This window comes from Bacteroides difficilis, assembly GCF_048319815.1.
Classification (GTDB): Bacteria; Bacteroidota; Bacteroidia; order Bacteroidales; family Bacteroidaceae; genus Bacteroides; species Bacteroides zhangwenhongii.
This window is the reverse complement of sequence record NZ_CP182814.1, coordinates 4,782,360-4,840,030: the sequence shown is the minus strand read 5'-3', so window position 1 is coordinate 4,840,030 and position 57,671 is coordinate 4,782,360. Positions and strand designations below refer to the sequence as shown.

Annotated in this window: 37 protein-coding genes and 1 tRNA gene (2 of these 38 cut by a window edge); 17 read left to right on the top strand and 21 right to left on the bottom strand. The window is 42.2% G+C overall.

Annotation, left to right across the window (positions count from 1 at the left end; all coding sequences use genetic code 11):
* The 6 genes from ACNOGP_RS18970 to ACNOGP_RS18945 all read right to left on the bottom strand — a co-directional run.
* Positions 1-3,156 carry the 5' portion of a hybrid sensor histidine kinase/response regulator transcription factor gene (locus ACNOGP_RS18970; RefSeq protein WP_418213506.1) on the bottom strand. It extends 906 nt beyond the left edge of the window, so the window shows 3,156 of its 4,062 coding nt (coding positions 1-3,156); its start codon is at positions 3,154-3,156; its stop codon lies off the left edge, out of view.
* 99 nt (positions 3,157-3,255) lie between these two features.
* Complete coding sequence (locus tag ACNOGP_RS18965) at positions 3,256-3,663, bottom strand: ATP-binding protein (RefSeq protein WP_195475430.1); 408 nt, start codon at positions 3,661-3,663, stop codon at positions 3,256-3,258.
* Positions 3,664-3,672: 9 nt separating this feature from the next.
* Complete coding sequence (locus ACNOGP_RS18960) at positions 3,673-5,604, bottom strand: SpoIIE family protein phosphatase (RefSeq protein ID WP_418213505.1); 1,932 nt, start codon at positions 5,602-5,604, stop codon at positions 3,673-3,675.
* 12 nt (positions 5,605-5,616) lie between these two features.
* Positions 5,617-6,564 (bottom strand): ABC transporter substrate-binding protein, encoded by a 948-nt coding sequence (locus ACNOGP_RS18955; RefSeq protein WP_418213504.1) that lies wholly within the window; start codon positions 6,562-6,564, stop codon positions 5,617-5,619.
* 10 nt (positions 6,565-6,574) lie between these two features.
* Positions 6,575-7,309: an anti-sigma factor antagonist gene (locus ACNOGP_RS18950; protein WP_229092467.1), complete on the bottom strand. Its 735-nt coding sequence runs from the start codon at positions 7,307-7,309 to the stop codon at positions 6,575-6,577.
* Positions 7,310-7,531: 222 nt separating this feature from the next.
* The gene (locus ACNOGP_RS18945; protein ID WP_143868573.1) at positions 7,532-8,902 is read right to left on the bottom strand and encodes a TrpB-like pyridoxal phosphate-dependent enzyme; all 1,371 of its coding nucleotides are present in this window, start codon (positions 8,900-8,902) and stop codon (positions 7,532-7,534) included.
* Between the two features lie 131 nt (positions 8,903-9,033).
* On the opposite strand from ACNOGP_RS18945, the gene ACNOGP_RS18940 reads away from it, so the two are divergent.
* Complete coding sequence (locus ACNOGP_RS18940; RefSeq protein WP_195475433.1) at positions 9,034-10,863, top strand: TrkH family potassium uptake protein; 1,830 nt, start codon at positions 9,034-9,036, stop codon at positions 10,861-10,863.
* Between the two features lie 4 nt (positions 10,864-10,867).
* On the top strand, positions 10,868-11,554 hold the full coding sequence (locus ACNOGP_RS18935; protein WP_418213503.1) for a potassium channel family protein: 687 nt from the start codon (positions 10,868-10,870) through the stop codon (positions 11,552-11,554).
* Between the two features lie 23 nt (positions 11,555-11,577).
* Here ACNOGP_RS18935 and ACNOGP_RS18930 read toward each other — a convergent pair whose 3' ends face one another.
* The 10 genes from ACNOGP_RS18930 to ACNOGP_RS18885 all read right to left on the bottom strand — a co-directional run bounded on the left by ACNOGP_RS18930 (position 11,578) and on the right by ACNOGP_RS18885 (position 32,116).
* Positions 11,578-12,504 carry a CapA family protein gene (locus ACNOGP_RS18930; RefSeq protein ID WP_418213502.1) on the bottom strand — a complete coding sequence of 309 codons (927 nt, stop codon included), beginning with the start codon at positions 12,502-12,504 and terminating at the stop codon, positions 11,578-11,580.
* A complete protein-coding gene (locus tag ACNOGP_RS18925; protein ID WP_418213501.1) occupies positions 12,504-14,957 on the bottom strand; it encodes a DUF3160 domain-containing protein in 2,454 nt (817 codons plus the stop codon). The genes ACNOGP_RS18930 and ACNOGP_RS18925 overlap by 1 nt, the downstream gene beginning before the upstream one ends.
* 47 nt (positions 14,958-15,004) lie before the next feature.
* A complete protein-coding gene (locus ACNOGP_RS18920; RefSeq protein WP_418214780.1) occupies positions 15,005-15,454 on the bottom strand; it encodes a nuclear receptor-binding factor 2 in 450 nt (149 codons plus the stop codon).
* Between the two features lie 270 nt (positions 15,455-15,724).
* Positions 15,725-18,172, bottom strand: coding sequence for a beta-galactosidase GalB (gene galB, locus ACNOGP_RS18915; RefSeq protein WP_418213500.1), 2,448 nt, complete (start codon positions 18,170-18,172; stop codon positions 15,725-15,727).
* Positions 18,173-18,278: 106 nt separating this feature from the next.
* Positions 18,279-19,397, bottom strand: coding sequence for a glycoside hydrolase family 53 protein (locus ACNOGP_RS18910; protein WP_418213499.1), 1,119 nt, complete (start codon positions 19,395-19,397; stop codon positions 18,279-18,281).
* A 13-nt stretch (positions 19,398-19,410) separates the two neighbouring features.
* Complete coding sequence (locus ACNOGP_RS18905) at positions 19,411-21,159, bottom strand: DUF5114 domain-containing protein (RefSeq protein WP_418213498.1); 1,749 nt, start codon at positions 21,157-21,159, stop codon at positions 19,411-19,413.
* 23 nt (positions 21,160-21,182) lie between these two features.
* Complete coding sequence (locus ACNOGP_RS18900; protein ID WP_418213497.1) at positions 21,183-22,790, bottom strand: RagB/SusD family nutrient uptake outer membrane protein; 1,608 nt, start codon at positions 22,788-22,790, stop codon at positions 21,183-21,185.
* A gap of 19 nt (positions 22,791-22,809) precedes the next feature.
* Entirely contained in the window at positions 22,810-25,785 is a 2,976-nt protein-coding gene (locus ACNOGP_RS18895; protein WP_418213496.1) for a SusC/RagA family TonB-linked outer membrane protein, read from the bottom strand.
* 81 nt (positions 25,786-25,866) lie between these two features.
* Positions 25,867-28,476: a hypothetical protein gene (locus ACNOGP_RS18890; RefSeq protein ID WP_418213495.1), complete on the bottom strand. Its 2,610-nt coding sequence runs from the start codon at positions 28,474-28,476 to the stop codon at positions 25,867-25,869.
* A 115-nt stretch (positions 28,477-28,591) separates the two neighbouring features.
* On the bottom strand, positions 28,592-32,116 hold the full coding sequence (locus tag ACNOGP_RS18885) for a two-component regulator propeller domain-containing protein (RefSeq protein WP_418213494.1): 3,525 nt from the start codon (positions 32,114-32,116) through the stop codon (positions 28,592-28,594).
* A gap of 115 nt (positions 32,117-32,231) precedes the next feature.
* Here ACNOGP_RS18885 and ACNOGP_RS18880 point away from each other — a divergent pair, with 115 nt between their 5' ends.
* From ACNOGP_RS18880 to ACNOGP_RS18865, 4 genes are all read left to right on the top strand, one after another.
* On the top strand, positions 32,232-32,783 hold the full coding sequence (locus ACNOGP_RS18880) for a DUF4738 domain-containing protein (RefSeq protein ID WP_007758885.1): 552 nt from the start codon (positions 32,232-32,234) through the stop codon (positions 32,781-32,783).
* A gap of 124 nt (positions 32,784-32,907) precedes the next feature.
* Positions 32,908-34,086 carry a heparin lyase I family protein gene (locus ACNOGP_RS18875; RefSeq protein WP_195475443.1) on the top strand — a complete coding sequence of 393 codons (1,179 nt, stop codon included), beginning with the start codon at positions 32,908-32,910 and terminating at the stop codon, positions 34,084-34,086.
* Between the two features lie 135 nt (positions 34,087-34,221).
* On the top strand, positions 34,222-34,668 hold the full coding sequence (locus ACNOGP_RS18870) for a PepSY-like domain-containing protein (RefSeq protein WP_195475444.1): 447 nt from the start codon (positions 34,222-34,224) through the stop codon (positions 34,666-34,668).
* 38 nt (positions 34,669-34,706) lie between these two features.
* Positions 34,707-35,210: a PepSY-like domain-containing protein gene (locus tag ACNOGP_RS18865; RefSeq protein ID WP_272720581.1), complete on the top strand. Its 504-nt coding sequence runs from the start codon at positions 34,707-34,709 to the stop codon at positions 35,208-35,210.
* 8 nt (positions 35,211-35,218) lie between these two features.
* Here ACNOGP_RS18865 and ACNOGP_RS18860 read toward each other — a convergent pair whose 3' ends face one another.
* The 3 genes from ACNOGP_RS18860 to ACNOGP_RS18850 are packed head-to-tail and all read right to left on the bottom strand — an operon-like array spanning position 35,219 to position 40,037.
* Complete coding sequence (locus ACNOGP_RS18860; RefSeq protein WP_418213493.1) at positions 35,219-36,427, bottom strand: L-serine ammonia-lyase; 1,209 nt, start codon at positions 36,425-36,427, stop codon at positions 35,219-35,221.
* Positions 36,428-36,446: 19 nt separating this feature from the next.
* The gene (corA, locus tag ACNOGP_RS18855) at positions 36,447-37,499 is read right to left on the bottom strand and encodes a magnesium/cobalt transporter CorA (protein ID WP_143867848.1); all 1,053 of its coding nucleotides are present in this window, start codon (positions 37,497-37,499) and stop codon (positions 36,447-36,449) included.
* Positions 37,500-37,535: 36 nt separating this feature from the next.
* Positions 37,536-40,037, bottom strand: coding sequence for an endonuclease MutS2 (locus tag ACNOGP_RS18850; RefSeq protein ID WP_418213492.1), 2,502 nt, complete (start codon positions 40,035-40,037; stop codon positions 37,536-37,538).
* A 132-nt stretch (positions 40,038-40,169) separates the two neighbouring features.
* Here ACNOGP_RS18850 and ACNOGP_RS18845 point away from each other — a divergent pair.
* Positions 40,170-40,254 (top strand) — tRNA-Ser (locus ACNOGP_RS18845).
* An 83-nt stretch (positions 40,255-40,337) separates the two neighbouring features.
* On the opposite strand, the gene ACNOGP_RS18840 is transcribed toward ACNOGP_RS18845, so the two are convergent.
* Positions 40,338-42,881 (bottom strand): ATP-binding protein, encoded by a 2,544-nt coding sequence (locus ACNOGP_RS18840; protein ID WP_255508079.1) that lies wholly within the window; start codon positions 42,879-42,881, stop codon positions 40,338-40,340.
* Positions 42,882-44,124: 1,243 nt separating this feature from the next.
* Between ACNOGP_RS18840 and ACNOGP_RS18835 the strand changes: the two genes are divergently transcribed.
* From ACNOGP_RS18835 to ACNOGP_RS18800, 8 genes are all read left to right on the top strand, one after another.
* On the top strand, positions 44,125-45,879 hold the full coding sequence (locus ACNOGP_RS18835; protein ID WP_195475449.1) for a helix-turn-helix domain-containing protein: 1,755 nt from the start codon (positions 44,125-44,127) through the stop codon (positions 45,877-45,879).
* Positions 45,880-45,964: 85 nt separating this feature from the next.
* The gene (locus tag ACNOGP_RS18830) at positions 45,965-46,327 is read left to right on the top strand and encodes a DUF488 domain-containing protein (protein WP_418213491.1); all 363 of its coding nucleotides are present in this window, start codon (positions 45,965-45,967) and stop codon (positions 46,325-46,327) included.
* Positions 46,328-46,411: 84 nt separating this feature from the next.
* Positions 46,412-47,644 carry a Cof-type HAD-IIB family hydrolase gene (locus ACNOGP_RS18825; protein ID WP_186967119.1) on the top strand — a complete coding sequence of 411 codons (1,233 nt, stop codon included), beginning with the start codon at positions 46,412-46,414 and terminating at the stop codon, positions 47,642-47,644.
* On the top strand, positions 47,641-48,762 hold the full coding sequence (locus ACNOGP_RS18820) for an isochorismate synthase (protein ID WP_418213490.1): 1,122 nt from the start codon (positions 47,641-47,643) through the stop codon (positions 48,760-48,762). The genes ACNOGP_RS18825 and ACNOGP_RS18820 overlap by 4 nt, the downstream gene beginning before the upstream one ends.
* Before the next feature lie 27 nt (positions 48,763-48,789).
* Complete coding sequence (gene menD, locus ACNOGP_RS18815) at positions 48,790-50,457, top strand: 2-succinyl-5-enolpyruvyl-6-hydroxy-3-cyclohexene-1-carboxylic-acid synthase (protein ID WP_418213489.1); 1,668 nt, start codon at positions 48,790-48,792, stop codon at positions 50,455-50,457.
* 3 nt (positions 50,458-50,460) lie between these two features.
* On the top strand, positions 50,461-51,285 hold the full coding sequence (gene menB / locus ACNOGP_RS18810; RefSeq protein ID WP_004310001.1) for a 1,4-dihydroxy-2-naphthoyl-CoA synthase: 825 nt from the start codon (positions 50,461-50,463) through the stop codon (positions 51,283-51,285).
* 31 nt (positions 51,286-51,316) lie between these two features.
* A complete protein-coding gene (locus ACNOGP_RS18805; RefSeq protein ID WP_418213488.1) occupies positions 51,317-52,342 on the top strand; it encodes an o-succinylbenzoate synthase in 1,026 nt (341 codons plus the stop codon).
* Positions 52,342-53,451, top strand: coding sequence for an AMP-binding protein (locus ACNOGP_RS18800; RefSeq protein ID WP_270540246.1), 1,110 nt, complete (start codon positions 52,342-52,344; stop codon positions 53,449-53,451). Before ACNOGP_RS18805 ends, ACNOGP_RS18800 begins: the two co-directional genes overlap by 1 nt.
* Here the strand turns inward: ACNOGP_RS18800 and ACNOGP_RS18795 are convergent.
* A complete protein-coding gene (locus ACNOGP_RS18795; protein WP_418213487.1) occupies positions 53,448-55,667 on the bottom strand; it encodes a patatin-like phospholipase family protein in 2,220 nt (739 codons plus the stop codon). The genes ACNOGP_RS18800 and ACNOGP_RS18795 overlap by 4 nt on opposite strands.
* Before the next feature lie 259 nt (positions 55,668-55,926).
* Here ACNOGP_RS18795 and ACNOGP_RS18790 point away from each other — a divergent pair, with 259 nt between their 5' ends.
* Positions 55,927-57,120, top strand: coding sequence for an efflux RND transporter periplasmic adaptor subunit (locus tag ACNOGP_RS18790; protein ID WP_186967123.1), 1,194 nt, complete (start codon positions 55,927-55,929; stop codon positions 57,118-57,120).
* Positions 57,121-57,123: 3 nt separating this feature from the next.
* Positions 57,124-57,671, top strand: partial view of an efflux RND transporter permease subunit gene (locus tag ACNOGP_RS18785; RefSeq protein ID WP_143867878.1) — the 5' portion only. It continues 2,557 nt past the right edge of the window; the window shows 548 of its 3,105 coding nt (coding positions 1-548); the start codon lies at positions 57,124-57,126; its stop codon lies off the right edge, out of view.

The window sequence follows — 57,671 nt, the reverse complement described above, 5'->3', positions numbered from 1 at the left end:
CTGTGGCAGATAGACGGAGAACGTACTTCCTTTTCCTTCTTCGCTATCCAGTTCGATATGCCCGTGATGTAGTTCGACCAGACGTTGTATCAATGAAAGTCCGATACCACTTCCTACATGTTCACTTTCGATCTGGTAGAAACGCTCGAATATTTTTCCTTGTTTATTGATAGGAATACCTATACCGGTATCACTGACTTGCAACACCAGATAATTATTTTCTTCCTTCAACGTGACAGTAATGCTTTGGCCGCTTTCTGTATATTTGAAAGCATTCGAAAGCAGGTTGTTTACTATCAATTCCAGATAATTAGGATCAAAAAGTACCTCTTTATCTTCCAGATCGGAATGGAGAGTATAAGTTATCTTTTTGTGGCGTGCCAGTTTATCATAAAACAAGAAATTTTCTTGTATCAGTTGGTAAGCGTTCGCTTTCTTGGCTTTCAATTCGAATACTCCGAGTTCGGCACGGCGATAATCCATCAACTGATTGACAAGGTGTAGCAGACGATTAGCGTTTCGTTGGATATATTCCAATTGGTTTCGTGTCCAACGATCGCTTATCTTATTGATGATATCCTGCAGAGGAGCCAGGATAAGAGTCAATGGGGTACGAAGTTCATGGGAGATATTGATGAAGAAACGCATTTTCATCTGGTTGATTTCCTCCTGATGTTCTTTGTCCCTGCGTTCTATTTCCAGTTCAGCTTCCATGCTTTTGCGCATCCAGAAGAAACGGAAAACGAAAGTGATGAAGCCGATAAAAGTGGCTAGGAAAAGAAGAATAGCCCACCATGTTTTATACCATATCGGAAGTACGATAATCTCGAGTACAGTTGGGATAGTGTTCCATTTACCGTCACTATTGGCGGCTTTTACCATGAAATGATAAGTCCCTTGTGGTAGATTAGAGTAGGAAACACTACGTTTGTCTGTTAGATAATACCATTCTTTATCGTATCCTTCCAGCTTGTAAGCGAAAGTATTATGTTGTCCTGAAATATAATTGGATACGACGAACTCAATGGTGAAAGCTGTTTGCCAGGATTTCAGTGTGATACTTTCAGTTTCACTGATGTTTTTAGTCAATATGCCTGTTTCATCGTCCGGGCGGACCGTTTTATTAAATAGCTGTAGCTTGGTTATTACTACCGGTGGAGTGTATGGATTGTCCAGCAACAATTCCGGACGGAAAGTAGTGATACCATTGATACCACCAAAGTACATTTGCCCGTTGGAAGTGCGGCAGTAGGAGGAAGAGTTGAATTGATTACTTTGTAATCCATCCGATTCTGTAAAGTTACGGAACTTTTCCGTTTCCGGATTGAAACAGGAAATACCACGATTGGTACTCAGCCAAAGTCGTCCGAAAGTATCTTCCAGTATGCCGTAGACCACATTATTGGGCAGTCCATTAATTGTAGTGTATCGTTTGATTGTTTTTTCTTCCTCATTAAAGCAATAGACTCCTTCACGTGTGCCTATCCAAATAATACCATTGGAAGCCTCGTAAATGCAATTGGTAAATAACTTTGTAACTGATGATTCAGGTAGTATCGTAACTTCTTGTATTTCCGGTCCTTCCTGTTGAAAGACTGATATACCCTCTTCGCCGCCAATCCAAAGTCGTTTGTGGGAATCCCTGAATAAGAGTGTGATTCGTTGAGGAGTGAAAGGCGTGCCGTCTTTCTCTTTTTCTATGGTTGTAAAACTGCGTTCTTTCGGATTGAAACGGACTAAAGCGCTGAGTGTTCCCAATAAGAGATTACCGTCTTTGTCGGGAAGGATGGCATATACATTCTCATTGACAAGCTCGCTGTTCAGCTGATTGAAACTTTCCATCCGTCCACTGTTACGGTGGAGGACGTTCAATCCTCCGGCGTGTGTACCTATATATACCAATGATTTTTCTTCATCCACATATACAGCTTTGATATTGTTGGAACCGATACCGATTTCACGCTCGTTTTCTTGCAAGGCGTAATGGGTGAAATGTTGTGTCTTGGTGTTGTATAGATTCAATCCGCCGTCATTGGTTCCTATCCACAGATTCTTGTCCTTGTCTTCTACAATACAGCTTACTACATTGTCACTCAACGAGTTCTTATATGGGATGCGCTGTATATTCTTGAATCGGTTTCGGATGGGATGGTAATAGTTGAGACCGCCAAAATAGGTGCCAAGCCACATTCCTCCCTGTGAATCCATAAAAATACTTCGGACGGAACGTTGCGAAAGGCTGCCGCTTTCTACCGGACTACTGCTATATGAGACGAACGAGTCACTGGCTTCGTGATAAATATTCAAATCATTGAAAGTTCCTATCCATAGACGGTTTTGTGAATCCAATGCCAGAGAACGTATGTAATTGGAACTTATACTTTTCGGATCGGAGGAGGAATGGAGGTATGTCTTTAGTTCTTTAGTTTTCGGATTGAGCAATAATAAGCCTGCCCCTTCGGTAGCTATCCATATTCGGGTGGGAGATTGCTGTAAAATAGCCTGAATCCGCTTGGTATCCAATATAGGAGTCACTTTCTCCAGATTTTTTTGAGTGACGGAATAACTGTAAAGCCCGTCTTCCATCGTACCGATATAGATTATGTCGCCATGCCGGTAAAGAGCGGAAGCTATGATTTTGTGCATGGCAGTGCTGAAAGCATCTTCTACAAACTTGGATTCTTTGCTGTCGAACATGATCAGACCTTCCTGTGTGCTTACCAACAATTGCTCAGGAGAGATTTCTGCGATGCCGTTGACCTGTTGCCGTTTGCCTTTTTTTTCATAGAAAAAGTTCTTGAATTGGTCTTTTTCTTCATCATAATAAGATAGACCGTCTCGTGTTCCTATCCAAACCCGTCCCTGACTATCGGTCTTGACAATTCTTGAAATGTCATTGGCAATGCTGTTAGGATCATCTTCATTGTGTTGATAAACCGTGAATGCGTATCCATCATATTTGTTTACCCCATCATAAGTGGCAAACCACATATTGCCCCGTTTGTCCTGATCGATGGCGAATACAGTGCTTTGTGACAATCCTTCATTGATAGAGATGTAAGAAAAGTTGATAGGTTCCGGAATTTCCGAAAAAGCGGAATGGGTACCTAAACACAGAAATAGCAGGCAAATGACTATATTTTTAAGGTTGCTCATTATTAGGTCATAAGATTAATAATGGCACCAAAGATAATAAAATCTTTAATATGCCCCATCGTTTTATCTGGAAAACAATGCAATCTTTTCCGGATAATGTTAAATATCTTTCTTCATTATTAGTCGATTTTCGTTATCGATGCGTTGGTAGGATATTTCATTCATAATGCTTCGAATCAGGAAAATACCCAATCCCCCGATAGGACGTTCTTCAATAGGAAGTGTAATATCCACATCTTCCACTTGTGTGGGGTCGAAAGAAGCTCCTTTGTCCGTCAGAAGGAATATCAGTTGTTTTTCGGTAGCTGTTACTTTTAACAAAATGGCATGCTGCTCTTGTGGAGGATAGGCATACATGATGATATTGGCAACAGCTTCTTCTAGAGCCAGATTGATATTCATGGTTGTTTCTACGGACAGAGAAAGTTCTTCACCTACTTCTTCTATAAAATTGGCTAAAACAGTTATTTCGTTTAGATTGTTCGAGATTGTTATTTCTTTTTCCATAATGATGTATTAGTTAATGATTTTATATTCGGGTTCGTATTGAATGAGTAAGATAGTCAGGTCATCACTGGCTTCAGCTTCTTGCACATGGTCTGCGATGGAGGTGACAATGACATCGACGATAGTGCGCACATCCGAAGAGGCATTATCAGATAAAAGTTTCTGTAATTTTTCATCACCATAAAGCTCCTTCTCCGCATTCTCAGCTTCTGTAACTCCATCTGTATAAAGGAATAACTTGCTTCCTTTTTCTAAGGTAATTTCTGTGTCCGTATATGTAGAGCTATCAATGACTCCTACGAATATCTGAGTCGGAAACTCCAAGAATGATACGTGCTTGTCCGGATGTATGAGTATGGGAGGATTATGACCGGCATTGCAGATTTTCATTTTGCCTGTTGATAAGTCAAGAATTCCGACAATTAGTGTCACAAACATATTGGATTCGTTACTGTTAGAGATTGAGTTGTTCATCTCTGCGACGATTTTGGCCGGTGAATCTACTTGATGGGACAGGGTGCGGAATAGGCTACGGGTGATAGCCATGAATAGGGAAGCCGGCACGCCTTTTCCCGATACATCTCCTATCAGAAAGTAGAGTCGGTTGCCATCCATATAGAAGTCATAAAGGTCGCCTCCCACTTCTTTGGCGGGATGTAAGATAGCATGTAAGTCCACGTCGTTACGGTCGGGGTAAGGCGGGAAGATCTTGGGTATCATTCCCATCTGTATTTCTCTGGCTATGGAAAGCTCACTTTCGATCCGTTCTTTGTGGGCTGTCGTTTCTTTTAATTCACTTACGTAAGCAGACAGGGATTTTTGCATATAAGCCAGAGAATCGTGCAAATCCTTGATTTCATCCTTGGAATAGACCTGTGGTAAAGTTACATCAAATCTTCCGGTAGCAATTTCACGGGCCGATTGGGAGAACTGTTCCAATGGGCGTACCAGTCGTCGGATAATACTATATACAATTATGAACAGTATTAGTATGCCGATCAGGAAAGTATAAATGATTTTTCGGGAAGTGCTATCCAGCTCCTGAAGGATAATCCGGCTCGGACAGACTGTACATACAGACCATCCGGTCTCTGGGATAGCGGTATAGAAAGCATATGAATCCGTTCCTAAATTGTTGAACCGCATTGTTCCGGTTTGTCCTGCCAGCATATCGTGTCCAATTTGTTCCTGTGCCCGATTATCCGTTGCAAATGATTCAGCGAATACGGTTTCATTCAGAATCTTACTTCTGTCTTCATGAGTCAGGAAACTTCCGTTGCGGCTAAGTAAGTAGGTGTAGCTGGTAGGATAGGGCTTCATCAGACTTATGTTGTCGGTAAACTGTGAAAGGGATATGCTGGCGATAAAGATGGCGTACAATTCGCCTTGATTGTTATATAAAGGTTTGGAATAAGTACTCATAATGATGTTCCCTCCTCCGTCATCATAATAGGGCTCACTCCAATAATCCTGCTTCAGCATTTTGGGAATGAGATACCAGTCCATACATGGATAATCATAATTTGGGCTACCTAATATCTGATAGGTAATCTTATTACTGCTGAATGAGACATAGGGCATGAAATATTTCCCCTTTTCTTTATAATAATCCGGAATGAAAGCTATGCCGCTTCCTACAATGAGGGGATTATTTTTAATGATGGAAGTAATGATATAATGTAAGGAGTCCGGTTGATGTATGTTTTCCTCCAATATCCAGACGGACTGGTTGATGGTAGTCTCTACAGAACCCAATTGATTGGTGATTTCTGTTGCGATATTGCTTAATAGTCCATGGGTACGTTCAATGGCGTAATTCGTCACTTTCTCATGGCTGTATTTATAGAACAATCCCATGATTGTGGCAAAGACAATCAGCGTGAACGACAGTATGTAGATACTGAGCCGGGTTGCAAAAGAACGGGAGTATGTGTGTGTCATGTAATAGTGCGGTTATTTTACAAAGTTCTCATATTGAAGGGTATTTGTTTCTCCGGTATTCTCCGGCAATAAAATATCCATTGCCGTGTCGAATCCCTCACGGCTCAACCGATAGGGACGCCGGCCGTTTTTATCAGTTTGCAACCGTAGTATTTCATCCAGCATTTTACGCTGGTGATAGCGGTTGGTTCCTATATTGTAATGACGAACTTGTTCCATTACGATATCGAGCGCTTCTTCACGGTGCTCGTAAGCCCAGTTCCATCCGCGAATGCAGGCGCGGACTAACTTTTGCACGGTTTCCGGATGTTCCTGATAATACTTCTCGGTGACATAAAGCCCGTCCTCAGGCAGATTGTATCCATAATCGGCAAAACGCATTATATGTGTGGAGTCTATCTCCATCCCGCATTCCGTAAGTTGCGGGAATTCGTTATAACTTCCTACCATACAGATATCTACTGCATTTGAGAGAAAGAGATTGATACCATTGTTAAAGCGTATCCAGTTTACGTGAAGTAGATATTTGTTTGCAACCTGGTCTAGTAGTTCCTGGCTGAGATGATTCCATACGGCAATGTCTTTGTGTTGCAAGGATGAAATCCCTTTCAATGGTGAATGACTGACTAATATCAGGCTGTTTTCTTGTGATGTTTGCATGATATTCACAGTTCGGTTGCCTTTCTGATACGCTATCAAAGCTTGTGATAGGTTAGTGATAACCGCTTGTGGCGCATCTTCTTTAAGGTAGAGAAATGAGTTTTCGGAATGGGACGGGTGCTTGATATGTACATCGAGTCCTTCTTCTTTGTAGAAACCCATTTTTTCGGCTACATAATAACCTGCAAATTGTGCTTGAGCTGTCCACTTTGGTATCAAAGTTATGGACTGTGCGTTCGCTGTATCTGTCATCAGCCATACGGATAACAGGATACCAATAAGGATGTGGATGGCTCTCATACCTATGCGGTTAGCGTATGGTAAAAAGATTGGAACATCCTGTCATATCAAATATCTTGCGGATTTCGGGTTTCATTGCTTCCAGCACAAGTTGGCCATTGTGCTGTGTCACGCTTTTTTGTAATGTAATCATGCTTCGCAAACCGGAACTGCTGATGAATGACAGGGCTTCACAGTTGACAATGATATCGGGGTTTTCCATATTTAAGAGAGGTTGTATGATTGTGTTGAATGTATTTGAATTAGCTGTGTCGAGTCGCCCTTCGACAGTCAATATGGTCACTTCCTCTATTTTGCATATGTTTGTTTTTAAAGTGGCTTCCGGCTCGAAATTCATATCAATGTTTTTAGTCAGAATCAGCTCATTGTGATTATTAGTTGAATGATACTCTACTTTGTCCATGGTACGCCGGATTAAAAAGAGTCCCAGTCCTTGTGTCAGATGTTGGTCAAGTGATTGTGTGCTGGTGGTTGCTTCTTTTTCTGTCGGGTCGAATGAAATGCCGTCATCAATGATCCGGGTAGTCAGCATACCGGGAGCTACGGAAGTCCGTAATATGATTTCACTCTCTTTATTGGGCGGATAACCATAGCGGATGATATTGGTTACAGCTTCTTCGATAGCGAGGTTGATACTCATAGTGATACTTGCCGGCAAGTGCAATGACATTCCTAATTCTTCTATAAATTGGGCGATTCTTGTAACTTCATCTAGCTGATTGTCAATGATAATTTCTTTTTCCATGTTTTTTAAGTAGCGTGTCATAAGAATATTGTTTGATTGAATGCTCCAACAAAAGTACGGCTTTATTTAAGAATAGGAAATTAATCGGCTTGAAATATTCCCTGCGTTGAACGAAAATAGAAAGAATAGGATGTATTTAAACTGATTTAACATAAAAACAGAAAAACCCGGTGCAATTACTGCCCGGGTTTTCACTATTATTTGCTCTGGAAATGAGAAAGATTACTTTTCTAGATTTCCGATCTCATCCAGATTTTTCTGGATATCTTCATCCGTCAATGAATAGTTGACCAAATCACCTGCCAGATACTTGTCGTATGAAGCCATATCGATCAGTCCGTGTCCGGAAAGGTTGAACAGGATAACTTTCTCTTCTCCTGTTTCCTTACATTGGTTGGCTTCACGAATAGCAGCTGCAATGGCGTGGCAGGATTCGGGAGCCGGAATGATACCTTCTGCTTGTGCGAACAGGCAGCCGGCTTCGAATGATTCCAGCTGTTGGATATCTACCGCTTCCATCAATTTGTCTTTGAGCAATTGTGACACAATTACACCTGCGCCATGATAACGAAGACCACCGGCATGGATATGTGCCGGAGCGAAATTATGTCCTAATGTAAACATCGGAAGGAGCGGAGTATATCCGGCTTCGTCACCGAAGTCATATTGGAATTTACCACGTGTCAGTTTAGGGCATGAGGCGGGTTCGGCTGCCACAAAGCGGGTTTTCTTTCCTTCCAGTATGTTATGACGCATGAACGGGAAAGAGATACCGCCAAAGTTGGAACCTCCTCCGAAACATCCGATCACGACATCCGGGTATTCACCTGCCATCTCCATTTGTTTTTCGGCTTCCAGACCGATGATTGTCTGGTGAAGGGTGACGTGACTAAGTACCGACCCAAGCGTGTACTTACAGTTGGGAGTCATTTGTGCCAATTCGATAGCTTCGGAAATAGCTGTTCCTAATGAACCTTGATAGTTGGGGTGAGCGGTCAGAATATCTTTACCGGCACGGGTAGACATGGATGGAGAAGGAGTAACCTGTGCTCCAAACGTTTGCATGATGCTACGACGGTAGGGCTTTTGCTCATAACTGATCTTTACTTGATAAACGGCTGCTTCCAAACCGAATACTTTTGCCGCGTAAGAAAGAGCTGCTCCCCATTGTCCGGCGCCTGTTTCGGTAGTGATATTGGTTACGCCTTCCTGCTTGCAATAGTATGCCTGTGCCAATGCGGAATTCAATTTATGAGAACCGATGGGACTTACACTTTCGTTTTTGAAATAGATATGAGCCGGAGTACCGAGTGCTTTTTCCAATCCGTATGCACGGACTAACGGTGTGCTGCGGTAATATTTGTACATTTCGCGTACTTCCTCCGGTATTTCAATCCAAGCGTCGGTCTGATTCAATTCCTGGCGGCATAACTCTTCCGCAAAGATAGGATAGAGATCTTCTGCTTTCAGTGGTTGTTTAGTTTTCGGGTGCAACGGTGGCATTGGCTTGTTTACCATATCAGCCTGAATGTTGTACCAGTAATGTGGAATTTCTTCTTCCGGTAGGATATACCGTTTTCTTTTGTCACTCATAATATTGTGGTTTTTAATTATCTGCTGCCAAAAGTAGGCAAAATTTTTAATATTCAGATAAATTTGTCAACAAAGAATCGGTTTCGATTGTTATTTTAGTTAAGTTTGCACGACGTTATAAAAAATATGATATGAAGATTTATCATAAATTCCTGTTATATCAGAACAAACTGCTAAAACCTTATATACGAATTATACTGGGCTTAGTGGAGGCTTTAACTTATTTAGCGTCTCTTGCGCTAATTGTCGGAGTGATTTATGAACACGGCTTTCCGTTGTCGGTAGATGAAATTGCAAAAATACAAGTTCTGTATAAGGCTGTATGGATCATCTTTCTGATTGATGTAACGTTGCATATTTCGCTTGAATATAGGAGCACTAAAAAGCAATATCGGAAATTGGCCTGGATATTGAGCGGGTTGTTGTACCTGACTTTGATACCTGTCATTTTCCATCGTCCGGAGGAGGAAGGAGCTATCTTGCAGTTCTGGGAGTTCTTGGATGGCAAATTTTACCATTTGATATTATTGCTGGTCTTTTCTTTATTGAATCTGTCAAACGGATTGGTACGTCTGTTGGGGCGGCGTACCAACCCGTCTTTGATATTGGCAGTCAGTTTTCTGGCTATTATTCTTATTGGCACGGGATTATTGATGTTGCCAAAGTGTACGGTGAATGGCATTACTTGGGTCGATTCGCTGTTTACGGCTACGAGTGCGGTGTGTGTGACGGGGCTAGTACCGGTGGATGTATCGACTACATTTACGACAGGAGGGCTCGTTGTCATAATCTTGCTGATTCAAATCGGTGGTTTGGGAGTGATGACATTAACGAGTTTCTTTGCGATGTTCTTTATGGGAAATACCTCTCTTTATAATCAGTTGGTTGTCCGGGATATGGTCAGTTCCAATTCATTGGGTTCTTTGTTGTCTACCTTATTATATATATTGGGCTTTACATTGGTGATTGAAGGAATCGGCATGGTCTCTATCTGGTTCAGTATTCATGGTACGTTGGGGATGAATTTGGATGAGGAACTGGCTTTTGCTGCTTTTCATTCCATTTCGGCTTTCTGTAATGCCGGGTTCTCTACGCTTTCCGGCAATTTGGGGAATCCGATGGTGATGACCAATCATAACTGGTTGTTTGTCTCCGTTTCCTTTTTGATTATTCTGGGTGGGATCGGTTTCCCTATTTTGGTTAACTTCAAGGATATCGTTCTATATCATCTGCGTCATTTCTGGAGGTTTATCCGTACCCGTAAGTTAGAAAGGCACAAGGTGCATCATCTTTATAATTTGAATACGAAGATTGTGTTGATAATGACTTTTCTGCTTTTGGTAATCGGTACATTGGCGATTGCCGCTTTCGAATGGAATGCTTCGTTTGCGGGGATGCCTGTTGCGGATAAATGGACGCAGGCATTCTTTAATGCCACTTGTCCGCGAACCGCCGGTTTCAGCAGTGTCGATTTGGCCTCTCTGAGTGTACAGACGTTGTTGGTTTATCTGGTGTTGATGTGGATTGGAGGTGGGGCGCAGTCTACTGCCGGTGGTGTCAAAGTGAATGCCTTTGCGGTAGTCGTTCTCAATCTCGTAGCTGTGTTGCGCGGTACGGAGCGTGTCGAGGTGTTTGGTAGGGAGTTGTCTCATGATTCTATCCGGCGTTCCAATGCAACAGTGGTTATGTCATTGAGTGTACTATTTCTTTTTATTTTTATCTTGAGTATGCTCGAACCGCAAGCATCGTTGATGGCATTGACGTTCGAATGTGTTTCGGCGCTTAGCACGGTAGGCTCCAGCTTGAATCTGACTCCGAGTTTGTGTGATGCAAGCAAATTATTGGTAGCGTTATTGATGTTTATCGGTCGCGTGGGCTTGATAACATTAATGCTTGGAATTGTGAAACAGAAAAAGAATACAAAATACCGTTATCCGAGTGATAACATCATCATAAACTAAAGATATGAAGTATATTATTATTGGTTTAGGGAATTATGGTCATGTGTTGGCAGAAGAGTTGTCTGCATTGGGACATGAAATTATTGGTGCGGATATCAGCGAAAGCCGTGTGGACGCAATCAAAGATAAGGTGGCTACTGCTTTTGTAATTGACGCGACGGACGAACAGTCTTTGTCGGTACTTCCGCTGAATAGTGTGGATGTGGTGATTGTGGCGATTGGCGAAAACTTCGGTGCGTCTGTGCGGGTAGTGGCCCTGCTGAAACAGAAGAAAGTAGCCCGTATTTATGCCCGTGCAATTGACGGCGTGCATAAGGCGGTATTGGAGGCTTTCAACTTGGAGAAGATTCTGACTCCGGAAGAAGATGCTGCACGTAACTTGGTGCAATTACTTGACTTCGGGACAAATATGGAGGGCTTCCGTATTGACTCGGAATATTATGTAGTGAAGTTTACCGTACCGAAGAAGTTTGTGGGATATTTTGTGAATGAACTGAATCTGGATGGAGAGTTTCATTTAAAACTTATCGGGCTGAAACGTGCGGATAAAATAACCAATTGTTTGGGGATCTCCCTGACAGAGCTTCATATGAAAAACAATTTGCCGGAGGATGAGAAAGTAAATGAGGGGGACGAATTGGTTTGTTACGGTAAATACCGTGATTTCCAGGCTTTCTGGAAAGCTATCTGATAATTGCTTTATGTGAATATCGGCTATTGGAGTTCCGGTTTGCAATGATTAATAACCACAGGATGAAGTTGGACATTGCATTCTGTGGTTGTAAAGTTTAGTTGTACAATTAAACTTTGCGTAGTTTCCGGTTTGTGCTGGTCGAATACGAAATTCCCCAAACTGTAAAAGATTGGTTTGCCATCGTAATATTCCTCTTTTTGAATGATATGAGGATGGTGTCCGATGATTGCATCCGCTCCGGCGCGAATGAGCGAGTGTGCACCTTTTCTTTGGACAAGGGTAGGGAGGGGCTGATATTCTACTCCCCAATGAAGAATAACGACTATGTAACTTTGGGGATTCTGCCGTTTGAAGTTTGTGATTTCTTCTTTCAGTTCCTCTATCGGTTGCTGACAGATACCGGGACTGTTTTCCAGATATACCCAGTTTTCCAAAGGAAGTGCAACGGAGTTATAAAGTGCCACTTCTATCTTTCCTTTCTTAATAAGAACAGGTCGGCAACTTTGTGAGGAAATATCTCCGTAGCCTACCGGAGTAATTCCGGAGGATAAGAGATATTGATTGGTGTCTGTCAATCCGTTTCGTCCTTGATCTATTGTATGATTATTTGCCATAGCAGCGTGAGTAATACCGGCTTGGGATAGAGCTGTTGCCCATATTGGTTCAGCGCGGAAGATATATTTCTTGTGCAGTGGTGAACGAACGGAGGTAATAGGGCACTCTAGATTGATAACTGTTGCATCTACGGAGTGGAACAGTGGTGTGACTGATTCAAATAAGTGTTCGACACCTTTTTTCCGGATTTGTTGACGTACTCCCCTGTCCAAAAGGACGTCTCCTGTGAAAGCGATAGACAGACATTCTTCTGAAGGCTGTTGACAGGCAGCCAGCATTAGGAATATGATTCCAATGCCAGCTGTGATTCGGCTTATCTGATAAAAGTTCATTAACAACCGGAACTATAAAAAACTCTTTCATCTACATGAGGCTCCTTCTCTATCAGGATACTCTTCATCCACTCCGGTACGGCGGGTGCTTTCTTTTCTTCCAGCATTTTTTGCCATTCTTCATCGGTAAGCCTTGTGCCTAGTGGCTGGACAAACTCGTAATAGCTGAAGGTCGCCCCGCGAGTCAAGTAGAGGTTGCCTTCTATTTCTACTACGACATAAACATTGTTGGCATTTCCTGTCGCTACATGTAGTATTCCATTCTTGTTACAACCCCTTATATTGCGGGTATAAATATCGGCTACTATGGCTATCGACTTGTCCGGACCTTGTACTAATGACCAATCATCCAGATGCAAATCTGGGTCAACCACAGATAAAGTGAAATACTCAATACTGCTACCCATATATTCCAGTGTCCGGTATTCCGGTTCTGTCAGTTTCTCTCCTCTCAGTTCTTTTTCTGTTACTTGAATAAGGAAGGTGACGTAGTCATTCAATTGATCGGTTTTTCCTTTCAGGTCATCGGTCATACAATCGTTCTGTTGCAGGATTAATCGGGTGGCTTGGAGAATGTTCTCCATTTTCCTCCAGAAAGGTAGATTAGGTTCTACATATCCTACAACGATTGGATCGGGAGGTCCGGCACCTCCACATTCAGCAGCCATCGGCTGTTCTCCATAAAGTATGGCATCGTGTTTTAACTCTGCCCAAGAAGCCAAAGCAGTATTCAGATTCTTGTATCCCCATTCAGGGGTTTGCATGAATCCCGGATTATTTTTGTCCGTTTGTTGCATGGTGAGCAAACTCTTCATCCATAGTTCGTAGACAGAGAGTTGTGTGGATTTACTTGTTTTGAATTTATCCTTTAGTTGTTGTAATTCTTTGGAATATTCGCTCCAGTTATTAGGCTCTTTATAAAAGTCAATCAACAAACTTTCAGCAGTACCTGTGCCAAAGGCCGCGAATACATCCAAACCTTTCGGGTAGGCTCGTTGACTATTGGGATTGACATCAACTAACTTTTGAATTACTTCATTGTCAGATAGATACCGTTGTGGCATAAAATTTATTTTATCCCGGCAAGTGACTTCTATCTGAGGCTTTATGTTGTTTTTATGTTTTGCCAATTCAATAAGAGTCTGATTTACTTTCTCTATTTGTCCGGCTGTCAGTGCGTCTTCAATATGTATGGCATTATTCTTTTCCAAAATTCGGGCGATATCAAAGATGGATAGGTTGTCAGCTTCCCCCATTAGGAATGTGAGTGGGGTATAGATATGTTGATATAACTTTATCAGTGGTGTCTGGTCTATACTTTTGTAAGTACAAAGTACGGCAGCTTGAAAAATGGAACGTTTCAATTGTTCCTGTTGCTCCCTGCAAAAGCAGGCAGTTTGCAGCCACATCATTGCTTTGAAATATGCTTGTAATTGCGGTTCTCGCGTGTAATGTCCACGAGGCTTGAAAAGGCTATACGGGAAATATGCATCTTTGTATGAAAGAAAGTCAGAAAAGTTATCTTCCTGTTTATTAATGTGCTCTATTTCTTCCTGATATTCTGTTTCATATTTGGAGGGAACGGTAAGCGTCTTATTGGTCAGCAGATAATAAGGGATGGCATAGAAGGTTGCTGCGTGTTCAGCCATATCTTTCAGGGATTCGTCCTCCGTTTGTTCGGCCAGCTTGATGCAGGTTGCATTGAAAGAACGGCATAGCATTTCGAGTGTAGGAATGATATGTTGCTTTTCCAGACTCTTTAGGATATAAGAGAAATACATGTGGAATGCTTGCAGATACAGGTCGGTAGTAATAAAATTAGGTACTTGGCGGTAGTCGTTTTCTTCGTAGGCATGAAAGAGTTGCAGGTTATTTCCTTTTGTGATGACAAAGTTGTTCTGTTGTAGTTTCTCCAATATTTCTTTGTCTATATCCTTAAATTGGAACAAGTTGACGATGTTATTTGTATTTCCCAGGTAATAGGAATCCCGTTGTATGAATTGATGTTGGCGTAGTTCTGTCATACGTGCATCAATACGGTCGACAAAGACTTTTTCTTCAGGTGTCAGGTTGACCTCTTCATAGCTTTCTGCAAACTTACCTTTTCCTTCTTCTGTGTCCCAATATATATCATTGACTAAGTTGTTGTACCATTTGGTATTGGCTGAGAAAAAAGCATTGATATCCGCTTCCATAAAATGATAGCCATGTATGGCATACGGATAACTGCGTAATAACCGTAGTTCCTGAAAAGAAAGATGGCTGATATCCTGCTTTAAATCAATGGACTGAGGTAGTACCGTATCAGTCAACAGCGAGGAAACGGGATTGGTAATTGTGTCTGTTTGTGCAGATACAGCGGGCATGATTTGGTTGTTTTTATTTTTATTCTTATTCTTGCATCCGCAGAGAATGAACAATAGTATACAGGTGAATAATAATAGTCGTTTCATGTTTATTTCCATTCAATTAATTACGTTATATAGTATGATGATAGTAGCTAATGTTTGAGGATATGTATGGCTTCCTGTTTTTTTACCTCCCGTTTTAAGTATCGCTTGAAATCCAGACCAAATCCTCTCCAGATGTATTCTGCGACTAGAAAATTCCCACTGCGTTCCCGTTCTAGAGTCCGTATCCGTGTGGGAGTCTCTTCACGGATTATTCTGAAGTTTTCCAATGGTTGTGCTACCCTTGACCCTAACCAAAGCGGACGGATATAAGTTTCATCTGCAATCCGGTAGATAAATAACCGTTTGTCCGGTTTGGGATCAAATCTTGTCGGTTTGATAACTCCGACAATGATTTCGGGAACTCCGTTTCCTGTAATATCTCCATAATCAAATTGATAGACAGGGTAGGGCAATTCCCAGGTGGAATGACTGGGACGATCCGTGTCCAGCTGGATAACATAAAGTGAGTCGGACTCTTTATTCAGAGACACTTCCATGTGTTTCTGAGCAACCTTCCATTCAAACCTGTTATTGTCGTGGCATGAACAGAATATAGGCATAAGACCTGTTAAGAGGAGGAAAGAAGTCCTATATGACATATCCGTAATTTTTTCTGATGCAAAGATAAATATTAACTTGCATTTATAAGCTCCTTTTCTTGCAAAAGAAAAGGTCTTGCCTGTATTTATATATAAAAGCCACCGGACGACTTTCGATAGAAGTGCAATCCGGTGGCAGATTAAGATATTGTTTGTTCTTGAAATGTGTTATTTCGTTTGGATACGAATATTTCCAGCTTTCACTCCACTTGCTTTCGCTGTGAGTACGATTTCTCCGGCTGTTTCACCGGATTGTACTATGGCTGTCAGCATTCCGTTGAAGGCATGCATTTTCGGAAGATGGAACTGCTCCAGATTTGTCGGGTCGCCATTAGCAGCGGCACGATACTTGCCTGCCCCTTTTACGGAGAAATTTATCTGTCGGCTGTCAGCGGGACATAGATTTCCGTCCTTATCTACCACTTTGACGGTGATATAGGCTAAGTCTTTTCCGTCTGCTGTCAGTTCGTTGCGGTTGCTCACCAGTTCGATGTGATGAGGCTTTCCGGCAGTGCGGACAATTTTTTCAGCTACTGCTTTCCCATCTTTATTGTAGGCCACTACTTTTATTTCGCCCGGTTCATATACAGCATCCATCCACATTAGGCGGTAACGGTTTTTAAGCGAGCTGTTGTTTTTACTTTGTTTGCCGTAACTTTTACCGTTAATAAACAGTTCGGCTGTAGGATGGTTGGTGTATACAAATACGGGAGTAACCTTCCCTTCACGTCCCGGCCATGTCCAGTGCGGCAGGATATGTAGTGTTTCCGCATTTTTGTTCCATACACTGCGATAAAGATAGTAACGGTCTTTAGGGATACTGGCAAGGTCGATGATGCCGAACATTGAACTGTGATTAGGCCATGCGTTTGTATCGTATGGCGATGGTTCACCCAGATAATCAAATCCTGTCCATACGAATTGTCCGATTGTCCAATGGTTGTCGTCAGCTAGCGCAAAGTCTTCGTCCGGAATATTTGACCAGGAGCAGGCTTCCACATCGTATGAAGAGCATTGGTGGTCGTCGTAAGTGGCACTTTTTTTATCTTCCACAGGGAATTTGTATACTCCGCGTGAGCTGACGGTAGAAGCAGTCTCACTTCCTAAAATCAGATTTTGTGGGAGTTGGTCGTATGCCTCTTTATAGCGATGAGCCCGATAGTTAAGTCCCGGAATGTCGATCATAGCGGCAAATCCGTTGGCAAGCACGCAAGTCACTTGGTCCATTCCGCAGGTAACGGGACGGGTAGGGTCTTCACGATGGCAAATATCTTGCAGGAACTTGGCTACTTTATAACCGACAGGACTGCATTGGGTCGGTACTTCATTTCCGATACTCCACATTACTACACACGGATTGTTCCGGTAATTATGAAGCATATTCACCATATCACGTTCTGCCCATTCATTGAAATAACGGTGATAACCGTTTTCACATTTGGCGATATCCCATTCATCAAATGGTTCAATCATCATCATAAATCCCATTTCGTCACATAAAGCTACAAGTTCGGGAGTCGGCATATTGTGAGAGGTACGGATGGCGTCACATCCCATATCTTTTAATAGTGTAAGCTGATGCCGGAGAGCGGCTACATTAATAGCAGCACCCAACGGACCTAAATCATGGTGATTGCATACTCCTTGAAACTTACGATGCTTTCCGTTCAGGTAGAATCCTTTGTCGGCAATATATTCAATGCTACGGATACCGAAACGTGTAGTGTAAGTATCTACCAGCTTGTTGTCTGCGTAAATCCTGGAAACGGCTTTGTAGAGTGACGGATTCTCCGGTGACCAAAGTTCAGGCGCATTTACAATAAAATTCTGTTCGAATGGCTGTCCATGATTGATGCGGCTTGTATTTTCTTTGCGGGTAACGACTTTTCCATCAGGAGAAAGAATCTCCGTTTCGATACGGAGTTGTGTTTTCTCGCCTGCATTCTCAATTTTCGTTTGAAGGCGTATGGATGCAAAGTCCTTGTCGACATGAGGCGTTGTGATTTGTGTTCCCCATACGGGTACATGAATTTTGTCTGTTACAATCAGATGTACATTACGGTATAAACCAGCTCCCGGATACCAGCGTGAAGATTGTGGACGGTTTTCCAAACGTACGGCGAGTGTATTCTTTTTTCCATCTTTGTTGAGGAAAGGGGTTACATTGCAGTGGAAGGAGTTGTATCCGAAAGGCCAGAAACAAGCTTCCTTTCCGTTTACATAGACACGTGCCTCGCTCATAGCCCCATCAAAAAGAAGTGTTACTTCTTTGTCGTCAGGAGCGTCAAAACTTGTTCGATACCAGCCTGTGCCTACGTATGGCAGTCCGCCGGTGCGTCCGGTTTTCAAGGACGCTTTTTTCTCGAAGTTCTGTGTGACTGCTACATTTTGTAGGTCATTGTTTACATCAAACGGACCGAAGATTGCCCAATCATGTGGAATAACAACCGATTCCCATTGGGTATCATTAAACTCCGGCTGGCTGGCTTCTTTGAAATCTCCTTTACTGAATTTCCATTCCTTTTCGAGTAGTGTCTCACTGCGTTGTGCTTGCAATGTGCAGGCAACGCCCATCAAAAGTACAGTTAATAACTGTTTGGGATGTTTCATGTTCATTTTTGCTTTTCAGGTATACTATTAGTTGGATTTATTAAATGTCAATGTCCGGCATTACATTCACATAGTAATGCCGGTGTAAAGGTATAAAAACTAATCAATAAATTTATCGCTTGAAGGCATTAAATGAACTGGTAGGTTTTCCGTCGTCATCGAACATACCTTTGTGATATCCCTTCCAACCGCCATAGCATTGAGGTTCCCAAGCGAATACTCCGGGACATATATCAGTACCTAGTAATTTAGCTTTAGTAATGAAGTCTGTATAAAATGCTTCGGCGTTTTCATTGTTCCATGTCATGCCTATTTCACACATCATAACGGGTGTGTTGAATTCTTCATAGAGTTTTTGCATATTTGCGATACAATCTGTGTTCATTTTACGCCAATCTGCTGCAACAAAATTGGTATCTTCTTCATTGTCAGGATCCATTTGAGGATAAAGAGACATTCCGATGATATCCCATTTGGCTTGATTAGCTTGTAGATCTCCGAATACTTTCTGGAATTGTCCAATTTCATTTCCACGGTCTATATGTACGATGACTTTAGCCTGCGGATAAACTTCTTTTACTGCATTATAACCTGCTGTTACGAACTTGGCAAAATTTACGGTTCCATTTTCTTCCTTTATATTGCCTTCATCGAACAACATTCCGTATCGAGTTTCGTTGCCCACTTGTACCCATTCTACATCTATACCTTTTTCTTTCAGAGCGTTGAGTACATCTTTGGTATGATTGGCGATATCCTCCTGCAATTGTTCTACCGAGTGGTCTTTCCATGCTTGAGGTTTGTATTGTTTACCGGGATCTGCCCAAGCATCACTGTAATGGAAATCTATCATGAGACGATAACCTAAATTATGTGCCCGCCACGCTTTGAGTACGACATCTTCTTTGTTACACCAACCGTATACGTTATCTTTTTCTGTCGGATTTGCCGGGTTGACCCAAACGCGCAAGCGGATAGCATTCATACCTAAGTCACGTAGCAATGACATACATTCTTGTTCTTGACCTTTAGCATTGTAGAATTTATAGCCGGAACTTTCCATCTCTGTGAGCCAACTGACGTCTGCTCCCCGAACAAAGCCGGACATATCGTAAACTGTTTCTGTTTTCTCCGGAAAAGTGGGAGTGTCGTTATCATCGCTGCAAGCGGTGAAGAAGGTTCCGTACAGTAGTGCGGAAGCCGTAAGTAGTATATATTTTAATCGTTTCATAAACTTCTGTAGATTATTGTTTAACCATAGTAAATTTTAAGGAACTGATGTCAAGGGTGATATCAAATGTACCCGTTTCGGTAGGAATGATACTTCCGTTTCCGCTACTGCTTGTTAAGTAGAGGGATTCTGCCGTTCCTTGTAATGTCCAGTTCCAATCCTTATTTAATAGAAAATAGAATCCGTAGTTATTGCCTAAATCATTGATGGTAATGGTTGCTTTCCATGTTTTAGTGGCTTCATCATAGGTCATCAAGTCTTGTCCGAAATTCCAATTGTTGAATTCACCACAAACATTGATTTGAGTTATTTCTGTTGCACTCCATGTCATGTCTATCAGACTGGCTTTGACAATGAAACTACTACAATTCCCTTGGTGGAACCAGAAACCTCCTTCTCCATCTGTGAGTTTATAATCATCACTAGAATCATAGCCATACCATATTTGGGATATCTGGTCTACTATTTTGAAAGTATCCCATCCAATTGTCATTTGATAAATTCCTTGATAACTTCCACTAAGTTCTCCTTCATCTGTGTATATTGCATTTAGAGTGGCTAACCAACCTTTTTCGTCCAGTTCTCCTACACCTTGCATTTCTAGATATGTAGGATAAGTAGGTTCGTCATTTCCGCCTTCCGTCACACTGACCGTCCATGCTTCCGGATTATTCAAGTCAATAACTAACGTGCATTCACCTGTCATCGGTACATTCACTGTGATGTTTCCTGCTGTTACATTTTCACCTGTGCTGAATGTCAGTTGTCCTGCTGTTCCGCCAAAAGCGAACGAGGTATTTTGAGCTTTGCTGTCGTCAATTCTATTATCTGATCCGCTAACACTCGTATTATCATAGAACTTACCTGTTCCTTTGATTTGAATGGTAACATCTGTTCCTGCTGTACCTGTAAATACACCTTTCCACTGATTATCGGCACGCTTATATTCCATCGTGATACCGTCAATTCCGTTTACTTCCAGTTGAGGTATTAGTAAGGCATTCCATTGCCTCTTGACTGTATTGACATTGACAAAATAACATCCAGATTGTCCTGGAAACCACATATCCCATGTACCGTCAGCTGCATCCGTTGTCAGTAAAAACGGAGTGCCTATACCACCGGACTGAGCTGTGTGCCAAGTTGTTCCATCGGCTTCTTGTACATAAATACCCTCATAAGCTACAGCTCCGAAAAATCCTAGATACTGACCATCTGCATTGGCTGAGTAGAAATCTTTGCCGGAGTCAGCTACCGTTTCTTTGTTGATGATGTCGGCATAGTGCATATCAATCGGATAAGGAGTTACCATCACTTTTACTGTGTTACTGTATACAGGAGTAATGTTACTTCCGTTACTTCCTGCCAATCGGAAATAAAGTGGAGCAGCCTCTTCGGCTGTCGCATTTAGTTTATAAGCGATGATATTTAATGCAGAAACTGTATAACTTTTAGAAAGCCCGCTTTCTGTTGATTCAATGATTGTTCCGGAAAAATCTTCCGACCGTGATATTTGTATGGTAGTCTGTACTCGGGTAGTCGCTTGATAGTTTGCATCGCTTATTTGCAAAGTCTGGTCTGTCCAAGCAAGTGACAAGGCATATAGCTTGGCACTTGCTTCTGTCAGTACGACTGCATCGGCCGAAGCGATTAATGCGCTTTCTTCAGGACTGGAGAGGAAGAACTTGTCTCCGTCTTTTTCGCATGCTCCCGATAGCAGGAGAACGAAAAGTAAAGTGAGTAGGTTATTTATTTTTTTCATATCGTTGATACGTATAAGCGTGATTAATAGTTTTCATTGTATAAATTCGGATTGGCAGTCAACTCTGTTGTTGGTATTGGGTAAATGTTATATCTATCGTTTACTCCTGTACCTTCTTTGACTCCACCTTTCCATTGCCATTTGTAATCGTTTGAGGTGAACAGACTGTAACGTATCAGGTCCGTGCGTCGGTATCCTTCCCAGTATAATTCGCGGGCGCGTTCGTCTAGGATGAAAGATAAGGTAACTTCATCTTCTGTCTTATTGTTACTATTATCACCGTATGCCCGTTGTTGTAGGTCATTGATATATCCTACTACAGTAGTAGCGTCAATTCCCGTTCCGCCTCTTTTGAAAGCTTCCGCTATCATCAGATAAACATCCGCCAAGCGGAATAAGGGATAGTCTGTATTTACTCCGCCATCAGCTGTATTGGAGGCCGTTTCTTTCGAGTCGGTCAGGTTCGTCCACTTTTCTACAAAGTATCCATTCGTCTGGTCGTCTATAATCTCTACGTCCTGACTTTGTCCGGTGGTGAAAAACATATATCGTTTATCAGTATTTTCATATCCTGTGAATAATTCAGGAATATTGCCTCGTACCCGGAACATTCCCCAACCACTCTTTACACCATAATCCTCCGGTTTCTGTAATTCGGATGTATTACTTACTGCTCCGCAAACGATATAAGTAGAAGACCCCCATGATACGGTATTCGTTGCATCCACCGGAAGGGTGAAGATTATTTCATTGGTACGGAGATGGTTGTCTGCATTGAATAATTTCGCATAATCGCTTTCCAATGAATACCCTTGTGCTATCACATTCTTGCAGGCTGTAATACACTTCGTATACATTTCCTGATTGTCGGTGTTGGTATAAACCTTCGCATTCAGATACAGTTTTGCCTGCAACGTATATGCCGCTCCTAATGTTGCCCGACCGTACATATCACTTCCGTTAGCAGACAAACAATTATTCGTATCACTTGTATTTGTGATTGCATTCAGTTCGCTTTCGATGTAATTGAAAATCTGCGCTCCTGTATAGCGGGGAGGTAGATAACCGACCAAAGGATCATTTTCCGTTACGAACGGAACATTGCGGAAGAGGTCGAGTGCGTGATAATAGAACAAAGCACGCATGAAGCGGGCTTCCGCACGGTAAGTACGTATTTGCTTTTGGTCGTCGGCGGAGAAAGAGCCGATCTTATCATCCGTTGCGTTGCGTAGGAATTCGTTACATAAAGCGATGTTGTAGTAGATACGATAATACATATCCGATACCCAAGGGTCGTTGGCGTCCCAACTTAAATAAGTCAGTCCCGTTACATTGTCACCGGATAGCCAAGTAGATGCTACTTCGTCCGTACCGCATTCCTGCAAATTGAAATAGCAACGCATATAATCCTGACCACTGTTACTACTCAAATCTTCGTTACCATTTTTTTCCTGACCGGTAGTTACCATGGAAGTATATATTTTCCCCAAGACAGACTTATAGTTTTCCGCACTGGTGTAAATGGACGACGAAGTTTCGTCTACGTGTGGATATTGATCCAAGTCGCCTATACAGGAAGTGAACAGCAACGTGCTGCAAAAGTAAAAGGCTATATAAAGTATCTTTTTCATGATTGGATGTTTTTGATAATTAGAAGTTAAGACCGATATTTAGGGAGAATGTACGCGGACGGGGGTAGAATGAGTTATCCACTCCGTTGGGAACTTCCGGATCCACACCACTGTATTTGGTGATGCAGAATACATTCTGAACCATTGCACTGACATTCAGGCTACATCCTTTATAAATTTCTCCGAAGTTGTACCCCAATGACAGGTTATCCATCTTTAAGAAAGAAGCATTCTCTACATAATAATCGGATAGATACTGACGTGATTTAAATCCGGTTTCCAGATAACTTCTGGAAAGATTATTCAATTGATAAGAGTTATAGCTGACCGTCTCCCAAGCTCCGGCATTCATTGCCATGGCATTGTAAACGTAGTTGCCGATATTGGCACGCAGACTGGTGCTTAACGTCCATTTCTTATAACGCAGTGAAGTACTGAAACCGAGAATGTAATCCGGTGCCGGAGAATGATAGCGATATAAATCATTGGTGTTGATTTCCCCGTTTCCGTCGAGGTCTACGTATGCGCCTTCTACCGGTTTGCCTGTCTTTTCGTCATATAGCTGATGGTAAACGTAAAACATATAAGGTGCGTATCCTTCACTTAATACTTGCAATTGATAGCTGTCGATGTACGGCCCTACGGAAGTGTTGGTAGCTTGAGTACCGGCTGCGAGTGAAAGGTTTTTCACTTTCATCTTTTGCCAAGTCATGTTGAAACTCAAATCCCAATTCCAGTCTTTTGTTTGTATCGGAGTAGCGTTGATACTGAACTCAATACCTTCGCTGTCTACATTGCCTACGTTTGTGGTGATATTGCGGTCGAAAGTAGTACCTGCTGCAGCCGGTACGGTTGCAATCAAATCTTTGGTCTGGCGGGTATAATAGTCAAAGCTACCGGTGATGCGGTCTTGCAGAAAACCGAAATCGAATCCGGCATTCCATGAAGTAGTCGTTTCCCACTTCAGGTCGGGTACGTAAGCCTCCGGGCGATACGTGTGGATCGGGCTACCTCCAATCAGAGAGGATGCACCGCTTTGGCTGATATTGTAGACAGGTAGATAATTGTAATTACCGATACCGTCCTGCTGCCCTGTCACGCCGTAGCTTGCACGGAGTTTCAATGTACTTAATATCTTGTTATCTTTCAGGAAAGACTCTTCCGTCATTCTCCATCCGAGAGCTACTGAAGGGAAAGTACCCCAGCGTACATTTTTTGCGAAACGCGAAGTGGCATCCCGGCGTACGGTTGTCGTCAACATATAACGTGAGTCGAACGAATAGTTCAGACGACCGTAATAAGATAACAGCACATGACGGTCATCGGTAGCTTTGGATGTTTTTTGAATTTCTCCGAGTGTATTTGTCTCATAGTAGAGCGGGGTAGTGGATTTCCAATATTGATAGTCGTAACCGGCTGTTACATCAAAACTACTCTTGATGGATTCTACCAGTTTATTGTAGTTGGCATATAAGGTAAGCAAACGGTTTACCTTTTTCTGCGGTCCGTAAGTATAGTCCAAACCGGAAGTTGTATAGTTTTGTGCCGCCTCAGCCGGGACATATACACTTCCTTTACCTTGTGCATAGTCATAACCCAATGTAGCGTGCAACTTCAGATCGGGGAAGAAATGTAACCGGTAGTCTGCATCGATATTTCCGATGAAACGTTTCACCGTACTGTGGGAATCATTCATTTTGAGAAGTCCGACCGGATTCATGACCGCTCCGTTCACGGGAGCTCCGGTGTTATCGATAGCTTCCGTATATCCGCCGAAAGTGTCTGCTCCTGAATATACGGGAATGGTAGGATTCATGGTTGCTGCTGCCCAGATAGCTCCGGTATTGGCGAATGTATTTTTGTTGATAGACCCTTTGGCATTGATATTCAGTTTCAAGTGGTCTTTGAAGAAAGACGGATTTAGCGTGATGCTTCCCGTATAACGTTCCGCATTGTCCGTGCGTAATAACCCGCTTTGGTTGTAATAACCAACGGATGCACGGAACGGCAGGTTTTTGGTTATCTTTCCGGCAACGCTCAGATTATTGTCCGTACCGAATGCGTTTTGATAGATTTCGTCATTCCAATCTGTATGTGCGGTGCCGAGTAATGCCTGTTGCGCATCGGTACCTTTGCTTTGGATGGTATTTACGAATTCGTCATAGCTCATCATATCCGCCAGTTTGGTACGTGTCTGTACGGAGTTAGTCGTGCTGAAAGTAAACTTCAGTTTGTCCGAACTTCCTTTCTTGGTAGTGATCAAGATAACCCCGTTGGATGCGCGCGAACCATAGATAGCTGTGGAGGATGCGTCTTTCAGAATGGTCATGCTCTCAATATCGTTCGGGTTGATGAGGCTAAGGAAATTGCCGTCGTTACCACTGATACCTCCCTGTTCCAAAGGAACACCGTCCAATACAATCAAAGGGTCGTTGCTGGCATTCAGTGAAGCACCGCCACGAACACGGATTGTACTTCCCGAAGTAGGAGAACCACTGTTGGACATGATTTGCACACCGGATATTTTACCGTTTATCAGTTGTTCGGGAGAGCTGACCAATCCCATATTGAAGTCTTTGCTGCTGACGTTTGTAACCGACCCGGTAAGGTCGCTTTTACGTTGCGTACCGTATCCGATGACAACGACATCGCTCAAGACTTGTGAGTCGCTTTTCATCTGAACGTTCAGTGTAGCGCCGCTTGTTGGGATAGCTACAATCTTAGTTTCGTATCCGACGTAAGAAAATTGAAGTTCTTTATTGCCTTGCGGCACATTCAGCGTATAATTACCGTCGAAGTCGGTAACCGTTCCGGTAGAGGTACCTACAATGAGAATACTTACTCCAATCATAGGTTCTTTGTTTTCATCAATCACTTGTCCGGTGATTCGTTTGCCTCCTTGCTGTGCGAAGACCGAAATCGTGCCTCCTAAAAGGGCTGTACACAACATGAGTAGTACAGTCAGATGGCGTAGATTTAAGATGTTACTGTTCATAATTACTGTGTTATTGATAATAGATTTGTTATTATATTTACTTTTAGATTAGGTTCTGGACCGAGTATAGAATTACTTTATTTATTCCAGCCAGATTTCCCCTAGCTCGATGATGGATTCTGTCTTGTCTTTTCCTAATAGAGACAATTCCAGTTTCTCTGCCTTCTCCATTTGGAAAGGTATGTCTGTTTCCGGATGGAAATATTGTTTCAGAAAAGTCGGATAAGCTATCGGAAGTAATGCCGTGTCCGCTTGATGCAACTTTTTCAAAGGGATACGTATGATTCCTTCCGGTGAAGGGGTACTGCAAATTGTTTTGTATGTATATCCATCTGAAGTGATGAATCCTGCATAGAATCCTTCAGGAAGATTCTTATGGCGGTTGACACGGATGCAAAGAGTGGTGCAACTCTTTAATTTTCCTTTTCTTTCTTTTAGCACGTCTTGAATGGATTTGCGCAGGAAGTGATGTGTTTTCTCTCCTTTGGATGTGAAGGCGAAACGGAGTAATGGCTTTTCAATCGGAGAAAAATCGATTAAGGTACGTTTCAGGTCGTTCCATTCGGGAAGCGTATAGGCTTTTATGCCACTATGTGTGTCTGTCACGCTCAATAATTGTATTGGACTGTCGGGAGCGACAATACGGGTAGTCCAATATGAATCGGCAATGTAATCCCAATCCAACGGATTTCCTTTTATTCCAAAAGAAAATCCCTTTACGGAATTTCCGGCAGGATAAGTACGGGTACTGTCGCCCCGACAGACAATAATGTTATACTTAAAACAACCTTCTTGTAGTTCTGCGGCAGGAATTGTAGCTTGATAGCTATAGCCGCTTATACGTTTCATCTTGATAGATGGATTATGATCATTCCAGAAAGACACTTTGTCTGTGTAGATAATCACAGAGTCCGGAGAAGTGTTTCCAACCACTTGTGCAAGAATTGTCAAATCTCTGCCTGCTTCGGTGACTTGTGCAGGATTGTGGATGACTTTGTAATCTGTTGTATGCGGGGAAGGGGCTGCAAACTCTCCGAGACGAATGGAATTCCATCGGGAATCTGTTGTCCAATTCTGCTTCGGTGTGCAGTTCTTGCGTTTCAACAAGTAAACACCCGGTTGAAGATTACGGATAACTCCGTCTTTTACAGTCTCTTCTTTCCGTTGGTTTTCTTTATTGAGTGCGGTAAGAGTGAATGATTCTCCTAAATCGGGAATTTGAAGAGCCATATCCCAACAACCATAGATAATGCTGACTACCTCTTTGGCAAGTGACGGTTTGGCAAACGGGTCGCTGACTGTCACTGCATCCGGCATTACTTCCAGCCTCCATACTCCTGCTTCCAGACAGTCAATAAAATATGCACCGGTTCCTTCGTAATGTACGACGGGAGAACTGCCGCAACCGGCAATGGACATAAGCTGTGAAGCATTTCGGGGAAGGCTGTGGGTATTGTTGGAATAATAGTATTTCCTTCCATTATTCAGCTCGCTTAAATCCTCCGTATAGCTGACACGGAATCCGTCACCAAACAGTGTATCTTGAGGATAACTACCGTATGATTCTCCTCTTCTCAGATTGCGTGCCGCTTCGGCGGCAATTTTTATGCTGATTGCTTTGTGTGGTGTATAGGCAAGATTCAGAAAATGAGTCTGGTATTCCGTATTGGCGTATGCAATGTCCATCGGGTCGTATGCGAACTGCGTAACCCATTGAAATCCTGCCATGCGGAAAGTACGTGCCATAGCCGGATACATATAGGAATACATAATATCTGCCGGGTCGAATTCGTAAATCAGGCGTGCCTTCTTGTGAAATCCTTTCACCTTATCGGCAAAAGAAATATCATAGCGGTCTATATAGGGAAGAAAATTTCCTTGTTGCGTTTGTCCGGATACCAGTCCGATAGGATACCATTGATAAGTAGTGCCTTGAATGGCAGTCTCATAGTATGCTTCTACCACATATTCGTTGTGGCTTACATTATAGAAGACAGGTTTACGGTTCCCGGTTCTATGAATCGCTTCCAACATTCGGTTGATATATGCCTTTACCTCTTCCTTCGTACCGGAGTGGCAAGGTTCGTTATTGATTTCAAATCCCACTATGGAAGGATCGTCCTTATAGGCTATTCCGGTATAAGGATTGATATGTTTCACTAGGTTGTGGAGATAGGTCTCTTGTGCGGTAATGGCTTCCGGGTGAGAGTGCACGTCGCATTTATCATATTTATAAGAGAAACCACCGGTCTGAATGTTCCGTTCCGGGTAACCGTTTCCGAAATTGGTTTGGGCGGTAATAACAATATGAATGTTCCGTTCCTTGAGTTTGGCAATCAGATAGTCCATCAGGTCGAGATGCTCGTTTTCAAGGAGATTTCCTTGCTCGTCTGTGAGTTCGACATCCCAGAGGTGGATACGGTAAGCGTTCAATCCCAAACGGGTGATATGATATACGTCTTTATCTATAGCAGCTTTACGATCAAGTCCCAGATAACCTAAGGCACGATAGGCATGGGCAAAGGGGAGTGTGTAGTTCACACCGAAGAAAGAGGCTTCCTGGCGGGTGTCACTCCAACGCATCACTCCGTTTCCGTCTATATATATAAAAGGTGTAGAAGATGATTTCCCTTGTATATTGACAAAGGCGAATAATAAACAAATGGAGGTAAGAATAAATAGTCTTTTCATGCTATCAAATTTATCGGTTCATTGATAGCGACAAAGGTAAATTATTGGTAAATCAGGTAAAAGCACAGATTGGACATATAAGGATAAAAATAGGACGAAATGCTTTAGAATGCCCCTACAGCTCTTCATTTAAGTATTGACGGGGTGTTTTTCCGAATTCCGATTGGAAACATTTGGAGAAATAAGAGTGATTGGAAAAACCTACCATATACATTACTTCGGCAATGGTGAATTTCTTTTGTTGCAGTAACATTGCCGCCTTTTTCATCCTGATCGATTTGATATATTCCACAGGAGACATTCCGGTCAGTTGTTTAATCTTCCGGTAGATCTGTTTGTTGCTGAAACCGGACAATTCGCATAGGGCATTCACGTTCAGGTCTGCATCGGAAAGATGGTCCTCAATCAGGCGGATGATATTTGACAAGAACTTCTCATCTTGTGATTCAGCTTCGATGGGCTTGAGCACAGGCAATGACTCCAGCGATTTTTTGGTTTGATGATTAGGGGTAATTTCTTCTTCTTCAATGGCGGTAATGGGAATACTCAGTCCTATGCTTGTACCTTGATTCTCTTTGGAGGTAACTCCGTTGATATGTCCGCCGTGCAGTTCCGTATAGGTCTTCACCAAGTAAAGCCCGATACCTGTACCTTCCTTATTTCCCGAACGGGGGGATTGATAAAAACGTTGGAAGATATATGGAATGTCTTGTTGCGGAATTCCGGTTCCGGTGTCCGATATACAAATGTCCAGTTGTCCGGTTTCCTGCGAATAAAAAAGGGAAAACCGCACGCTTCCGTTGTCAGGAGTATATTTTACGGCATTTGAGAGCAGATTGTCCAGTATCACACCCAATTTGATTGCATCCATATCCGCATAAATTTTGGCTTTGTTCGCTTCAAAATGAAAAGTGAGCCGGGAATTCTCTTCGTAAACGGAGAACAGACTACGGCTGAAAGATATCAGTTCGATACGCGACAGAATGAGTAATGAATCCGCATTACCCTCTATTCGATTGAAATTGAGTACCTGATGAATCAACGAATTTATCTTCATGGCGTTGCGCTGTACTTCTTCTAACGTTTGTTTCTCATGTTCCGTCTCTGTGGCAGGCAACAACTGGCTGACAGGAGCTATAATCCGGCTAAGTGGTGTTTTCAGTTCATTGGATAGGTTTGTAAAGAATGCCATTTTCTGACGTGACTGTTCCAAAATCTTCTCCTTCTCCAGGCGTTCCATCTTCAATCGGTTTTTAACCCGGAAGAAATTGATAGTCCAAGCGATTAGGCTTAGAAGTAAAAGGCAATAGATTATTTTTGCCCAAAGCGTATAATACCAAGGCGGCAGGATCTTTATGTCCAATATATAAGGATGTTCCGAAGGAACTCCGTTTTTTTCTACTTTGCTGATAGATAATTGATAATCCCCATAACTCAAATTGCTATAAGTAATACGGTTCGTATTGGATGGCAGAAAATTCCATTCTTTGTCCATACCTCCGAGCCGGTAAACGAATTTATTCTTTTCTTCGAGAGAGTAGGGGAGGTCGGACAGCTCAAAAGCCAGATTATTCTGATTGTACTTCAGTTCAATGGCATTGGTGTAACGTATATTGGCAATATTCGCTATGCGTGGGTCCATCAATTGATTGTTAATGTACAAAGCTGTCAGGAGAATGGGACGTTCGGGACGATTCATGGCTTGTATTTCCGGGCGGGATATGGCAAAACCGTCAGCGCCTCCCAAATAAACATTTCCGTCTTTCGAATCGAACAGCAGACTGGTAAAACGCTTATCCGTCATATTCTGCTGACGCGCATCCATCGTTTCCCGGTTGATAATCCAAAGCCCGTTCGTGGTAGAAACCCATATATGGTCTTTGACCGATGTCATGGACAAAATCTCGTTATTATTAAAGCTCCCGAAAGAAATGCTTTGCCGACTGGAGTCTTTAGGGTTGATACGCATTACTCCCCCGTGAAATCCTACCCAAAGCATACCTTCCGCATCACATAGTAGATAATTCGGGCTTTTTTCTCCGCTCAACTCATTAGAAAATAGTTTGGTGACCTGCTTTGTGCGTGGATTGATTTTATCCAGCCCTTTACTGTTGTATAGCAATACCCATACATTACCTTCCTTATCGGGCATAATCTGATTGATAAACATACCCGACAGTCCATTGTGAATAGAATAATTGTATTCGGCTACGTATTGTCCGACTTTAGATTGCATTAATTTATGCTTGTCTACTACAAAGATTCCGCCTAAACAGGTGGCGATCCATAGGTTTCCGGAATCGTCTTCGAAGATGTAATAAGCCCAATTTGTATTGTAGGTTCCTGTGCTGTCGATAATGTTATAGTGTACAAACTCTTGTGTCGTATAGTCATAACGGTTGATACTGCCATCTGTAGCTATCCATAATTGCTGCTCTTTATCTTCATAGATATGGCGGATACGATTGTGTGATAAAGGATGTGCTTTATCTCCCATCCTGTACCAGACAGCCTCATGTCTGTTTCCGGTAGGATGGATAAAACGGAGTAATCCGTTTGTGCCGCCAAACCAATACATCCCTTTGGAATCCCGGAATAACGAGTAGAATTGATTTCCGTCTCCTGTACCCGTTATTTGAGAGATTGGTACGAATTGCAAGGCACTGTTATAACGCGACAAGGAGATACCATAATCAGTTCCCAGCCAGATATTATGTTCCTGGTCGGAAAAGATATTCCAGATGATGTTATTTGTCAGAGACTGGATATTACGTGAATCGTGGATGATATGTTGCAAAGGTTCCTCATTGTTTTGGTACACGTAAAGTCCGTTATCTGTACCGGCTAATAAGTTTCCGTTTCCATCCAATGCCAATGATTTGATGGAATTATTGTGGAAAACTTCGATTGCAACCATTTTTTCTGTTTCGGGAGTATATTGGAGAAGATATCCTTCCATACCGATCCAAATACACTGTCGGACGGTATCTTCCAATAAAGAGTTGACGAATAAATTACTTATACCATGAGTGACAGGTAGAAAAATATCTTCAAACTTTTCACTTTCCGCTATATAACGACATAAACCATTGTAAGTACCCACATAGGTCTGCTTCTCTTTCGTGTGGATAATCGAATAGATTGTATTATGGGATAAACCGCTATGCTTACTGTCGAAACGGGTTAATTTCCGGTTTTCTAATTGATAGGTATAGAGTCCGTTCAGAGAACCTATCCATAAGATTTCGTCACGGAGCGCCATCGTACGGACATCGGTAGGAAAATCTACCTCCGGCTGTTCATATCTGTCTGTACGGTAGTTGTAAACAAGTATTCCATTATCCGTCCCCAGATACAGATATGTATTGTCAATGATAATGCCGCAATAGATACGTGTGTTCGTCCGTTCTCCATAAGTGAAATGTTGTTGGGTGGAATAGCCGTCATAACTGAATAAACCTTTATTGGAACCTATCCATATCATCCCTTCGCTGTCTTGCAAAAAGCAGCTGATAACCGAAGCTTCCGTACCGAGATAAATGTTCTCGAACTGCTGATAATTCACTTTTTGCCCATACACATCACGATGGATGCAGAATATGCAAATGAGTAGAAGTATCAATTTAATTCGTAGGTACATGATATCAGGTTTGCAAGTTTTACGTTGCAAATGTAGGAAAAAATGTCGGTTACACTTGTAAATATCCGCTTCTTTTTGTTCCTTTGTTACCTATTTATAAACGGAAAGCTTATATATGAGAATACTAATTTATTTGCTTTTATTGCCATTAATGGTGGTTGTGGTTGCCTGTGGCGGCAAAAAAGGAGCTTCAGACAAAGAGTCGGTATTAGCGACAATGGATAGTGTGGATGCTCACGGATTGCAACGTATGCAGACTTCCAAAAGCGAAACGGACTTTAAATTTAAAGGAAAAGATTACCATTCCATTGTTTCACGTACTCCGGACGAAAGTTTACCTCATATCAAGAATGAAATGGGAGATACCTATGTAGACAATAAGATCGTACTGCGTCTGATGCGCGGAAACGAGAAAGTTTTTGATAAGACGTTTACCAAGAATGATTTCTCTTCTGTGGTAGACGCGAAATTCCTGTCGAACTCTATTCTGGAAGGAATCGTATATGATAAGACTACTTCGCAAGGGATAGTGTATGCCGCAAGTGTCTGTTATCCGCAGACAGATTTGTATATGCCGCTCTCTATAACAATCACTTCAGACGGGAAAATGAATATAAAGAAAGTGGATATGCTTGAAGAAGAATATGATGATATCCCGTCTAATTAGCTCTTTGGATAGATATCGACAATGGAATTGCACAAATGTGAAAACATTTGAGACAAACGGAAGGCAACCTATATGGTTGCCTTTTGTATTTTTGCACCGTTAAAAACTTAATACCAACCATAGAATGAAGAAAAACATTTTGGCTATCTGCGTGGTAGCAGTAAGCTGTACGGCACTGAACGCTCAAACAAAGAATACGCAAACATTGGTTCCGCTGACTGAACGGGTAAACGTACAGGCAGATTCGGCACGTGTTAATCAGATTATAGACGGTTGCTGGGTAGCAGTCGGCTCTAAAAAGTCCCATGCTATTCAGCGGGATTTTACCCGTATGTTTAACGGAAAGCCTTCTTATCGTTTTGAACTGAAAGAAGACGATAATACACTGTCGGGATATGCCAAAGGTGAGACCAAGGGACGTGCGGAGTTCTCTTACTGTTATGCAACATCCGATGATTTTAAAGGGAAACTTGCCGATACCTATAAGAAAGCGCAAATTATGAAAACCGTGTATCATCACGGGAAAGGAGCTTGCCCGCAAGGCTCTTCACGTGATTATGAGTTTTCGGTATACATCCCTTCTACATTGGGCAGTGATGTTTCCACTATTTTTGCTCAATGGCATGGAATGCCGGACCGTACATTGGTTCAGACTCCGCAAGGAGAAGTGAAGACGCTGACAGTCGATGAATTTATAGAATTGGAAAAGACTACTATTTTTAAGAAAAATGTGGGCCACGAGAAAAAGGCCAAGTTGGACAAGCAAGGTAACCCCGTAAAAGATAAACATGGCAATCCTGTATATACAGCCGGAAAAGCTAATGGATGGTTGGTTGAACAAGGGGGCTATCCTCCATTGGCATTCGGATTCTCCGGAGGGTGGTTTTATATCAAAGCAAACTCTGACCGTAGATGGCTGACCGACAAAGATGACCGTTGCAATGCAAATGTAGAAAAAACACCTGTCATGAAACCGGTGACTTCTGAATACAAGTCATCGACTATCGCTTACAAAATGCCTTTTGCCGATTTCCCGAAAGATTGTTGGATTACATTCCGTATCCATATTGATTGGACTGTCTACGGGAAAGAGGCTGAGACAATTGTAAAGCCGGGTATGCTTGATGTACAGATGAATTATCAGGACAAAGGTAAAAAGGTTAGTAAACACCTTGTAGACAATGAGCAGATTCTGATTGGACGTAACGACAAAGATGGCTACTATTTTAAATTTGGTATTTATAGGGTAGGTAACAGCACCAAACCGGTGTGTTACAATCTGGCAGGTTATTCGGAAAAGTAACTCCGGATAACAAGCAGCTGTTAGAGAAAGTTAAAGATTGGCAAACTCATAATATTCCAGAATCTTTTCAGGTTCTATATCGTTATTTGCATTATAAAAACAAAGTGTAATATTAATGCTAAAAGGATAACGATTATGAAGAAGATTTTATCTTTACTTGTATTGGCTATAGTGGCCGTGCAGCTCTCGTTCGCAGCTGATGTGATAACTAAAGACATCAACCAATTGCCGCTTCCTGCGCGGAATTTTATCAATCGTCATTTCACAAAGCCCGAGGTTGCTCAGATTAAGATTGATAAGGATCTGATGGAGTCTACTAAGTATGAAGTCTTATTAGTGGACGGTACGGAGATCGATTTTGACAGTAAGGGGAATTGGGAGGAAGTTAGCGCTAAGAAAGGAAAGACTGTTCCTGCAACTGTTGTTCCGGGATTTGCTGCCAATTATCTGAAGACTCATAATTTTGTGAGTGAAGGTGTGACGAAAGTAGAACGTGACCGTAAGGGGTACGAAATCGAATTGTCTACCGGAATATCTTTCAAGTTTGACAAGAAGGGCAAATTTTTGAAAGCGGATGATTGAGTAATTATATGTAGATAAACCTAAACCGGAAGATTGTTATGTGGAAATTTAAGTTTGGCTTATGGGCAGTGGTTTTGATAACCTCTGTCTTTTCTTTCAGCGCATGTGGTGATGATGATGATAATGATACTTTTGTTCCTCCTGCTAATATTGAGGCGGCTTTGAAACAATTGTATCCGGGTGCGCAGAATATAGAATGGGAAGTGAAAGGTATTTATTATGTAGCTGATTGCTGGGTGACCGGTGATGAACTGGAAGTCTGGTTTGATGCGAATGCCAATTGGGTGATGACGGAGAATGAATTGGATAATGTTAATCAGTTGGTACCGGCTGTTTATACTGCTTTTATGGATTCTAACTATAGTACATGGGTAGTGACGGATGTGTATGTTTTGACTTATCCTTTGAACCCGACTACCTCTGTCATTCAAGTAAAACAGGGTAGCCAGCGCTATTCACTTTATTTCTCACAGGAAGGCGGATTGCTCCATGAAAAAAATATTAGTAATGGAGATGATACCAATTGGCCGCCGACTGAGTAGGTGAATTGTTACATCTGTTGGTAGTCTTTAGCCAATCCTCCTTCGCTTGTTTCTTTATAGAGGGAGGGGAGGTCATGACCGGTTTGTTTCATCACTTGCACAACCTTATCGAAAGAAACGCGGTGCATACCGTCTGTAAAAGCAGAATAGAGGTTAGCGTCCAGCGCACGTGCTGCGGCATAAGCGTTTCGCTCGATACAGGGAATTTGTACTAATCCGCATACCGGGTCGCAAGTCATTCCCAAGTGGTGTTCCAATCCCATTTCTGCTGCATATTCAATTTGTGCGGGGCTACCTCCGAATAGTTGGTTGGCAGCGGCTGAAGCCATAGCACAGGCAACGCCTACCTCTCCTTGACAACCTACCTCCGCGCCTGAGATGGATGCATTGAATTTGACGATATTACCGATAAGCCCTGCTGTTGCCAATGCGCGTAAAATGCGCATATCACTGAAATCACGGCTTTTCTGAAGGTGATAAAGTACTGCAGGCATTACACCGCAGGAACCACAGGTAGGTGCAGTTACAATCTTGCCACCGGAAGCATTTTCTTCACTTACTGCCAATGCGTATGAAAAAACAAGCCCTCTGGATTGGAGAGATTGCTTGTATCCGGTGGCACGTATATAATAGGTAGAAGCTTTTCGTCTGAGATTTAACGGTCCTGGCAGCACGCCTTCCGCTTCCAGACCACGATGAATGGCGTCTTTCATTGTAGTCCATACCTCTGCCAGATAATCCCAGATATCTTCGTTCTCACATTCTTTTACGTATTCCCAATAACTTTTTCCTGTACGTTCACACCATTGCAGAATCTCGGTCATGTTGTTCATTCCATATACTTCCGGGCTTTCGATAGTCGGGTTATCGTTGTTTTCTGCCAGTGCACCGCCACCGATACTATAAACCGTCCAATTTTCGAGTACTTTGTTACTGGTGTCGAAAGCAGCAAATGTCATTCCATTCGGATGGAACGGTAGGAAAACTTTGGGTTGCCACACGATTTCTACAGGAGCAACCGCCTGCAGGGTGTCTATAATGGCCACATCTGTCATGTGCCCTTTACCCGTAGCGGCTAGGCTGCCATAAAGGGTTACTTTAAAAGAAGTTGCGTCCGGATGACGTTCCAAAAACATTTCTGCGGCTTTACGCGGTCCCATGGTGTGGCTGCTGGAAGGACCTGTACCTATTCTATATAGCTCTTTAATTGATTTCATGACTGATGATATATTTTCGTTAATACCAATTTTTCTTTTTGAAGAACAAATATACGATAATACCGATAATTCCCATCACTAACCAGGCAAATAAATAACCATATCGCCAATCCAGCTCCGGCATCCATTTATAATTCATTCCCCATACCCCGGCCAGAAAAGTTAGGGGAATAAAGATGGTGGATACGATAGTCAGGCGTTTCATAATGTTGTTCATGCGCAGGTCATTGTTGGAAATATAAAGGTCTACCAATGAAGAAAGCGTTTCCCGGCAGATTTCGATGGTTTGCAGTACAAACTGGAGATGATCGTTCACATCGTTGAAGAAAGCACGGTTGACTTTATGGATAAGCAGGTTTTCCGCACGCAACAGTTTTACATATTGTTCTTTTAGCGGAAGTATTGCTTTCTTCATCAGCATATATTGGCGGCGGAGTGCCTGGATTTGAATACCTATATCATATCCTTCGGTGATGGTGAGCAGTTCTTCTTCCAGATCTTCGAGAGCGTCATCGATAGAAGAGATGGTTGAAATATAATTTCCCATTACACTATTCAGCAGCACACTGAACAAATAGTCTGTTTGGCGGCTGCGTATTTTCAGAACGTCATTGCGCAAGGCTGTATTGACATCGTCGAAGAAGTCGGTTTCTTTTTCGAGGAAGGTAAGTACATAATTACTTCCGAGAATAATGCATACTTGTTGTTGTAGCAGTTCGTCCAACTCGTCCTCTCCCTTATGTGTATTGGGATAGAATAACTTCAAGATCAGGACAATATATTTATCATGCTCTTCGATTTTGGTGGGGTGGTTTGCATTTAGAATATCCTGTAATACCAGGAAGTCTATTTCGAAATGACTGCAAATCTCACGGATAGTTTCCGTATCTTTCATCCCGTGTACTTGCAGCCAATTGATGTGCGTATTGTCCAATGTACCTTTGATTGATTGGAAGGTATTACCGGACGACTCCTGCATTTCTGTCGTACTATACGTGCATAGGTGCAAATGGGTAGGAGTGAGACTGTCTCCGGTATAAATCAGCTTTTCGCTTAACAGGTTATTCTTCATGCTTTGTTCTCGTATTTAGACGTTTTTATTTATAGGTTAGTCAAAATCAACTACGGTGATTCCGGCACCTCCGAACTGTACGTGTTCGTCAGCATAATGGCTGACCCCCGGTACGGTAGAGAGGTATTGGCGGATAAGCGTACGGAGTATTCCCGTACCTGTTCCGTGAAGAATGCGCACGCGGTCCATACCTACCAATATAGCATCATCGATAAAGTAGGTGACTGCTTGCAGTGCTTCATCGCCACGCATACCCCGCACATCGATATCTTGTTTGAAACTGAGTTTCTTTTCGTACATCTGATCATGTGTTTGGCTGCTGACAAATGTACTCTTGGCAATCCCTTCCGCCTTTTGAGGAGCATTGCTGCGTTCGAGACGGTCTATCTTTACAGTCGTTTTGATACTTCCGAAAGCGACAATTGCATTTTTGCCGTTTATTTCCATGACTTGCCCGACACTTGTTTGTCCTTTGATTTTTACATTCTCGCCAATACCAATGGGAGTCACTTTGGGAGCAATGATTGTTGGGGAATTGGCAGCTTTCGGTTCGTTCTTTTTATTTTTCTTCCGTTCCTGCTTTTCTTTCAACTTTTCCATTTTCCGTGCCAGTTTTTCTTCTTGTTCTTTGGAGGCTAATGCGTCTAAGGAAGTGCGGAAGTCAGTCAGTTCTTGACGTGCCAGACGAGTCTTTTCTTTTTCGGCCTGTGCTTCTTTGATGGTGCGGATGGTATTTTCAATACGGGCATTTGATTCTTGCAGTATTCGTTCCGCTTCTTCCTTTGCCTGTTTGATAATCTCTTTTCTTGACTTTTGCAGCTCTTCCATCTCCGTCTGATAACGGGCAATGGTTTCTTCCATCTGTTTCTCCCGTTGTCGGATGGTTTGGCGTTTACCCTCCCAATAACGTTTGTCACGGACAATATCCTGCAAGTATTTATCAGCGTTGATGTATTCGCTTCCCACAATTTCCGAAGCGTCTGCAATGACATCTTCGGGTAATCCGATTTTTCGTGCGATTTCTACGGCAAATGAACTTCCGGGATTGCCAATCTGCAATTGGAATAGTGCCTGCATGAGATGACGGTCGTAAAGCATGGCTCCATTTACTACTCCTTCATGGTCTTCAGCGAAATGCTTCAGGTTTTGATAGTGAGTGGTGATCACTCCGAAAGTTTGTTTCCGGTTGAAACGTTTTAATACGGCTTCGGCGATGGCGCCTCCTATCTGGGGTTCCGTACCCCCTCCGAATTCATCAATCAAGATGAGGCTGCGTTCATTGCAGTTTTTCATCATGATTTTCATATTGGTCAGATGTGAAGAGTAGGTACTAAGATCATCTTCAATGGACTGCTCGTCACCGATGTCGATAAAAATACTGCTGAATATACCTGCATGACTGCGTTCGTGCAGCGGGATCAACATTCCGCATTGAAGCATATATTGCAGTAATCCTACCGTTTTCAGACAAACGGATTTACCGCCGGCATTCGGACCGGATATAATAAGGATGCGTTGTTTTTGGTTAAGCTCGATATCCAGAGGCACGACTTTTTTTCCATGTTTGGCTAATGATAGCTGTAACAGGGGATGAACAGCCATTGTCCAATCCAATAGTTGCTCATTTTCTATAGCTGGTTTCAAACAGTTCGTCTGTATTGCAAAATAACTTTTCGCGCGGATAAAATCGATTTCTGCCAGAAATTCATACGACTGTAAGATTTCCGGAATAGACGGGCGAAGGGTATTGGAGAACTCAGTAAAAATACGAATGATTTCCCGTCGTTCGTCTCCTTCAAGTTCACGGATACGATTATTGGCTTCTACTACTTCTGCGGGTTCTATAAATACAGTCTTTCCACTGGCGGATTCATCGTGTACGATTCCTTTGATTTTCCGTTTCAGCCCCGGAGCTACAGGGATGACCAGACGACCGTCGCGCATAGTTGGAGTTACATCCTTATCTACGTATCCTTCGGATTGTGCGCTACGCAAGATACTGTTCAAAGATCGTGAGATACTTCCCATTGTGCTGGAGAGTTCACGACGTATGCGGGCTAATTCGGTTGAAGCGTTGTCTTTGATTTTACCGTATTTATTGAGAATACCGTCTATTTTTCCGATCAATTGCGGAAATACGGCTATATCTCCGGCTAATCGTTTCAGGCTGGGGTAAGGGGGATCGCTTTCTTCTTCCTCTTCATTCCGATGTAGGAAGCGTACGATATCGCGGATCGTTTCCAATGAACGGCGTAAATCAAACAGTTCTTGTTCGTCCAGATACATGCCTTCTATCCGTACTCGTTTCAATGAAGGACGGACATCAAAGAAGAACTGATCGGGAAATCCGTCTTCTTCTTGAATGATGCGGATAAATTCAGTTACTTGATTTAATTTCTCTTCTACTTCTTCGTATTGGTCGGAAAAGACCATGTCAGAGACTCGTTCCTCGCCTAAAGTGCTGAGACATCTATCCTTTAGTAGCTGTCTTATCTGGTCGAATCCTATCTTTTGCTCAAAATTTTGAGGATATATCATATTTCTATCTTGCTAATGGACTGCAAAAATACGATTTATTCGCGAAAAAAATATCAGAATGTTTGCAGATTTAAAAATGATTCGTACCTTTGCACCGCTTTCAACGGAAAGCACTTCTGATAAAGAAGTTTTGGAGAGGTGGCAGAGTGGTCGATTGCGGCGGTCTTGAAAACCGTTGAAGGTAACACTTCCCGGGGTTCGAATCCCTGTCTCTCCGCTGGAAAAGTACTAGTAATCAGTATTTTATAAGAATTACACCCAATTTTACATCTCGATAATGTAAAATTGGGTGTTTTTGTTTTAGTAAAGGTTTTGAAAATCTGTTCTCCAATGAACCGTATGCACAGGAAGATATGGAATCGTAAACCAGAACGTACTACCTTTTCCTTCCCCCTTTGATTCTACACCGATGTGACCTTTCATTTTCTCAATGACACTTTGACTGATTGATAGGCCAAGTCCTGTTCCTTGAACAAAATCATTAAGTTTAGTAAAGCGTTGGAAAATACGTGTTTGATTTTCTTTTGAAATACCGCATCCGGTATCGCGTACAAAGAAATAAATTTCATTCTCATGAAGTTCGTAACCATATGTTATACTTCCTTTGTCTGTAAACTTACAAGCATTGGTAAGCAGATTAATAATTACCTGTGAAAGTCGATTCGGTTCTGTTTCGATACAACAGTCAACCGCTCCTAGTGTATAATTTAATACAACATCCTGATGTACTTTCATGCGCATTGTTACTTCTATTTCCCTAATTAGTTCATTCAAGTCTGTTGGCTTATAAATAAAATCAAGAGCATTAGCTTCTACCTTAGCCAAATCAAGAATATCTTCTATTAATTGCAGTAACAGTTGATTGTTATTCTCAATGATATTGATGTATCTTTGCTGTTCTTCTTTATCCTCTATTGCAGTCAAAAGACTGGAAAAACCTACGATTGCATTTAATGGAGTACGAATTTCATGACTCATATTGGCCAGAAATGCAGACTTCAACCGATCAGCTTCTTTTGCCGCCTCCTTAGCGGCAATAAGTCTGGCTTCTTGTTTTTTTCTTGAAGTTATAAGGAGTAAGGAACCTATTAGTTCTTTTGGTTTCAACTTTTCATCATATTTTGCCACAGACGCGTTGACTTCAATCCAATCTATATTGGTCTTACCATTGTTTTCTGATAAAATCCGGAATTCTCCTTTAGCGTATTGTTTAATACCATCACGTAAGTCAATATAGGTTTGCTTGACATATTCCAAATCTTCAGGATGAATCCTTTTGAAGTATTCCTTTTCTTCAATGGTATGTGTATATATGGTTGATTTAGGACGTTCTTGAGAATCCATGTGCCGCATTGTTCTATTTGCCTCACAGGTAATCGTGTGTCTTTTCAGGTCCCATTTCCACGGAATGATATGAGCTACCTCCAAAGTCATCTCCAGTGTTTTCGTAGTTTCTTTCAGAAAGTTTTCCGATTTTACCTTATCTGTAACATCAATACCGAAGAACTCCACTTCGTCATTATTCAATGTCTGACACACAAGAAAATCATAATATGTGCCTGTTTTTGCAAAGTAATATGTAAACTTGATATTCTTTTTCGTTTTGCGTACATTATCAAGTAATCCGATAATGTATTCCATATCAAAGAAGCTATTCTGTTCTTCGGTATCCGTATTTTTTGCAATTAGTTTGCTTGTTTCGTGGTTTTCTGAAACGAAATCTATGTTTATCAGTTTTCCGGTTTTGTCTGTTTTCAATTTTCCTATCATATAACATATAGGCATATTGTCCACCATTCTATTGCGAGATGCCATGTATGTCATTTTCTTACGTTGGAATATCATGAAGATTCCCAATATGAATAGAATGGCTACCAATACGATACTGCTTATTATAATTTGCCAAAAATAGCGTTTCCAGAAACTTTCCGGTTTGTTTATGAAAACAGTGTCTTTCGGGCAATTGTCTACAAGAAGTCCATACGACTTCAGTTGCAGATAATCTACTTTCGGATATTTCATCGTGGGATACGTAAAAGGGATATTACGCATATTTTCACCTGTCACCATTCTTCGGAATACGCGAATAGAATTTTGTAAGATCTCCTGTTGATCGGCAAAGTATCCACCAGTAGCTCCTCCTGATTCGAGATACTTTTCTTTCAAAGAGAAAATCGGGCGAGGAGATGAGGCTATCAACTTGAAATCTCCCGTCACTAGCATAGGATACCCAAACGCACTCGGACGAGAATAGTACCATGATCCTAGCAGGATTCCAACAGATTGATCAGAGGATATTAAATATGTCTGTATATTTTTTCTGGAATTTTCCGAAGCAACCAGCCACTCATATTCAAGTAACGGATATTCTAAAGTAAGATATGCCTTGATTTTTTCATTCAGTTCCATGTTACCGGCAAGATTATCAGATGCAAACACCAGTTTCTTCATGTCCGGTTGCATCCTGACCATCATATCAATCGTTTCTTTGTATAATTCCGGAACCTCAATATAGGTAAAGTTGTATTGTTCCCGTATGTCTGACAAATGTATTTTCGTTGCACTCGCTGTGATTTTATTTCCAGATAGATATTTTTCATTTAATACAATATTATCGTTTGCCCCTATAAACAGCATCGGAACATCGCCCCATTCATTCTTGATTTGGTCCCTTAAAGAGAATGCCATCCTTCCGAAGAGAATAAGATAGTCCGGCTTGTTATTCTTAAAACGGTTGAATATCTGTTCCTTGACTAGATTGTACAAAGAGTCGGTTTGAATAAGTATAGCATTCATGTGAACCAGGTCATAATCCAGATTTTCAGTATTTGCAGCTTCTATCAAATACTGAGTAATATAATTTTGTACCCATGGCGCACTTTCATTATATGAATTGATGATAAGTAGTTTTTGGGACTGAGATGCAGCACATAACGGTTGCCACGCAAAGGTTATTAGACAAATGCTGACTCCTAATATATGTTTGTTGCGTTTAAAAAAACATTTAACAATATTATTATATAATGCCATGATTCTAAATAATATATAGTTCTAATTGTTTCTTTGTGATAGATGATAATTGCTTATATTTAATCTATATAATGATTTATCGTGTGACAAAATTAAAACTGTTTCACTTTTTGCCATGATTTTATTTGTTTGGGTGTGTTAATAGTTGTTTAATATTTGACTTTTGGACAAATATCATTGAAAAAAGAACAGATTGAGAAGTATGGAGATATCAGGATAATATATTTTCATGTAACTTTTTTCTTTCTATGTGGTTATATGTATTTGGTTTTTTTATAGTGTTATCTCCTATTCATATTTATTCTTTCTTTTATACAAGTATTTTATAGATAACAATTGTTTAAAGTAATTCTTTTTCTTAGTTTGATTCTGGATTAAAATTGGCTATTGTTATTATTTAACATCGATTTCCGTATATGCTCTTAAATAGTGTCTATACCGTTTTATTAAAATAGCCTTCACCTTTTCGCTGCTATCTCCTATTCATGGGTGTTAGCGGGTGAAGGGAGGTTCCTTCAGCAAGTATACATAGCAATATTATGTTCCAAAAAGCAGCTAAATTTTCTCTTGATGTATTATGCTTATCATTACTGTGATAAGAACTTATCATATTTATGATACTTACTTATCACAATAGTGATAATATCTTATCATTTTAATGATAAATGAAAAATATAGGCGTTAGAGTCACGTTTGTTCAAGAGATAAGCCAGACTTGCCGGGTAAAAGCGGGTAGATACTTCCAATAGTTTTTTTAATTAAGATGTAACTGAAACAAAATGATACACATAGGAACTGTGAAAGCTGGGTGAAAGTGTTCCCCTTCACCCGCTAATGCCCTAATGACGGGAGATACAGAAAAAAGGTGAAGGGGACGGAAGATTGCAACTTATTGGGAAGGAAAGACATTGTTTGCATTACTGTATATAAAGCGTTGTTTACATTGCTTGAATAATAAAATGCTAATGTTTCTTATTTTTACCTTGTGAAACAAAATACTTTCTTGACTTTTTAATAATAAGAATTACCTTTGACGGATAAAATGATGGTAAACGCTATGAGGTATATACGACTTGGTGTATGTATATGTATTCTTTTATTTGTGCATAACCAAATTTTAATGGCTGATGAGGCCACAAATGCAGATTCTATAACTACTGAATATATAAGAAGTATTTATATTGAGAAGCCGAAATGTGCTTTGAAACTTTTAGATGTAGCGGAGAATAAAAAGTCTATGCCTTTACGAGTTATAGACGAGTTACGTAGCTTGTCATATCGCAATTTGTTTATGAATAAGCTTGCTTATGTATATGCAAGAAAATCTTATGTGCTTGATTCCGTATATCAAAAGGATCCTGAACACTTATTGAAAATGACTGTTTATTTGGCGGAATTATCTTTCTTGATGAGTAAATATAACGAGAGTATGAATTATGCGCTTGACGGGATTGCCCAATCAAAAAGGTTGGAGGACCGCGTGTCCGAAGCTCGGTTGCTATACTGCATTGGAGAGAATAACCGTATGTTGTCATTTAAAGATAAAGCGTATGATTATTTTGATTCTGCTATCGATTTGTTGAAAGGGAGAAAAGGCGTAAAAGAGATAGGAATGCTCTCTTCTTTCTATGGAGGGAAAATGAGTTATTTAATGACTGACTCTTTGTATGAGGATGCATCTGTTATGGCTTTGGAACGTGAAAAGCAGATAAAAAAATTGGAAACTTTACCAGATGTTCCGAAAGGATTGGTTGATATGCAATATGGTTATCTGTACTCTAAATGGGCATATAATTGCTATATGGAAAAGAAATATGAGCAGGCTGAAAAGTACTTTGCGATGTATCAATCGACTGAATACTCTCGTACACCTGATGGAAAAATGTATTCAATTCCTTATTTGCTGGCTTCCAAGCATTACAAGCAGGTGATTGACAACTGTCAGGAGTTTAAAGAACTGATGAGGAAGCAGCAAGATACTATCAATGCGCAATATATGAATGTGCTTGAAAGGGAAGTGCAAGCCCATATGGGGATGGGAAACTATAAGGAAGCGGCAATTTTGCAAGGAGCTATTATAGCTATAACGGATAGTATTAATAACAGGGATAAAGAGAATGCGGCATTAGAGTTGAATACGATGTATGATACTTCTGAAAAAGAGGACTATATAGCCAAACAAGCATTCCAATTAAAAGTCAGAAACATAACATTGACCTTTTTGACGTGTATTACGCTGTTGACTTTGTTTGTATTATGGCGTATGTGGCGTTTCAACCATATTATCAGATATAAGAATAAAATCCTTGCTAAGTTTATAAACGAGAGATTGGCCAGGAAGAAAGACAGTCAGTCATTGGATATTGATGAACAGCTTATGATCTCACAAGATATAGAAGATGAAAGTATTTTGTTTGACGACCAAGAGGAGATATCTGATGAAACCGGCAAAGTGAGCGGGGAAGAAGAAGAGAATAAAAAAATATTTATTGAACTGAACCGTATTGTTGTTCAAGACCAGTTATATCTTTCTTCAGAATTGTCGAGAGAAGATTTGGCACAACTCGTACATTTGAATAACGCACGTTTTGCCCGAATGATAAAAGAATGTACCGGTACTAATTTTAATGGATATATCAATGATTTGCGTATAGATTATGCAATTAAATTATTAAAACTGCATCCTAATTATACGATACGTGCCATAGCTGATGAAGCCGGATTCAACAGTACCCCGATATTATATAATCTTTTCAAGAAAAAGACGGGCATGACTCCGTACGAGTTTAAGAAAGCACAAGAATCTCTTTAAATATTATGCCGTACAATGTTCTTGTATGGTTAAACAATTTCCAGCTTTATCGGTTTATTCTAATAAGTAATCAATATAAATAATCATGATACAGGTTAGGATAAAGCGAGTATACGAAGACTTTTCGGAGGCAGACGGATATAGGGTATTGGTTGACAAATTATGGCCGCGCGGAATAAAAAAGGAATGGTTAAGATATGATTATTGGGCAAAAGATATCACCCCATCCGCCGCTTTGCGCAAATGGTTTCACGATGATATACCGGGACACTGGAATGACTTCGTCGTACTGTATCAGAAAGAGCTGGATGCTTCTCAGGCAGCGACCGATTTTCTGGCCCTTATCAAACCGCATCCGGTAGTAACACTCATTTACGCTTCTAAAGAACCTGTATATAATCATGCCCGAATACTCCGCGATTATCTGGAAATGCGTTTGAAAGAGTGAAATTAAAGTAATTTTTATCTGCTTACGCTTTCTGTCGTTCACTCAATTTCCTACCTTTGTAATCTAAATCAAAATCGTGTAGCCATGAAGTATAAATTATTGGTCTTGGATGTAGACGGAACACTACTGAATGATGCGAAAGAAATTAGTAAACGTACGCTGGCTGCTTTGTTGAAGATTCAACAGATGGGAGTACGTATTGTTTTGGCTTCCGGCAGGCCGACCTATGGTTTGCTGCCGTTGGCAAAATCTCTTGAACTTGGAAATTACGGAGGTTTTATCCTCTCCTATAATGGTTGTCAGATTATCAATGCACAGAACGGAGAGGTTCTGTTTGAGCGTCGCATAAATCCGGAAATGCTGCCTTATCTGGAAAAGAAAGCCCGTAAGAATGGATTTGCGCTGTTCACGTATCACGATGATACCATTATAACCGATTCTCCCGAGAATACACATATCCGGGATGAAGCCAGATTGAATAATTTGCGGGTGATAAAGGAAGAGGAATTCTCCTCAGCCATTGACTTTGCTCCTTGCAAATGTATGCTTGTCAGTGATGATGAAGAAGCGCTTGTCGGTTTGGAAGAACATTGGAAAAGACGGCTGAACGGAGCATTGGATGTTTTCCGTTCCGAACCCTATTTCCTTGAGGTCGTTCCGTGTGCTATCGACAAGGCGAATACTTTGGGAGCTTTGTTGGAAGCGTTGAACCTGACACGTGATGAGGTCATTGCCATTGGTGATGGAGTATGCGACGTGACTATGATTCAGTTAGCGGGGTTGGGAATAGCTATGGGGCATTCTCAAGACTCGGTGAAAGCGTGTGCCGATTATGTGACAGCGTCGAATGAAGAAGACGGGGTAGCCCTTGCCGTTGAAAAAGCAATCATAGCCGAAGTCCGTGCGGCGGAAATTCCGTTAGACCAACTGAATGCGCAGGCGCGTCACGCATTGATGGGAAATCTGGGTATCCAATATACGTATGCGTCTGAGGACAGAGTAGAGGCGACAATGCCTGTCGATCATCGTACTCGCCAGCCTTTCGGCATTCTACATGGCGGTGCTACGCTTGCATTGGCTGAAACGGTTGCAGGACTGGGGTCTATGATTCTTTGCCAGCCTGATGAAATAGTAGTGGGAATGCAGGTCAGCGGAAATCATATATCTTCCGCCCACGAAGGAGATACCGTGCGGGCAGTGGGAACCATTGTACACAAAGGACGCTCATCTCATGTATGGAATGTGGATGTCTTTACTTCAACAAACAAACTGGTGTCTTCCGTACGGGTAGTCAACAGTGTTATGAAAAAAAGATGATTGACGAAGAAATAAGTAATCTGACAGTTATTGATGCGCTTATCCGGCAAAAGCGACCTTTTGCGGTATACCGTATTCCCGGAGAGAAACTTCCCCGTCTGTTGACACAGGCGGAGGAGAATATCCGTCTGATATACGATTTGCAAGAGTTGAACGGACAGAAAGGATTTGTTATCGCTCCCTTTCGGGTGAGTGAGATGTGTCCGGTTATACTGATACAATCTGATGGGTGGGGGCAATCCCTTTCTCTTGACGATGATACGGAGGAAGAATATGAGGCTTCTTTGCAAATACAAGAGCAAGAAATTTTTCAGACCTCTTACACGAAGGAGTATGCCGGCTGTTTTCAAGCATTTATCAATGCCTTACGTGACGGGACTTTTGACAAGTTGGTACTTTCCCGGCATATTACGATGGATAAGGAGGCGGACTTTTCTCCTTCATCCGTATTTCGTGCGGCCTGCAAGCGTTATATTCATTCATATATATACCTATGTTACACTCCCCAGACCGGCATTTGGTTGGGAAGTACTCCCGAAATTATTTTATCGGGTGAGAAAGATGAATGGAATACGGTTGCACTGGCCGGAACACAGCCTTTGCAGGATGGCAAATTGCCGCAAGTATGGGATGAAAAAAACAGGAAAGAGCAGGATTACGTAACTGCTTATATCCGTAGCCGGCTTCTTTCTTTGGGCATCCATTCTACTGAAAGCGGACCTTATCCTGCATACGCCGGAGCTTTGTCACATTTGAAAACAGATTTTCATTTCTCTCTGATAGATAATAATGGTTTGGGAGATCTCCTGAAAGTGTTGCATCCGACGCCTGCGGTGTGTGGCTTGCCAAAGGAAGAGGCCTATCGCTTTATATTGGAAAACGAAGGGTATGACCGTCGTTATTATTCCGGTTTTATCGGATGGCTGGATCCGAATGGAAGGACTGATTTATATGTGAACTTACGCTGTATGCATATCGAGGATGAACGACTGACTCTTTATGCCGGTGGCGGACTATTGGCCTCTTCGGAGCTGAATGATGAATGGCTGGAAACGGAAAAAAAGTTGCAGACAATGAAACGTCTGATTACTTCCACCTCCATTATCGCTAATCACTAATCATTAACAAGCTAATCACTAATCGTCATGTATACAGACAAGAAAAACATACTCCAACTGGTTGCGTTGCTTGAGGCGCACGGCATTACTAAGGTTGTGTTGTGTCCCGGTAGCCGTAACGCGCCTATTGTGCATACTTTGTCCAATCATCCGGGCTTTACCTGTTATGCGATGACTGATGAACGGAGTGCGGGCTATTTTGCTATCGGGCTTACCTTGAATGGTGGTAAACCTGCTGCAATCTGCTGTACTTCCGGTACGGCGTTGCTGAATCTTCACCCGGCTGTTGCGGAAGCTTTTTATCAGAACGTTCCTTTGGTTGTCATTTCTGCGGATCGTCCCGCTGCCTGGATCGGGCAGATGGACGGACAGACTTTGCCGCAGCCTGATGTATTCCGGACGTTGGTCAAGAAGTCCGTGAATCTTCCCGAGATTCATACAGAGGAAGACGAATGGTATTGTAATCGTCTGGTTAATGAGGCTTTATTGGAGACACATCATCATGGGAAAGGACCGGTACATATCAATGTGCCTGTTTCCGAACCGCTGTTTCAATTTACAGTGGACAAATTGCCGGAAGTGCGTGTTATCACCCGTTATCAGGGATTGAATGTTTATGACCGTGATTATAACGGTCTGGTTGAACGGATGAATAAATACCAGAAGCGGATGGTCATTGTCGGGCAGATGAATCTTATTTATTTGTTTGAGAAACGGCATACCAAACTATTATACAGACATTTTGCCTGGTTGACGGAGCATATAGGCAATCAGACCATACCCGGCATTCCGGTCAAGAATTTCGATGCGGCACTTTATGCTGTTCCGGAAGATAAGATGGAACAGATGGTTCCCGAATTGCTGATTACTTACGGGGGGCATATTGTTTCCAAACGACTGAAGAAATTTCTCCGCCAACACCCGCCTAAAGAACATTGGCATGTGTCGCCGGATGGTGAGGTGGTCGATTTATACGGTTCGTTGACTACCGTGATTGAAATGGACCCGTTTGAGTTTCTGGAGAAGATAGCAAGTTTGCTGGATAATCGTGTGCCCGGATATCCCCGTGTGTGGGAGAATTATTGCAACACTATTCCCGAACCGGACTTTGCTTATTCCGAAATGTCGGTTGTCGGTGCATTGGTGAAAGCTTTGCCGGAGTCGTGTGCATTGCACTTGGCAAATAGTTCGGTAGTTCGTTATGCCCAGCTTTATTCGATACCTTCAACTATTGAAGTTTGCTGTAATAGGGGTACGAGTGGGATTGAAGGGTCGTTGTCTACGGCGGTCGGCTATGCGGCAGCTTCCGATAAACTGAATTTTATCGCTATCGGGGATTTGAGTTTCTTCTATGATATGAATGCTTTGTGGAATGTCAATGTTCGTCCCAACCTGCGTATCCTTTTGTTGAATAATGGCGGAGGAGAGATTTTCCATACATTGCCGGGATTGGATATGTCGGGCACATCCCATAAGTTTATCGCAGCCGTTCATAAGACTTCCGCCAAAGGCTGGGCGGAGGAGCGCGGATTTCTCTATATGAAAGTTGAAGATGGGGATGAACTGACGGAGGCAATGAAAACTTTTACTCAGTCCGAAGAGATGGAACAACCTGTGTTGTTGGAGGTGTTTACCAACAAAAATAAGGATGCGCGTATGTTGAAGAATTATTATTATCAAATAAAAGAAAAATAGGTTATGTCAACACAAAGAGAGTGGACTACGATCAGAGAATACGATGATATTCTTTTTGATTATTATAATGGAATTGCCCGTATCACGATTAACCGTGAACGCTATCGGAATGCGTTTACTCCGACTACTACTGCCGAAATGAGTGATGCGCTACGCATTTGTCGCGAGGAAGCGGATATTGATGTGATTGTTATTACCGGTGCAGGCGATAAAGCTTTCTGTTCGGGAGGTGACCAGAATGTGAAAGGACGTGGCGGATATATCGGAAAAGACGGGGTTCCCCGCTTGAGTGTATTGGATGTGCAAAAGCAGATACGCAGTATCCCGAAGCCGGTGATTGCTGCCGTGAACGGATTTGCGATTGGTGGCGGGCACGTGCTTCATGTGGTATGTGATTTGTCTATAGCTTCCGAGAATGCTATTTTCGGTCAGACGGGACCTCGTGTGGGAAGTTTTGATGCCGGATTCGGTGCTTCTTATCTGGCACGTGTGGTAGGTCAGAAGAAAGCTAGGGAAATCTGGTTCCTCTGCCGGAAATACAATGCGCAGGAAGCGTTGGATATGGGACTGGTCAATAAAGTAGTTCCTTTGGAACAATTGGAAGACGAATATGTGCAATGGGCGGAAGAGATGATGTTGCTTAGTCCGTTGGCTTTGCGTATGATTAAGGCAGGACTGAATGCCGAATTGGACGGTCAGGCCGGAATTCAGGAACTGGCGGGAGATGCGACATTGCTTTATTATCTGACGGATGAGGCTCAGGAAGGAAAGAATGCCTTTTTGGAAAAGCGTAAACCGAACTTCAAGCAATATCCGAAGTTCCCCTAAAAATGATACTTTGATATATTATTTACATTCAATGGATTGCAAGATTAAGATCATTCCCCGATTGCTCCATTTCAAGCAGCCGGCAGGAACTTCGCGAGGTACATACTCCACCCGGAAAGTGTGGTATCTCCATTTTACCTCTTCCGAATTTCCCGGTCGGGTGGGAATAGGGGAGTGTGCTCCTCTGCCTGCACTGAGTTGTGACGATCTTCCCGATTATGAAGATATATTAGGAGCGGCCTGTCGGGAAGTGGAAAAGCAAAACGGGAGATTGGATGTGGACGCTTTGCGTAAGTATCCTTCCATCCTTTTCGGACTTGAAACCGCCATCCGTCACTATCATACGGGAGATTGGGCTTTGTGGGATACCGCTTTCTCTCGCGGAGAAACAGGGATACCTATTAACGGTCTTATCTGGATGGGAGACTTCAATAAAATGCTGGCGCAGATAGAAACAAAAATGAATGCAGGTTTCCGTTGTATCAAACTCAAAATCGGTGCGATCAACTTTGAAGAGGAATTGGCTCTGCTCCGTCATATCCGTGCACACTTTTCTTCCAATGAGATTGAGCTCCGTGTAGATGCGAATGGGGCTTTTGCTCCGGCTGACGCTATGGAGAAACTGAAGCGGTTGTCCGAATTGGATTTGCATTCCATTGAGCAGCCTATCCGTGCCGGGCAATGGGAGGAGATGGCGCGTCTTACCTCCGAGTCTCCTTTGCCGATAGCGTTGGATGAAGAGTTGATAGGGTGTAATACTCCGGTAGAGAAACGGAAACTGCTTTCTGCCATTCGACCGCAGTATATTATCCTCAAACCTTCGTTGCATGGTGGAATAAGTGGTGGAAACGAATGGATTGCGGAGGTCGGACGTCAGCGTATCGGTTGGTGGATTACATCTGCTTTGGAGTCTAATATCGGTCTGAACGCCATTGCACAATGGTGTGCTACTTTCGACAATCCGTTGCCTCAGGGATTAGGGACAGGATTGCTTTTTACTGATAACGTAGAAATGCCGCTTGAAATAAGAAAAGATTGTTTGTGGTTTGACAGATGATGGTATTCAATCGACAAAAGCAACGCTTGCTGCTGGAAGGAAAGGAATATACACCTGATGATATACGCAGATGTATGGTGCGGGGAGTAGAAAACTATCCTTCCGCCATATGGGATTTATTCCTTTTTCTACAGGAGTGGTTCAACGATTCCCCTTTACTTGCGGTTCATACATCCGGGTCTACCGGTGTGCCGAAAAAACTAATGGTGCGTAAAGAACAAATGATGCAGAGTGCGCGTCTGACTTGTGAATACCTGAATTTGCAGGCGGGAGATACGGCCTTGTTATGTATGAACCTCCGTTATATCGGAGCAATGATGGTAGTGGTGCGCTCTTTAGTTGCAGGTTTGAATTTGATTGTGCGTCCTGCTTCCGGCCATCCATTGTCCGATATACACGAACCGTTGAAGTTTGCGGCAATGGTTCCGCTACAAGTTTATAATACTCTTCAGGTTCCTGAAGAAAAGGAACGGTTGAAGCAAACGGATATTTTGATAATAGGCGGGGGCGCGGTTGATGCCGGACTGGAAGCGGACATTCAATCTCTTCCGGGAGCTGTCTATTCTACTTACGGGATGACTGAAACTTTATCCCATATCGCTCTTCGCCGTCTGAATGGTCCTGCGGCATCCGAACACTATCATCCTTTCTCTTCGGTGCATTTGTCTTTGTCTCCAGAGAATACTTTAGTGATTGAAGCACCTTTGGTTTGCGCTGATATTCTGCAAACCAATGACATTGCACGCATCCATCCCGATGGAAGTTTTTCTATTTTGGGACGGAAAGATAATGTGATAAATAGCGGGGGAATTAAAATTCAAGCGGAAGAAATAGAAAAAAAACTTCGCCTGTTGATTCCGATACCGTTTGTTATTACCTCTGTTCCGGACAAGCGCTTGGGACAGGCTGTGGTTTTATTGCTGGCGGGACAGCCGGATATACAAGAGATGGAAAAAGGAATACAAGCGATATTGGAACCATATTATCGTCCCAAGCACATTCTGGTAGCGGATTGTATTCCGCAAACGGGAAATGGAAAAGTCAATCGTGCGGATTGTCGTATTTTGGCACAGCGCCTGCTACAACTTCTGAATGATTCATCCTGTTAAAAGTAATACCCCAGATTCACAAAACAACTTGCTTTATCCGTCTGGTTGGAGTAGCCCAATGAGATTTCCAATGGCCCGAAGACGCTGTCCATTCCATAACCGGCACTGATACCGAACAATTGCTTGCCTTTTAATATTTTGAAAAAATGACTGTCCGTCAGTCCGTAGTTTCCGGTCAGGATGAGGTAATGGATGGCTCCCATCCGTTGTCTGAATTTTAAAGACGCAATCATAATTGCATTATCCATCAGTTCGATATTGTTGACTCCGGCAAATGGTAATTGCTGAGGTATATAGAAGCCGGGAACTTCACCTCCGATTGCATTTTGCAGAGGATAGGGAAAGTTTCTCCCGATCAGGATACGTCCATAGATGGAAGGAATGACGGAGAAGCGGCGGGTGATGGGAAGAACACTTGCCCATGAAGCACTCAATGCAGAGAAAGGAGCGTGTTCGTTATATTGCGCCATATTATCCGTATAGAGGGAATAGGCAGCCTTAAAGTCGCTGCCTTTGGCGGGGAAATATCCTTTATCGTATGTGTTGTAATGTATTTGTGCAAAATAACTCAGAAAATGTTCCGATTCTACTTTCAAATCAACCAGTTCCGGTTGTTTAAACAGGAAGTCTTTGTATTTGTAATATTCAAAACGGAGTCCGAGCCCGAAACGGAAGTTTTTGTACCATACATCAGAGAAGCCGAATTCGGCTAAGTGATATTTATAGGTTGTATTGTAGGCACGGTTTCCCTTCTCGTAGATGTTGATGTCGTTGTATTGGAACATATACGAGAAGTTGAAATTACGCTGCTGCATGGGTTCGAGGGTATAGTCGATGCGTGCGGCATATCGCTTACCCAACCGTCCGGTGAGGGACAGGCGGGAAGGAATATGAGTCTTGAGGTCTGCAGTGGCATTAAGCAACAGAGAGGCAATCTCTTCCGAATCGAAGCGGATACCCAGATTGATTCTTCTTTCATATTTTTCTTGCAACAGGAAGTTGAGATGGTAGCCTTCGGGAGTATCTGTCAGTGTATAACTGGCACTAGAGTAGGACTGGCTACCGCGTAACAGGTCTAAGGCCTGTTCTATTTGCTGCGTCGTGATGTTACTGTTTTCTTTTAAGTTACATTTCTTCATTAACCATTTCTTGTCGTCAGTCTCTACTCCGGAGAAAGAAATATCTGTGACGTAAATGGTGCGCACATTGGAGAGGGAAGAGTAGGGGCCATGCTGCTTGGGCTTATAATCGTCCGGTATTCCTATTCTCTTTTTTAAGGCAAGCAGGGATTCCCATTGCGATCTTGCCGCCTCTTCACCCCTTCGCATCAAACTGTCAATGGCGGTCGGAGTAAAGCTGGCGGAGGAATATCCTTCCACATTCACACGGATATAGGTATCTGTGATATCTACATTCTTCTCATGATTGGACTGGCAGGTAAGGTCGACAATCTGTCCCAGAATATCGGGTGCACTGTTCAGCTTGTCTGCCTTTTTTAAAGCATTCTGCACATCTACTCCGATAATAATATCCGCCCCCATAGCTTTCACTACATCTGCCGGATAATTGTTTACGATTCCGCCGTCCACTAATACCATACTGTCTTTCCGTACCGGAGTAAATACACCGGGAATGGCCATACTGGCACGCATGGCGGTGGAGAGTATTCCGTCATGGAATACAATAGGTTCTCCGTTCACTACATTGGCTGCCACACAGGCAAAAGGAATGGGCAGTTTATTAAAGTTGATGGAGTCATGATACCCCATTGTCAAATCCGAGAATAGATTGGCTAGATTCTGCCCTTTTACGATTCCTCCTGAAGCTGCGTCTTTGGGTGTTTTTGTAAAAGGGATGGAAACGATAAACCTTTCGGAACGTTCACGGTCCGTTAGTGACATGGAACTCCGTTTTACCCGGTCGCTCAACAAGAATGTCCAATTTTGCTTTCGCACCATGCTGTCCAACTGCTCAGGTGTGTAGCCTATGGCGTAAAGCCCTCCTACGATGGCTCCCATACTGGTCCCGGCTATATAATCAATAGGAATTCCGGCCTCCTCAATCACTTTCAAAGCTTTGATATGAGCCATACCTTTGGCACCTCCGCCGCTTAGGACTACTCCTACTTTTTTGCGTTGTTGCTCTTGAGAATGCAAAGAAAAAGGAAATATTAAGCAGGTTAATAAAACCAATGTTGAAAGTATTTGTTTTTTCATCAGACAGGTGTTTATATATACTACAAATGTAGGGTATAATTTGTTTAGTTGTTGAATTGGGAAATGGAAAAAATGTTCCAAAAGTCGGAATTGTGGATTATTTCTACATATTTCCGATAAATTCTACATTTCCGCATTTGGCATGATAAGGTATAATGAGCTGATAGACAGTAAATAATAAATGTAATGATTTTGGCATGCTATTTGCCTGAGAGGAAGATAGAACAAGCATAAGTTAAATTTAATAATAAGATTCGATATGAGATTATTCTTTTCGAAACATGAGTTGAAACTGAGAAGAAAGAGAAACATTGCTGCTATAATTTGCGTGGTAATTGTGTTGGGGGTGTATTGGATACTAACCCGGCCTCAGAAGGTTGAGCCGGAAATGCCGACAGTCATTGTGGAACCGGTAGTTAAAGATGATGTGGAAATATACGGGGAATATGTCGGGCGTATCCGTGCCCAACAGTTTGTCGAAGTACGTGCGCGTGTGGAAGGCTATTTGGAGAATATGCTTTTTGCCGAAGGTACGTATGTAAATAAGAATCAGGTTTTATTTGTAATCAATCAGGATCAGTATCGTGCCAAAGCGGACAAGGCGAGAGCGCAGTTGAAGAAAGATGAGGCGCAGGCTTTGAAAGCGGAACGTGATTTAAAGCGTATCCGTCCGTTGTTTGAACAAAATGCTGCAAGTCAGTTGGATTTGGATAATGCGGAAGCTGCTTTTGAAAGTGCCGAAGCAACGGTGGCTATGAGTGAAGCAGACTTGGCACAGGCGGAACTGGAATTGGGTTATACTATTGTCCGTTCTCCTCTGTCGGGACATATCAGTGAAAGAAACGTGGATTTAGGCACGTTGGTCGGTCCCGGTGGAAAATCATTGCTTGCTACCATTGTGAAAAGTGACACAGTATTGGTGGATTTTAGTATGACGGCACTCGATTATCTGAAAAGTAAAGAAAGAAATATTAATTTGGGACAACAGGATTCTACCCGTTCCTGGCAACCCAATATCACTATTACGCTGGCGGATAATACCGTTTATCCATACAAAGGATATGTAGATTTTGCCGAACCGCAGGTCGATCCTCAGACGGGAACTTTTTCCGTCCGTGCCGAAATGCCGAATCCGAAACAAGTCTTGTTGCCGGGACAGTTTACTAAGGTCAAACTATTGTTGGATGTTCGTGAAGGTGCACTCGTTGTTCCGATGAAAGCGGTTACCATTGAAAAAGGAGGAGCATATATTTATACTATGCGTAAGGATAATACGGTAGAGAAACGTTTTATTGAATTGGGACCGGAAGTAGGGAATAATGTAGTGGTGGAAAGAGGACTGGCAGCAGGAGAAATTGTTGTAGTGGAAGGTTTCCATAAGTTGACGCCGGGAATGAAAGTGCGGGTAAGTCAGCCGGAGATGGAAACGAAGGATAACACGAAAGGAGAATAGGCGATGAAAGTTACGTTTTTTATAGATAGGCCGGTTTTTTCGGCTGTAATTTCTATCGTGATTGTGATTGTCGGTATTATCGGTCTGACAATGCTCCCGGTAGATCAATATCCGCAGATCACTCCTCCGGTGGTGAAGATCAGTGCGTCTTATCCGGGTGCGAGTGCGCTTACCGTATCTCAGGCAGTAGCTACTCCGATTGAGCAGGAGATCAATGGTACGCCGGGAATGCTTTATATGGAGTCGAACAGTTCTAATTCCGGAGGTTTTTCGGCAACGGTTACATTTGATGTTTCTGCTGATCCGGATTTGGCGGCAGTCGAAATTCAGAATCGTGTGAAACTGGCGGAATCCCGTTTGCCGGCAGAGGTGATCCAGAATGGTATTTCGGTAGAAAAGCAGGCTCCCAGCCAGTTGATGACACTCTGTCTGACTTCCACCGATCCGAAGTTTGACGAAATTTATCTGAGTAACTTCGCTACCATCAATGTGCTTGATGTGATTCGCCGTATTCCGGGAGTGGGACGTGTCTCAAATATTGGTAGCCGTTA

Coding starts and splice junctions, on each gene's coding strand:
- ACNOGP_RS18965 (WP_195475430.1), bottom strand. CDS start 3,663: ATGGAAAAAGAAATAACAATCTCGAACAATCTAAACGAAATAACTGTT.
- ACNOGP_RS18960 (WP_418213505.1), bottom strand. CDS start 5,604: ATGACACACACATACTCCCGTTCTTTTGCAACCCGGCTCAGTATCTAC.
- ACNOGP_RS18955 (WP_418213504.1), bottom strand. CDS start 6,564: ATGAGAGCCATCCACATCCTTATTGGTATCCTGTTATCCGTATGGCTG.
- ACNOGP_RS18950 (WP_229092467.1), bottom strand. CDS start 7,309: ATGGAAAAAGAAATTATCATTGACAATCAGCTAGATGAAGTTACAAGA.
- ACNOGP_RS18945 (WP_143868573.1), bottom strand. CDS start 8,902: ATGAGTGACAAAAGAAAACGGTATATCCTACCGGAAGAAGAAATTCCA.
- ACNOGP_RS18940 (WP_195475433.1), top strand. CDS start 9,034: ATGAAGATTTATCATAAATTCCTGTTATATCAGAACAAACTGCTAAAA.
- ACNOGP_RS18935 (WP_418213503.1), top strand. CDS start 10,868: ATGAAGTATATTATTATTGGTTTAGGGAATTATGGTCATGTGTTGGCA.
- ACNOGP_RS18930 (WP_418213502.1), bottom strand. CDS start 12,504: ATGAACTTTTATCAGATAAGCCGAATCACAGCTGGCATTGGAATCATA.
- ACNOGP_RS18925 (WP_418213501.1), bottom strand. CDS start 14,957: ATGAAACGACTATTATTATTCACCTGTATACTATTGTTCATTCTCTGC.
- ACNOGP_RS18920 (WP_418214780.1), bottom strand. CDS start 15,454: ATGGAAGTGTCTCTGAATAAAGAGTCCGACTCACTTTATGTTATCCAG.
- galB (WP_418213500.1), bottom strand. CDS start 18,172: ATGAACATGAAACATCCCAAACAGTTATTAACTGTACTTTTGATGGGC.
- ACNOGP_RS18910 (WP_418213499.1), bottom strand. CDS start 19,397: ATGAAACGATTAAAATATATACTACTTACGGCTTCCGCACTACTGTAC.
- ACNOGP_RS18905 (WP_418213498.1), bottom strand. CDS start 21,159: ATGAAAAAAATAAATAACCTACTCACTTTACTTTTCGTTCTCCTGCTA.
- ACNOGP_RS18900 (WP_418213497.1), bottom strand. CDS start 22,790: ATGAAAAAGATACTTTATATAGCCTTTTACTTTTGCAGCACGTTGCTG.
- ACNOGP_RS18895 (WP_418213496.1), bottom strand. CDS start 25,785: ATGAACAGTAACATCTTAAATCTACGCCATCTGACTGTACTACTCATG.
- ACNOGP_RS18890 (WP_418213495.1), bottom strand. CDS start 28,476: ATGAAAAGACTATTTATTCTTACCTCCATTTGTTTATTATTCGCCTTT.
- ACNOGP_RS18885 (WP_418213494.1), bottom strand. CDS start 32,116: ATGTACCTACGAATTAAATTGATACTTCTACTCATTTGCATATTCTGC.
- ACNOGP_RS18880 (WP_007758885.1), top strand. CDS start 32,232: ATGAGAATACTAATTTATTTGCTTTTATTGCCATTAATGGTGGTTGTG.
- ACNOGP_RS18875 (WP_195475443.1), top strand. CDS start 32,908: ATGAAGAAAAACATTTTGGCTATCTGCGTGGTAGCAGTAAGCTGTACG.
- ACNOGP_RS18870 (WP_195475444.1), top strand. CDS start 34,222: ATGAAGAAGATTTTATCTTTACTTGTATTGGCTATAGTGGCCGTGCAG.
- ACNOGP_RS18865 (WP_272720581.1), top strand. CDS start 34,707: ATGTGGAAATTTAAGTTTGGCTTATGGGCAGTGGTTTTGATAACCTCT.
- ACNOGP_RS18860 (WP_418213493.1), bottom strand. CDS start 36,427: ATGAAATCAATTAAAGAGCTATATAGAATAGGTACAGGTCCTTCCAGC.
- corA (WP_143867848.1), bottom strand. CDS start 37,499: ATGAAGAATAACCTGTTAAGCGAAAAGCTGATTTATACCGGAGACAGT.
- ACNOGP_RS18850 (WP_418213492.1), bottom strand. CDS start 40,037: ATGATATATCCTCAAAATTTTGAGCAAAAGATAGGATTCGACCAGATA.
- ACNOGP_RS18835 (WP_195475449.1), top strand. CDS start 44,125: ATGAGGTATATACGACTTGGTGTATGTATATGTATTCTTTTATTTGTG.
- ACNOGP_RS18830 (WP_418213491.1), top strand. CDS start 45,965: ATGATACAGGTTAGGATAAAGCGAGTATACGAAGACTTTTCGGAGGCA.
- ACNOGP_RS18825 (WP_186967119.1), top strand. CDS start 46,412: ATGAAGTATAAATTATTGGTCTTGGATGTAGACGGAACACTACTGAAT.
- ACNOGP_RS18820 (WP_418213490.1), top strand. CDS start 47,641: ATGATTGACGAAGAAATAAGTAATCTGACAGTTATTGATGCGCTTATC.
- menD (WP_418213489.1), top strand. CDS start 48,790: ATGTATACAGACAAGAAAAACATACTCCAACTGGTTGCGTTGCTTGAG.
- menB (WP_004310001.1), top strand. CDS start 50,461: ATGTCAACACAAAGAGAGTGGACTACGATCAGAGAATACGATGATATT.
- ACNOGP_RS18805 (WP_418213488.1), top strand. CDS start 51,317: ATGGATTGCAAGATTAAGATCATTCCCCGATTGCTCCATTTCAAGCAG.
- ACNOGP_RS18800 (WP_270540246.1), top strand. CDS start 52,342: ATGGTATTCAATCGACAAAAGCAACGCTTGCTGCTGGAAGGAAAGGAA.
- ACNOGP_RS18795 (WP_418213487.1), bottom strand. CDS start 55,667: ATGAAAAAACAAATACTTTCAACATTGGTTTTATTAACCTGCTTAATA.
- ACNOGP_RS18790 (WP_186967123.1), top strand. CDS start 55,927: ATGAGATTATTCTTTTCGAAACATGAGTTGAAACTGAGAAGAAAGAGA.